Source organism: Methylobacterium sp. C1 (assembly GCF_001854385.1).
Classification (GTDB): domain Bacteria; phylum Pseudomonadota; class Alphaproteobacteria; order Rhizobiales; family Beijerinckiaceae; genus Methylobacterium; species Methylobacterium radiotolerans.
Genome location: NZ_CP017640.1, coordinates 1,730,195 through 1,785,459, shown reverse-complemented (window position 1 = coordinate 1,785,459; position 55,265 = coordinate 1,730,195). Strand labels below are relative to the sequence as shown.

Here is a 55,265-nt window from a genome sequence, read left to right as displayed (position 1 = left end):
CGCGAGCAGCGCGTAGGCGAGGTACTTGCCGAACAGCGCCACGAGGTAGGTCGGCAGGTGCAGGCCGGAGCCCTCCGGCACCGCGAGGTTCAGCACCGGCACGGCGAGGCAGAAGGCGGCCAGGACGGCGAGGAAGATCCAGCCCTTCCGGTCGATGAGGGGGGTGCGGGACGGCATGGGGCTCACGATTCCACCGCCCGGCCCTTGAGCGCGAACAGGCCGCGCGGGCGCTTCTGGATGAACAGGATGATGAAGATCAGGAGGCCGATCTTGGCCAGCACCGCGCCGATATACGGCTCGGCGAGCTTGTTCACGACGCCGAGCGTCAGCGCCGCCACCAGCGTCCCCCAGAGGTTGCCGACGCCGCCGAACACCACCACGAGGAACGAGTCGATGATGTAGCCCTGGCCGAGGTTCGGCGAGACGTTGTCGATCTGCGAGAGGGCGACGCCCGCCATCCCCGCGATGCCGGAGCCGAGCCCGAAGGTCAGGGCGTCGACGTAGGGCGTGCGGATGCCCATCGCGGCGGCCATGCGGCGGTTCTGGGTGACCGCCCGGGTCTTCAGGCCGAACGACGTCCTCCGCAGCACGAACAGGAGGCCCAGGAACACCGCCAGCGCGAACACGATGATCCACATCCGGCCCCAGGTGATCGACAGGCCGTAGAGGTCGAAGGCGCCGCTCATGAAGGCGGGGGCGCCGACCTCGCGGTTGGTCGGTCCGAAGATCGTGCGCACGCCCTGCTGCAGCGCGAGGCTGACCCCGAAGGTGGCGAGCAGCGTCTCCAGGGGACGCCCGTACAGGAAGCGGATGATGAACCGCTCGATCAGCACGCCGACGAGGCCGGCGACCAGGAACGCGCACGGGATGCTGATCGCCAGCGACCAGCCGAACAGGGACGGCGCCTTGGTGCGGATCAGCTCCTGCACGAGATAGGTCGTGTAGGCGCCAAGCATGACCATCTCGCCGTGGGCCATGTTGATCACGCCCATCACCCCGAAGGTGATGGCGAGCCCGATGGCGGCGAGCAGCAGGACCGAGCCGAGCGAGATGCCGTACCAGACGTTCTGGAGGGCCCCGAGGATCGCGAGCCGCGTCTCGATCGCCGCGATGCCGCGGCCGGCGGCGGCCCGCACGGCCTCGTTCGGATCCGCCGCGAGACCGCGCAGGATGCCCATCGCGTCGCCATCGCCCCGGGCCTGGATGGCGGGAATCGCGGCCAGCCGGTCGGCGTCCGCGGTGCCGGGCCTGGCGAGCAGCACGGCGGCGCGGGCCTCGGTGAGCGCCTGCCGGACGCCTGCGTTGGTCTCGCGGGTCAGCGCCGCGTCGAGGGCCGGCAGCGCCGCCGCGTCCCGGGCCTTGAACACCGCGTCGGCGGCGGCGCGGCGCTTAGCCGGATCGGGGCTGGCGAGGTCGAGCTGGCCGCGGGCCGCCTCGATCGCCCGGCGGACCCGATTGTTGGCCCGCACGGGCCTGAGGTCGGGGCTGTCGGCGGCCGGGGCGCCGGTCCTCGCGTCCACGACGGCGCCGCCCTGCCGGATCAGCAGCGTCTTGTCCGGGCGCACCAGCAGGCGGCCGTCCGACAGGGCCGCGAGGATCGCGTCGGCGCGCGGGTCGCCGCTCGCCGCGAGGCCGGAGACGCCGGCCTCGATCTCGGCGTAGCCGTCCCCGGCGAGCTGGCCGTAGGGATCGGCGGTCTGCGCCAGCGCCGGGACGGCGAGGAGCAGGAGGAGGAGGCAGAGGAGACGGAGCATCGAGACTTTCGGCACGACGGCTGACTCTCCTCCCCCTTGCAGGGAGGAGCCGGAGGTGGGGGTGGTGCAGGATCGAGCGGGGCGGTGCCTTCTGCACCACCCTCACCCCTCCCCCTCCCCGCAGGCTTGAGCGGATCCCGGGCAGGCCCGGGATCGCCCGGGGAAGGGATGGAGACGCCTCAGGCGCCGCCGCAGGACTTGGTCTTGGTGTTGTAGTTGCCGCACTTGAGCTTGACCCAGTCGGCCTCGAGGTCCTTCGAGCCCTCGAGCTGCTTCGACCACGCCTCGCCGGGGATCAGGCCCTCGGTCTTCCACACCACGTCGAACTGGCCGTTCGCCTCGATCTCGCCGATGAAGACCGGCTTGGTGATGTGGTGGTTCGGCAGCATCGTCGCGGTGCCGCCGGTGAGGTTCTTCTGCTCGATGCCCGGCAGCGCGTCGATCACCTTGTCGGGGTCCGTGGTGCCGGCCTTCTCGACCGCCTTCACCCACATGTTGAAGCCGATGTAGCTGGCCTCCATCGGGTCGTTGGTGACGGCCTTGGGGTTCTTCTTGAACGCCTGCCACTTCTTGATGAACGCCTCGTTCTCCGGCGTCTTGATCGACTCGAAGTAGTTCCAGGCGGCGAGGTGCCCGACCAGCGGCTTGGCGTCGATGCCGGCGAGCTCCTCCTCGCCCACCGAGAAGGCGACGACCGGGATGTCGGTGGCCTTGATGCCCTGGTTGCCGAGCTCCTTGTAGAACGGCACGTTGGCGTCGCCGTTGATGGTCGAGACCACGGCGGTCTTCTTCCCGGCCGAGCCGAACGCCTTGATCTTCGACACCTCGGTCTGCCAGTCCGAGAAGCCGAACGGCGTGTAGTTGATCAGGATGTCCTCGTCCTTGACGCCCTTGGACTTCAGGTAGGCTTCGAGGATCTTGTTGGTGGTGCGCGGGTAGACGTAGTCGGTCCCCTCCAGCACCCAGCGCTTGGCGCCGCCGCCATCCTCCGACATCAGGTAGTCGACCGCCGGGATCGCCTGCTGGTTCGGGGCGGCGCCGGTGTAGAACACGTTGCGCTCGCTCTCCTCGCCCTCGTACTGGACGGGGTAGAACAGGATGTTGTCGAGTTCCTTGAACACCGGCAGCACGGACTTGCGCGACACGCTGGTCCAGCAGCCGAACACGGCCGCGACCTTGTCCTTGCTGATCAGCTCGCGGGCCTTCTCGGCGAAGAGCGGCCAGTTCGAGGCCGGGTCGACCACCACCGGCTCCAGCTTCTTGCCGAGCACGCCGCCCTTGGCGTTCTGCTCGGCGATGAGCATGAGCATCACGTCCTTCAGGGTGGTCTCCGAGATCGCCATCGTGCCCGACAGCGAGTGCAGGATGCCGACCTTGATGGTCTCCTGCGCCCGCGCGGCGCCCGCTCCCAGCGTGCCCATCGCCAGCCCGGCGGCCAGCGCGGCGGCCGAGGCCCAAGTTCCAAATGCCTTCATGGCGGTCCCCTGCGTCGTCTTCCTCGCGACGGGCCGACCTTCGCAAATCGTGTGCCAATTATTTAGGCATGCCGCGTCGGGAGGCTGTTCCGGGTCCGGCGGCGCCCAGAAGGGCGGCGTTTCGCCCGCCAGACCGGCAGCGCCGTGCCGCGTCCTGCGGCGTCCGCGAGCGGGCGGACCAAGCGATAGGCATCCGCGCCGGGACTTTCGCGCGCACGTTGATCGGACGCGGATCGATGCCACTTACCTCAGCCCCCGGCGCGCGGCGCCCGCGCGCCGGGGCGGGAGCGGGTCCGGACCTGAGCTGAAGGATGTCATGGCAGAGCGCTACTATTTCCGCCTGAGGAGCGACGGCGAGACGATCGAGGACGAGACGGGCGTCCTCGCCGCGACGGTCGCGCACGCGGAATCGGAAGCGCTGGTGCTGATCGAGGAGTTCCGGAAGGCCGGCGAGCTGCCGGACGCCGCGGCGGGCTGGCGGATGGAGATCCATGACGGGAACGGCACCGTCCTGCGCACGCTTCGGCTCTCCTGACACGCCGATCCGGCCCGCATGGCCCGGCGCGCCCTCCGCGGCCGATCTCGGGAGGCGGCGCCGGTCCGGTCGCGCCGAGGGCCGCATTCGGGCGCCGGCGCACCCCGGCGTCGAAGGTTCCTCGCGGATCGGCGCCGTCGGGATCCGGATCAGAGGCGTGGCGATCATTTGATGACCTCGCGGAGTAAGGATAAGCCGTCGCGCGTTCACGCAGAGGCGCCTCCGCGCGCGGGGCAGGACGTCCGGGAGATCCCTTGAACCCCTTCCTTCGCAAGCTGGCGCTGCGCGCGAACCTGGACGACGGCGACGTGGCCGCGCTGGGCGCGGCGACCAGCGATGTCGCGCAGGTCGAGGCGGGCCGCGACCTGGTCTCGGAAGGCGTGCGGCCCGACGCCGCCTACGTGATCCTCGACGGGTTCGCCTGCCGCTACAAGCTGGTGCCCGACGGGGGGCGCTCGATCCTCGCCTACCTCGTTCCCGGCGACGGCTGCGATCTGCACGCGTCGCTGCTCAACCGGGCGATCCACTCCGTGGCGACGCTGACGCCCTGCACCGTCGCCTCGGTCCCCTACCGGACGATCAAGGAACTCGCCGCCCTCCGGCCCAACATCTACCGCGCCCTGTGGTGGTCGGTCCTAGTCGACGAGGCCGTCCTGCAGGAATGGCTCGTCGGGGTGGGGCGCCGGTCCGCCGACAAGCAGGTCGCCCACATCATCTGCGAGCTCTTCGCGCGCCTGAACGCCGTCGGCCTCGGCCTGGAGCCCGAGTACCGCCTTCCGCTGGCGCAGTCCGAACTGGCCGACACGGCGGGGCTCTCGAACGTCCACCTCTCGCGCGTCCTCTCCGACCTGCGCAGGGCCGGGCTGATCGAGAGCGGGCGCAAGAGCGTGCGCGTGCCGAATCTCGAACGTCTGCGGGAGTTTTCCGGGTTCACGCCCGACTACCTGCTCCTGCCCGGCCCGAACCCGGCCGTGGAGGCGCTCGGCGCGCTGCCGCAGATGACCGGGCAGGTGCGGGCGGCGTCGAGCTCGTGAGCCTCACCGGCCGTCGCTCTCGCAGCCCGTCTCGGGATCCTCGGCCACGCGGCGCCCGACCTGGGCCGTGAGCGGCACGCGGATCGTGCAGCGCAGCCCGTCCGGCTCGTAGCGCAGGTCGACCGCCGCGCCGAGATCGTAGGCCAGCATCTCCGTCAGCACGTCCGTGCCGAAGCCGCGCCGGCCGGAGGGCACGACCCCGCGGCCGCCGGTCTCGGCCCAGTCGAGGCTGAGGACGGGCGGTCCGGCCTCCGTGTCCGCCACCCGCCACGCGGCGCGGATCCGGCCCTGGGGGAGCGCCAGGGACCCGTGCTCCACCGCGTTGCTGGTCAGTTCGTGCAGGGCCAGCGCGACGACCTGGGCGGCCTTGGGGCGGAGGCGCACCCGCGGGCCGGCGAGGCTGGCCTGCTCGCCCTCGCGGGCGAGGTGGAACATCAGCTCGTCCGAGATCAGCGTGTGCAGGTCGGCGTCGCCGAACGCGTCCGTGGCGGCCTGCACCCGCATGATCGCCCCGAACCGGCCGTCGAGATGCGCCACGTAGCTCTCGACATCGGCGGCACTGTCGGCGGACCGGTGCATGACGGTGCGCAACATCGCCATCGTGTTGCGCATCCCGTGACGCAGGCTGTCCGGGAGCCCCGCCCCGTCGAGCAGCCGGCGCAGGCGCGCGTTGTCGGCCTCCAGGAGTGCGAGACGCTCCGCCGGATCGCGAGGGTCTGTCATGCCGGGCCACTCCGGATGTCGTTCAACCTGGCTCAATCGCCTCGGGACCGGCAGGGTTCAGCGCGCGGCAGCGTGGTCGGCCTCGATGAGATGGAGATACGCGGTGTCGAAATGCGCGAGCCGCGCGAGCGCGGCCGGATCGTGGATCGTCAGGCGCCGGCTGCGCAGGGTGATCAGCCCCATGCCGCGCAGTTCCTGGAGCGTGCGGTTGATGTGCACGCTGGTCTGCCCCATCGCGTCGCCGAGATCGTTCTGCGTCATCGGCATCGCGCAGGTATTCCCGTCCGTCAGGCCGACGGCCGCGAGGCGCGCGTGCAACTCGCAGAACAGGTGGGCGAGGCGCTCGATCCCGGTTCGGCTGCCGAGGCTGACCGTCCACTCGCGCTGGATCGCCGCATTGGCCAGGGCCTCGCGGTGGAAGGCCATGTCGAGCCGCGGGCTGCGGGCGGTCAGATCCCGCATCGCGGGGCCGGAGATCTGGCCGAGGAGCACGGGCGTGATCGCGCCGATCGCGTGATCCATCTCGTCGAGGAGGAAGACGTGTGGGTCGCACGGGTCGCCCGGGAGCAGGAGCGAGACGATCTGGCGGCGCCCGTTGGCGAACTGCCGGTACCGGCAGGCCCAGCCCTCGAGGATCACGTTGATCGCGCGCGGATCGTCGCCCACGTGGATGATGTCGGTGCGGGCGGCGACCATGCGGCTCGGGCTCATGGCGTCGGCCAAGCACATCCGGTCGTCTTCGGAGAGCCGGACATAGCAATTTAGCTTGTGCGCGAGCGGGTTTGGCATGGCGGCGACTCCACGACGGCGTGGGGGCGCGAACCTACATTTTGTTTCAAGCCATGAATACTTATGCAGATTAGTTTATGCTACCGTAAGGTGTCTTTCCGCCCGCCGCGCCGGGCCGATCCGCCCGGATCCGGGCCCGTCACCGTCCCGGGGCGGCAAGATCTGGGTGGGGTGCGCGGACCCTCGGCAGGACTAGGGAAGTGATCCCGCGCCGGCGCGTCCCGGAAGGAGAATGTTCGCGCGCCGTATCGAAATTGAAAAGACTGTGCCTTTGACTTCGCGTGCGCCGCACAGCAGGATTTGACCGGCGGGAACATCGGAATGTTCGCCGGGGACGTGTCGTCGTCCTGTCTCTCGCCTTCTCTCAACGGGTGCCGCCGGTTCGCGCCGCAGCGGACGACCTATCGTGGACGGATCCTTGCCCATGCAGCCTGCGCTGCGCCTCGTCCGCCCCGTTCTGGACGGGCGGACCCCCATCCCCCGCCCCGCCGCTCGCCCGGCGGCAGGGCCCGGCGGCAGCCCGCACCGGGATGGGGCGGACGCGATCCTGTCGGTCGAGGGACTGTCCCTCGCCTTCGGCGGCACGGTGGCCTTCGCGGAGATCGACCTCGCTGTCGGGGCCGGCGAGATCCACGCCGTGATCGGGCCGAACGGCGCCGGGAAATCCTCGCTCATCAACGCGATCACCGGCCTCTACGCGCCGCGGGCCGGGCGGGTGCGGCTCGGCGCGGAGACCTTCGCCCGAGTGCCGGCCGGACGGCTCGCCGCGCTGGGCGTCGCCCGGACCTTCCAGAACCTCGCCCTGTTCGCGGGCCTGAGCGTGCGCGACAACGTCCTCGCGGGGCTCTCGGCCGCGCGGCGCGCCGGGCTCGGGGCCCAGATCCTGGGTCTGCCCTCCGCCCGGCGGGAGGCGCGCGCGCACCGCGCCGCCGCCGAGGCGGTGATCGGGCGCCTGGGCCTCGGGGCAGTGGCCGACCGCCCGGCCGGCAGCCTCCCCTACGGACTCCAGAAGCGGGTCGAGCTCGGCCGAGCCCTGGTGGCCGAGCCGCGACTCCTGCTCCTCGACGAGCCGATGGCCGGCATGACGGCGACCGAGAAGGCCGAGATGACCGGCTCCATCCGTGCGGCGCGGGAGCGGTCCGGGGCCGCGATCGTGCTGATCGAGCACGATATCGGCGTCGTCATGCGCCTCTCCGACCGGGTGACCGTGCTCGACCACGGCCGCCGGATCGCCACCGGCACGCCGGCGGAGGTTCGGGCGGACCCGGCTGTCATCGCGGCCTATCTGGGGCTCGCGGACGGGGATGCGGATGGAGATGCGGACGCGGATATCGACGCGGACGCGGCCGCCGCATGAGCCCGGACCTCGCCTTCCTGATCGAGGTCGTGGTCGGCGGCCTCCTCTCGGGCGTCATGTACGCCCTCGTGGCGATCGGCTTCGTGCTGATCTACAAGACCTCGGGCGTGCTCAACTTCGCGCAGGGCGCGATGGTGCTGCTCGCCGCCCTCACCTTCGTGAGCCTGACCGAGCGCGGGCTGCCCTTCCCGGCGGCCCTGGCGGCGACGCTCGCCGCGATGGTGGTGGTCGGCCTCGCGGTGGAGCGGGCGGTGCTGCGGCCGCTGGTCAACCAGCCGCCGATCACCTTGTTCATGGCGACGCTGGGCGTCGCCTACGTGATCGAGGGCGCGGCCCAGCTCGCCTGGGGCACCCAGGTCCACGGGCTGGACCTCGGCATCGACGACACGCCGATCGACCTCGGCGGCGTGCTGGTCAGCCGGTTCGACCTGTTCGCCGCCGCGGTCGCGGGCCTGATGGTGGCGCTCCTCTCCGCCTTCTTCCGCTACACCCGTACCGGCCTCGCCTTCCGGGCGGTGGCGGACGATCCGCTCGCCGCCCTCAACACCGGCCTGCGCCTGCCCCGGATCTGGTCGGCGGTCTGGATCGCCGCCGGGATCGTCGCCCTGGTGGCGGGGCTGCTCTGGGGCGCGCGGCTCGGCGTGCAGTTCTCCCTGTCGCTGGTGGTGCTGAAGGCCCTGCCGGTCCTCGTGCTCGGCGGCTTCGACTCCATCGCCGGGGCGATCGTGGCCGGGCTGATCGTCGGCGCGGCGGAGAAGCTGTCCGAAGTCTATCTCGGGCCGGTCATCGGCGGCGGGATCGAGGGCTGGATCGCCTACGTGGCGGCCCTGGGCTTCCTGCTGGTCCGGCCGTCGGGCCTGTTCGGCCTGCGCGCCGTCGAGCGGGTCTGAGGACACCATGGACGCCCTCCCCCTCGCCGCACCGCGCGCCCGCCTGTCCGCCCGCACCCTCGGTCTCGGTGCCCTGCTGGTCCTGGCCTACGGGATCGTGCCGCTCACCGGCACGAGCTACGTGTTCGAGGCGCTGCTGACGCCGTTCCTGGCCCTGGCGCTGGCCGGCCTCGGGCTCAACCTGCTCACCGGCTATGCCGGGCTGCTCTCCCTGGGCTCGGCCGCCTTCATGGCGGTCGGAGCCTACGCGGCCTTCAACCTGTCGCTGCGCCTGCCCGGCCTGCCCCTGCCGGTGTCGCTCCTGCTCGCCGGCCTCGTGGCGGCGCTCGCCGGGCTGGTGGCGGGGCTGCCGGCCCTGCGGCTGCGCGGCTTCTACCTCGCGGTCTCGACGCTCGCCGCGCAGTTCTTCGTCGCCTGGGCGCTGAACCGGATCGGCTGGATCTCCGACGACAGCCCCTCGGGCGTCATCACCGCCCCCCGGCTGGTGGTGGCCGGCCTGTCCTTCGACGATCCGCGCGGGCGCTACCTGTTCTCGCTGAGCGTGGTCACGCTGCTGACCGTCCTGGCGTGGCGCCTCGTGGCCTCCCCCACGGGCCGCGACCTCGTGGCGATCCGCGACAACGAGACCGCCGCCCGCCTCGTCGGCGTGAAGGTCGCCCGGACCAAGCTCCTGGCCTTCGCGGTCTCGTCCTTCGTGATCGGGATCGCCGGGGCGCTGTGGGCCTTCGCGTATCTGCGCACCGTCGAGCCGGCGGGGTTCAACCTCGACCGCTCCTTCCAGATCCTCTTCATCGTCATCATCGGCGGCCTGGGCACCCTGCGCGGCGCCTTCCTGGGCGCGGGCTTCATCGTGGTGCTGCCCCTGCTCCTCGCGCGCCTCGGCGCGGCGCTCCTGGGCGACGGGTTCGATTCCGGCACCCTGGAGATGGTCCAGCGCATCGTGCTCGGCGCCCTGATCGTCGCCGTGCTGATCCGCGAGCCCGCCGGCCTCGCCGCCCTCCTCGACCGGGCGGGCCGCCGCCTCGGCCGCCGCGCCGCCTGATCCCCCTTCCCGTCTGACCAACCCCAGGACGACCATGCCCCTGACGACCCGCCTCCGCGCCGCGCTCCTCGCCGGCACCGTCGTGCTCGCCGGCGCGGCCCCCCGGGCCGGACGGGCCGACGAGCAGTATTTCCCGCTCCAGAGCTACCGGGTCGGCCCCTACGCGGCCGGCGGGACCGGCTTCTTCGGCGGCTTCATCGACTATCTCAACCTGATCAACGCCCGGGACGGCGGGGTGAACGGCGTCAAGCTCACTTGGAGCGAGGGCGAGACCCAGTACGAGGTCGAGCGCGGCGTCGAGGTCTACGAGCGGCTCAAGTCCCGGCCCGGCATCGCTGCCTGGAACCCGCTCTCGGTGGGCATCGCCTACGCGATGATCGACCGCATCACCGCCGACAAGGTGCCGCTGATCACGATCAACCACGGCCGCACCGATTCCACCGACGGGCGCGTCTTCCCCTACGTGTTCCCGCTGCTGCTCAACCCCTACAGCGAGACGAGCGGCATCATCCAGTATCTCGGCACCCGCGCGGGCGGCCTCGACAAGCTGAGGGGCAAGACCGTCGCGGTGCTCTATCACGGCTCGCCCTACGGCAAGGAGACGATCCCGATCTACGCGCAGCTCGCCGCGCGCTACGGCTTCACCGTCGCGCAGATCGAGGTGCCCCATCCCGGCAACGAGCAGCAGTCGCAGTGGCTCACGATCCGGCGCCTGCGGCCCGACTTCGTGGTGCTGCGCGGCTGGGGCGTGATGAATCCGGTGGCCCTCAAGACCGCCCAGAAGACCGGCTTCCCGGCCGACCGGATCGTCGGCAATGTCTGGTCGAACTCGGAGGAGGACGTCATCCCGGCGGGCGACGCCGCCAAGGGCTACGTCGCCATCACGACCCAGGCCTCGGGCACGGCCTACCCGGTGATCCAGGAGGTCGTCGGCAAGGTCTACGGGGCCGGCAACGGCAACCTCGCCGACCGGAGACGCATCGGCAGCGTCTACCACAATCTCGGGGTGCTGAACGGCATCCTCAACGTCGAGGCGGTGCGGATCGCGCAAGGCAAGTTCGGCCAGCGCACGCTCACCGGCGACGAGGTGCGCTGGGGCTTCGAGCACCTGCGCCTCGACGAGGCCCGGGTGGCGGCGCTCGGCGCCAAGGGCCTGTTCCACTCGATCAACGTCACCTGCGCCAACCACGAGGGCGAGGGCCGCGTCACCTTCCAGCAATGGGACGGGGCGAAGTGGACCGTGGTGTCCGACTGGATCGCCCCCGACTGGGCGAGCCTGCGCCCGATCATCGAGGCGTCCGCGACCGCCTACGCCAAGGAGCACGGCATCACCCCGCGCGACTGCGCGGCGGAGGAGGCCGCGGACGCGGGCGGCAAGCACGCCGCCGCGGCGGCCCGGTGAGCGCCCGGTGAGCGCCCGATGAGCGCCGCGCCGACCCTCCTGCAGGTCGAGGCCCTGGAGGTCGTCTACGGCGGGGCGGTGCACGCCCTGCACGGCGTCGACCTCGCGGTCCGGGCGGGGGAGATCGTCGCCCTGGTCGGCGCCAACGGCGCCGGCAAGACGACCCTGCTGCGGGCGGTGTCGAACCTGCTGCCGGCCCTGCGCGGCCGGGTCACGGCCGGGCGCCTCGCCTATGACGGGCGCGACGCGACGCGGACCCGGACCGACGCCCTCGTCCGCGCCGGACTCGTGGGCGTGCTGGAGGGGCGCCACTGCTTCCGGGGCCTGAGCGTCCAGGAGAACCTCGTCGCGGGCGGCCTCGGGCGCGGCTCGGGCCGCGGCGGCCTGCGCGCCGATCTGGAGCGGGTCTACGGCCTGTTCCCGCGGCTCGCCGCGAAGCGGGGCGTCGCCGCCGGCCTGCTCTCGGGCGGCGAGCAGCAGATGGCGGCGATCGGTCGGGCGCTGATGGGGCGGCCGCGGCTGCTCGTCCTCGACGAGCCGTCCATGGGACTCGCCCCCCGCGTGGTGGAGGAGATCTACCGGGTGCTCGCCGGCCTGAACCGCGCCGAGGGTCTGACCCTGCTGGTGGCCGAGCAGAATCTCCGCCTCGCCCTGCGCCACGCCCACCACGCCGTCGTGCTGGAGAACGGCCGCAGCGCGCTCGCCGGCACCGCCGCGTCCCTGCGGGGGCGGGACGACGTCCGGTCCCTGTATCTCGGCGGCGCCGATGAGCCCGACGCGGCGCTGCCGGAGACGCGCCGCCGCGCGCCCGCCTGACGGCGCCGGCCCGCGTCAGGACTTCCGGTCGGCGCGGCGCAGGGACCAGAGCAGGGTGCCGTGGGCGTCGACCAGCCACAGGGCGTTCACCGCGTCGTCCTCGATCGTCAGCGAGCGGCCGTTGGCGAGGCGGACCGCCTCCTTCGCGTCCGCGGCCGTGAGCACCTCGTCGACGCGGGGCGCGCCGATCTCGCCATCCTCGCCGCGGACCGCCCCGCGCAGGCGATAATCCGGCATCCGTCGAACCCCCGTCTCCCCGCGGCCGGCGCCCGTCCGGGGCGTGCCGCGGGTGCGAAGATAGGCGCCGGCGCGGCGTGTCGAGGGTCGGCGGCGTCGCTACGGTCCGGCGCGGCTCGCCAGGATCTGCTGCGGCTCCGCGAGGAACAGCGCCCGCAGCGCGGCAGCCGACGCGCGGGGCGGCAGGTCGAGGGCGTGCCGCGTCGCGGCGATCCGGGCGGCGCAATCGCCCGACGGGAAAGCCGCTTCGGCCGTCGACCGCGCGGCGCCCGGGCCCGTGGCGGGCGGGTCCGCCCAGACCGCTCCGTCCGGCCGCGCGGCCCGTGCCCGGGCGAGGAGCGGGGCGAGCCCGTGGGACGCGGGCTGCTCGGCCCGCAGGCGCGCGTCGAGCGCCACGAGGTCGCCGGCCGCGAGGAGGCCGCAGGCCGCCGCGTCCCCCCGCTCCAGCGTCGCCAGGATCCGCTGGCCCAGGGCGCGGACGACGCCGTCATCGGCCGCCCGGAAGCGCCGCTGCAGGTAGCCGGCGGCCATCCGCCTCAGGCCCGCGGCGGCCTCCGCCTCGGGCCGGCCGGCGGCGTAGCCGTCCCGGTACCACCGGGTGATCGGGGCGAGCCCCGCCGCCTCGGCCCGGCGCAGGATCGGCAGGCTCCGCAGGATCACGGCCCGCGCCCCGGCCGCGCTCGGATCCGCGTCCAGGGTCGAGTCGGGGAAGCGGTCCGTTCCGACGACCTCGGTGACGATGCCGGCCGCGCGCAGCTCGCCGTCCGTCGGGATCCAGATCCCGGCCGGGGGCACCGCCAGCGCCCGCGTCACGAAGGCCGCCGGCAGGCCAGCGGCCCGGTAGGCCGCCCGCTCCGGCGCGGAATCCACCGGGCGCATCCGCCCCCGCGCCCCGATCTCGTAGGGCGCGTGGAAGCCGAGCCGCGCGCCGGTCGCGAGGTAGCGCGTCCGGCCGCGGACGAAGATCAGCGTGCAGGCCGAGGCGCAGGCGTCGGGGACGTAGGTGGCGAGCCCCCGCGCCGCCACGAGCGCCCCGATCGCCGCCCCCTCCTCCACGAGGCCGCCGTCGCTCGTGAGATGGATGCGCGCGATCCGCGGGTGCGCGGCGAGGATGGCGGCGGCCCGCGCGGCGACGCCCGCCGTGAGATCGCCCGCGAGCCGCAGGTCCCGGCCGCCCGGCCCGACCGTGAGCCGGGCCGGGACGTCCGGTCCGCCGGCCGCGGTGGCGGCCGCGGCGCGGCCCTTCGGCGTGTGTCCGGCCGCGGCCGGGCCGGCGGCACCGAGCGCCAGGGTGAGCGCGCAGGCAGCCGTCCCCGTCCGGCGCCTCCACCCGCGGGGGAAGACCGACATGACAGGTTTCCATCGTTCGTGGTCGGAGAGGCCGGCGCGGCCGGCAGCGGCGCGCCTACTGGAGGTAGGCGACGAACATCTCGGACACGGCCCGGGACGCGTAGGCTTCCGGGCTCTCGCCCCAGCGGATCGGGAAAGCCTCCGCCACCCGGCGACCGGCGAGGATGCGGGCGACCTCGTCGGGCATCAGGCCGTCGTCGAGGGCGCTCGCGAGGGCGGCGCGTTCGTGGGAGGGATGGGAGCGGATGCTCCGGGACAGGGCTCGGCCGAGGGCGGCCGGTTCGGGGCTCAGGTCGGGACGGGTGTTCCGGGTCGTGTCATAGGTCAGCATCGATGGTCGCCTCTCGTGTCTGATGTCGTGCGCTCTCCTCCTCCTGGACGCGGCAACACGGCAGACACGGCGCAATCATCCGGGCGATCCGTTCCTTGCTGGCGATCACGGCAAACCTCCGTTCGGCTCCGCTTCGACTGCGTGTCGGCGGGGCCACGACTGGGCCACGACTGGGACACGACTGCGCGTCGACACCGTCAATGTAGGGGGCGGTCCCGAGAATGTGCTGCCAAATTGGCGAGGACTTGCAGCGCAGGTTGTTCGTCGAAGCCGCGTCGCGGAGCAGAAGCACGGGGCCGGCGGGCGCGCGCCGGCGTCGCGGCCGCGATCGACGGCCCGTGCCGGCCGGGGTCTGGCCGCGCCCGGAGCATGCCGGAGACCGGGCTTGCCAAAGACGGGGCGATGCTTAAATATCGTTCTGTGACAGATGCTTAGCGAAGACGATGCTCCGGTTTCGGGCCCGCGCGGCCGAAACCTTCTCCGGCAAGCCGGGGTGTCCGGAAAAGGCTTCTCGCCGGCGGCGCAGGCCCCGGCACAGGCGCCCCCGGCGGCAGAATCAGCCCGCCACAGACGGCCGATCCAAGGGGAACGACACCATGGCCTCAGGGACGATGATGCAGGGCGACGCGGTCGTGCTCGCGCGCCCCGACCTCGCCGAGATCCTGGGAATCTGGCGGCACGCCCGGGGCCGGGTGGTGGGCGTCCACCGCGCGGGCGACGCCCCGGCGATTGTGGACGTGACGTTCCAGGGGCACGGCACCCTGGAGCGCTACCTGCCCGACCTGTTCCGCCCCGTGCCGTGATCGGCGGCGACCGATGCATCACGCCGCCCTGCCCGCCGCGGGTGCCACGATGGCCGTGGTCCAGCCGCCCCTGCGCATCACGAGCCGCGGCACGGGGGAGGCCGAGGTCTGGGCGGCCCTGCGCGCCGAGGCCGAGGCGGCCCTGATCGAGGAGCCGCTCTATGCCGGGATCATCCAGGCGACGATCCTCGACCAGCGCTCGCTGGCCCAGGCCTTCGCCTACCGGCTCGCCCACCGCCTCGGGGACGGCGACCTCGCCCGTCTGTCGATGCGCGACCTGTGCCTCTCGGCCTTCGAGGCCGACCCGCAGGCCGGCGCCCACGCGGTGCGCGACCTCGTGGCGATCCGCGAGCGCGACCCGACCTGCCGCCGCTACCTCGACCCGTTCCTGTTCTACAAGGGGCTGGCGGCGCTCGAGGCCTACCGGGTCGGCCACTGGCTCTGGCACCGGGGCCGGGCGACCCTGGCGCTGCACGTCCAGAGCCGGATCTCCGAGGTGTTCGGCTGCGACATCCACCCGGCGGCCCGGATCGGCTCGGGGGTGTTCATCGACCACGCCACCGGCGTGGTGATCGGCGAGACCACGGCGATCGCCGACGACGTCTCGATCCTCCAGTCGGTGACGCTCGGGGGCAACGGCAAGGAGAGCGGCGACCGGCACCCCAAGATCGAGCGCGGGGTGCTGCTCAGCGTCGGCGCCAAGGTGCTGGGCAACATCCGCGTCGGGGCGGGCGCCAAGGTCGCGGCCGCCGCGGTGGTGCTGCAGGACGTGCCGCCCCACACGACCGTGGCGGGCGTGCCGGCCCGGGTCGTCTCGCGCCTGCCCGTCGGCGAGGAGCCGGCGCTCAGCATGGACCAGTCCTTCGGCTACGGGGATGGCATCTGAGACGCGCGAAAGATTATTCCTGACAACAAAGTCGTCCGGCCGCCGCCGCGGCGCGCGGCGTAGTAAAATGAAATTCTCTGACCGGACGGTCTGAGGATGATCATGTCCTATGTGCCGTGCATGCCAGGGTGCCCGCTTCCAAGAAGGCGCGGAAAATAGGGATATCCTTTCGTTGACCATCGGGCGAATCAGACCTTATCCAGACCTCGCCGGAGAAGCGATGACGTGAGACCGGTTGAGCGGCCTGACGATGGCTGTCTGGACGCGGAGAATGCGTGCTTTGATTGACGACTCGGTCGCTCAGGTCGCGGTCGTCGTCAGATCTTGATCGAAACGTCTTGCGCCCGCCTCGCACAACCTGCGGGGCGCACCGCCGCCGCGCGGAACGATGCGGCGCGCCTGCAATCTTGGATGGAGTGAGGACGAACGATGAGCGGACCGGGTCTGAGCGTGAGCGCCACGGCGGCACGCAATCTTGCGACGGCGACCGTCACCTCGGTCCAGAACGCGGCCAACACGCCGCGCTGGCTGCTCCGGCTCCTGCCCTTCGTGGACGTGGCGGGCGGGGTCTACCGCGTCAACCGCCGCGCCGTCGTGCTGGCCAAGCCCGGCCGGATCGATCTCGTCGCCGAGGACAAGGGGGATGGCAAGGGAGATGGCAAGGGCCGGGTGATCCGCCCGTCCTCCCTGCGCGCCGTGCCGCTGTTCAGCCGGCTGGGCGATGCCGAATTGGCCACGCTGGCGGCCAAGTTCACCGAGAGCCGGCACCAGGCCGGCGCGGTGATCCACGAGGAGGGGTCCGCGGGCCGCAGCCTCACGGTCGTGGCCGACGGCACGGTCGAGCTGACCCTCTCGGGTCCCTACAAGGGCCGCCTGCGCCAGGGGCTCGCCACGAAGGGCGACTATTTCGGCGATGCCGGTCTCGCCGGCGAGAGCGCGCCCGCCCCGGCCGTGAAGGCCCTGTCGGCCGTGACCCTCCTGACCCTCGATGCCGCCGCGGTGGAGAGCGAGGAGATCCGCGCCAAGATCGCGCAGTACCGCGAGGAGCGCGACCGCCTCAAAGGGCACACCAATTCCTACGGCGAGCAGGGCATCGAGCTGCTGGCGGTCCATACCGGCGAGCCGCGCCTGCCGACGACCTTCGTCGACTACGAGGTCGATCCGCGCGAGTACCACCTCTCGACCATCCAGACGATCCTCAACACCCACACGCGGGTCACCGATCTCTACTCCAACGAGATCGACCAGCTCCGCGAGCAGATCCGCCTCACGGTCGACGCCGTGAAGGAGCGCGAGGAGTGGGAGCTCCTGAACAACGCGCAGTTCGGCCTGCTCCACGAGGTCGGCCCGCGCCAGCGCATCCCCACCCGCGGCGGCCCGCCCACCCCGGACGACCTCGACGAGCTGCTGACCCTGGTCTGGAAGAAGCCCGCCTTCTTCGTGGCCCATCCCCGCGCCATCGCGGCCTTCGGCCGGGAGGCGACCCGCCGCGGCGTGCCGCCGGTCGTCGTCCACCTGTTCGGCGCGCCGTTCATCACGTGGCGCGGCGTGCCGCTGGTGCCGAGCGACAAGCTGCCGATCGACATCGACCCGGTGACCGGGGCCGAGACCACCGCGATCCTGCTGCTGCGTGTCGGCGAGGGCGAGCAGGGCGTGGTCGGCCTGCAGAAGTCGGGCGTGACCGGCGAGATCGAGCCCGGCCTGTCGGTGCGCTACATGGGCACCAACGACCACTCGATCGCCTCGCACCTCGTGACCCGCTACTTCTCGGCCGCCGTGCTGGTCGAGGACGCGATCGCCCGCCTCGATAACGTGCTGCTGGGCAACTACCATGACTACGCCTGAGGCCTTCGCCCTCGGGCTGCCCGGGGCGAGCCCGGGCGAGCTGGCCCACGCGGATCTCGTCGGGCGCCTCGCCCGGGAGATCTACCGGCAGGGGCAGGCCGCGAGCCAGCCGTTCGCGCCGGAGATCCCCGCCGGCCCCCAGGTCCCGCAGGCGCTCGAGGGCCTGCCCCAGGGCCCGGGCGGGGCGCCGCTGCCGGGCGCGCCCGTGGGCGTCCCCTCCGCTCCCGCGGGCGGCCGGCCCGCCGGGCTGCAGCCCGACGCGTCGGCGCTGGCGGCGCGCTGCTTCGGGGCGCCGCCGGTCGGCCTGCCGGGCCTCTCCGGCCCGACCCTGCCGAACCGCGCACCCGCGAGCCCGGCGTTCCCCGACGCGGCGGCGATCCCGCCTGTCCACCCCGCGAGCCCGCGCCCCGTCCTGCCGGACTTCTCCCTCGCCGGCGCCCCGGCGCTGGCGGCCGCCCTCCCCGGCGGTCCGGAGCTGCACCGCCAGATCGCCGCCGACCACCCCCGCGCCAACGCCTTCGCGCACGCCCTCGTCCCGGACCTCGTGCCCGCCGACCCGTCGAAGGCCGGCCGCGATGAGGCGCCGGAGAGCCTCGCCCGGACCGGTCGGCGGTCCCGGGCGCCCGAAGCGCCGGCTGGCGACTACTACTTCCTGCCTCTCGGCCCCGGGCCGGCCCGCGGGGCGGCGGCGAGCCCACGGGTCGAGCCGACCCGCTATCCCGGTCCGGCGCCGCGCCTCGCCGCCCAGGGATCGAGCCCGGTGGCGGCGCCCTTCGATGTGGAGCAGGTCCGCCGGGACTTCCCGGCCCTGCACCAGAGCGTCAACGGCCACCCGCTGGTCTGGCTCGACAACGCTGCGACCACCCACAAGCCCCAGGCCGTGATCGACGCGACCGCGGCGTTCTACGCCCGGCACAACTCGAACATCCACCGGGCCGCCCACACCCTGGCCGCGCGCGCCACGGACCTGTTCGAGGGCGGCCGCGAGGCGGTGCGCCGCTTCCTCAACGCCCCGTCGAAGGACGACATCGTCTTCCTGCGCGGCACCACGGAGGCGATCAACCTCGTCGCCAATTCCTACGGCCGGGCCCAGATCGGCCCGGGCGACGAGATCATCGTCTCGACCATCGAGCACCACGCCAACATCGTGCCCTGGCAGCTGCTGGCGCAGCAGACCGGGGCGACGCTCCGGGTGATCCCGGTGAACGACCGCGGCGAGATCATCTTCGAGCAGTACGCGGCGCTCCTGTCGGGCCGCACCAAGATCGTCTCGGTGACGCAGGTGGCCAACGCGCTCGGCACCGTGAACCCGGTGCGGGAGATCATCCAGCTCGCCCACGCCTACGGGGTGCCGGTGCTGGTCGACGCGGCGCAATCCTCGCCGCACATGCCGCTGGACGTGCAGTCCCTGGACGCGGACTTCCTGGTCTTCTCCGGCCACAAGGTGTTCGGGCCGACGGGCATCGGCGCGCTCTACGGCAAGACGCACCTGCTCGAGGCGATGCCGCCCTGGCAGGGCGGCGGCCACATGATCGAGGACGTCACCTTCGCGAAGACCGTCTACAAGGGCGCGCCCGAGAAGTTCGAGGCCGGCACGCCCGACATCGCCGGGGCGGTCGGTCTGGGGGCGGCGCTCGACTACCTCGCGGGCATCGGCATGCCGGCGATCGCCGCCTACGAGCACGACCTCCTGGACTACGCGCAGGGCGGCCTCGCCGACGTGAAGGGCCTGCGCCTGATCGGCACGGCCCGGGAGAAGGCGAGCGTGATGTCCTTCGTGATCGAGGGGCAGACGAACGAGGCGGTGGCGCACCACCTCGACGCGCACGGCATCGCGGTGCGCTCGGGCCATCACTGCGCCCTGCCGGCCCTGCGCCGGTTCGGCGTCGACCAGTCGGTGCGGGCCTCGCTCGCCTTCTACAACACCCGCGCGGATGTCGACGCCTTCCTGAGGGCGCTGCACACCCTGCCGCGGCCTTGAGCAGAGGGCGCCGGCCGCGCGCCGGCGCCCCGTTGCGGGCCGGGCTCTCTACCCCGCCTTCGGCCGCAGGTGCCGGGTCCTCACGGTGCCGTCGATGGCCCGCAGCGCGTGCAGGACCCCGTCCGCCTCGCCCGGCGGCACCGACGCGTCCACCACGACGTAGCCGAACTCGCCGTCCGTCTGCAGGTACTGCGCGTCGATGTTGAGCGACCGGCCCGAGAAGATCGCGTTGATCTGCCCGAGCACGCCGGGCACGTTCCGGTGCACGTGGAGGAAGCGCGCGCCGGACAGGCGCGGCGGCAGCTGGACCTGCGGGAAATTCACCGCGCCGAGCGTCGAGCCGGTCTGGATGTAGTCGACCAGCTTGCGGGCCACCTCCGCGCCGATGCGATCCTGGGCCTCCTCGGTCGAGCCGCCGACATGGGGGGTGAGGATGACGTTCGGCAGGCCCTGCAGGGGCGAGACGAAGCGCTCGGCGTTGGACGTCGGCTCCACGGGAAAGACGTCGATCGCGGCCCCGGCGAGATGCCCGTCGCGCAGCGCCGCCGCGAGGGCGTCCAGGTCCACGACCGTGCCGCGGCTGTTGTTGATCAGGTAGGCGCCCGGCTTCATCGCGCGGATCCGCTCCGCGCCCATCAGCCCGTGGGTCAGCGGTGTCTCCGGGACGTGCAGGCTGACCACGTCGCTGGCGGCGAGCAGGGCCTCGAAGCTCTCGGCCGGCTCGGTGTTCCCGTGGCGCAGCTTGTCGGTGAGATCGTAGAAGATGACGCGCATGCCCATCGCCTCGGCGAGGTTCGAGAGCTGCGCGCCGATATTGCCGTAGCCGACGATCCCGAGGGTCTTGCCGCGCACCTCGAAGGCGCCGGTGGCCGACTTGTCCCAGCCGCCGGCATGGGCGGATTCCGAGCGCGGCAGGATGCGCCGGAGCAGCATCACGATCTCGCCGATCGTGAGTTCGGCGACGCTGCGCGTGTTCGAGAACGGCGCGTTGAAGACCGGCAGGCCGCGGGCGCGCGCCGTCTCGAGGTCGACCTGGTTGGTCCCGACGCTGAAGCAGCCGATGGCGGCGAGATCGGGCAGGGCGTCGAGAAGCGCGGCGGTGACCTGCGTGCGCGAGCGGATGCCGAGGACGGTGACGTCGGCCAGATCGCGGGCATCCTCGGGGCTGACCGCGCGCGGCAGTTGCCGGATGGCGCCGATCCCGGCCTGGGTGAAGATCTTGGACGCCGTCGGCGCTATGCTTTCGGTCAGAACGACGCGCTCGGTCGACACGGTGTGTCCTCCTTCCACGGACGGGATGCGATCCGTGACCTTGGCGCCGGCGCGGCACAGCGGCAAGGGCGGGAAGGGGCTGCGGACGCCGGTGGCGGGCCCCTGTCGCGGGCCCCTGTCGCGGGTCCCTCCCCCGCGCTCGCGGCGGACCGCTCCGCTCCGTCGTCTCGACGCGGCGCGCCGGGCCTGCCAGTGTCCGCCCCCGGCGGCCGAGGCCGCGGAGCGACAGGTGCGTCATGACCGGATCGACAGCCCGTGCCGTCATCGTCCAGCCCGGCGGCGGCTTCGACAAGGTGACCTTCGGCGAGCGGCCCGTGCCGGAGCCCGGGCCCGGCGCGATCACCGTCCGCCTGCGGGCGAACTCCCTCAACTACCACGACTACGCGGTGGTCAGCGGGATGTGGGGGCCGAGCGAGCCGCGCATCCCGATGTCCGACGGCGCCGGCGAGGTCGAGGCCGTGGGGCCGGGCATGACCGAATTCGCCGTGGGCGACCGGGTGGTCAGCACGTTCTTCCCGACCTGGCTGGAGGGCACCCCGCTCGTCGAGGGCTTCGCCACCGTGCCGGGCGACGGGGTCGACGGCTACGCCCGCGCGCGCGTCACCGCGCCCGCCACCGCCTTCACCCGCGCCCCGAAGGGCTGGGACCACGCCGAGGCGGCGACGCTCACCACCGCCGCGCTGACCGCGTGGCGGGCACTACACGCCGATGCCGGCCTGAAGAGCGGCGACGTGGTGCTGGTGCAGGGGACCGGCGGCGTGTCGCTGTTCGGCCTGCAATTCGCCAAGGCGGCGGGCGCCACGGTGATCGCCACCTCCTCCAGCGACGCCAAGCTGGAGCGCCTGCGCGGGCTCGGCGCCGACCACGTCATCAACTACCGCGCCGACCCGGCCTGGGGCGAGACCGCCCGGCGCCTGACCGACGGGCGCGGCGTCGACCACGTCCTCGACGTCGGCGGGCCGGCGACGCTGGAGCAGTCCATGGCCGCCGTGCGGGTCGCCGGCCACATCTCGGTGATCGGTATCCTCTCGGGCGTCGCGGGCGAGCTGCCGCTGGTGCCGGCGCTCCTGAAGCAGATCCGGCTGCAGGGCGTGCTGGTCGGCAGCCGGCGCCACCAGATCGAGATGATCCGCGGCATCGACGCCTGTGGGCTGCGGCCGGTCATCGACCGCCGCTTCCCCCTCGACGACCTCGTCGCGGCGTTCCGCCACCAGGAGAGCAACCGTCACTTCGGCAAGATCTGCGTCGAGATCTGAGCGTTCGGGCCGGGCCCGGGGCGTCGCGGCGGGCGGTGCGGCGGGCGTTCAGCGGAAGGCGATCCCGAGCGCTCCGGGCATCGCGACGACCCGGGGCGCCTCGGCCTGGCTCGGCGGCGGCGGCACGTGCGAGCAGCCGTTCTCGCAGAAGGCGCGGAGCGTGCGCCGGTCGAGGCCGATGTCGCTCAGCATCTCGTCGTCGAGGGCCGACAGAATGCGAAGATTTCGCGCCGCGATGCGGCTCTTTCGGGCAGATTTCAGGAACGAGAGGATCATGATCCAGTCTCCGTTGCGCCGAGAGATCCGTGTTTCGTCCACGATCGGCCGGATCAGCGTCGCTTTGTCGTGGACTGTGCGCATCCTCCGTTCGGATTAATCGTGGCTCGCGGCGCGAATATTTTTGCCGGATCGCGCTAAGCGTCCGCGATCGGCTGCGGGCACAGCAGGAGCAGCCGCACGAGCTCGGCCTGGCGGCGCGTCCCCGTCTTCTCGAACAGGTGGCGCAGGTGCACGCGCGCCGTGTTCCGCGTGATCCGGCGGCGCGTCGCGCTCGCCGCGAGGTCGTTCCCGGCCAGGATGTCGACGGCCAGGGCCGCCTCCGCGGGCGTGAAGCCGAACTGGTCCTGGAGAACGCCGGGATCCGGCAGGCGCGGGGTCCCGGGGTCCGTGAGGCGCAGGAGAACCGCGCCCTCGGCGACCGTGCCGGGAAGCGCCGAGGCGGCGACCAGGAGCGTGCCGCCCGCGCCCTCCAGGCGCACCGAGCCGCCGCGATGGCCGGCGGCGCAGCGGGCGATGACCCGGCGCAGCGCCGCGCTGTCCTCGGGCGCCGCGCCGCGCAGGCCGCCCTGCTCGAGGCACAGCAGGCCGCGCGCGACGAAGGCCTGCGCGGCGCGGTTCAGGAAATGGGCCCGCCCGTACCGGTCGGTCACCGCCAGCCCCTGCTCGAGATGCTCAGCCAGGAGACGGAGCGCCGCCTCCACGAGGGACGGGTCCGGGAAGGCCGGGGCGGCGCCGGCCTGGGACCGCCGCTCCGGCGCGGGGCCGATCTCGGATCGTGCTTCGGCTCTGCGGGTGTTCAGGTGTGATTGACTGATCACGCTGGGATCCTCGCCGGATCGACATCACGATATCAGTAATAACCCGGCATTGACGGCCGTTATTCCCGCCTTACCCGGGCGGGGCCCCAGTCCGGGACTGGAACAGGTCGGCGAAGGCGCGCAGGTCGCGCCGGTTGAGATCCGAGACCGCCCAGTAGGTGAGGTCGCCGAGGCGCCAGCGCTCGATCGTCGAGCCGTCGCGCCGCTCCTCGCCGGCCCCGGGACCGTCGGCGGCCGGGATCACCGTGACGCTGATGACGTGCCGGTCGCGGCGATAGACCAGCGTCGGCACGGGCGCGCCGCCGACGATGTCGACCCGGCCGCCGACCAGTGGGAAGCCCTTGTCGGACAGGTCCGGCGCCTCGGGCGCGAGGGTGGTCCGGCCGTTGAACCAGGGCTTCACCACGTGCCGGTCCGAGGAGGCGATGTCGAAGGGCTGGGGGGCCGCGAGGCCGCGGAGATGGCCGGCGAGCACGGCCGCGCCGGTATCCGGGGCGCCGCCGGGGCGGTCGAGATAGACGGCCCCGCCGCCGAGCGCGGCCCCGCCGACGAGACCGACGAGCAGCGTCGCGGCCAGTGCCTGCCGGGATCCGCGCCAGGACTTGAGCCAGGATTCGATCCAGGTCTCGGGCCAGGACCCGAGCGCGCCTCCGAAGCGGCCGCGGGACGGGGGCGGGTCGGAGAAGCCGACCTGCTCGACCACGCGCGCCCGCAGGGATTCCGGGGCGGGCGGCCCCGCGAGGGTCTCGCGCAGGGTGCCGGACAGGGTGCGGAGGCGCTCCGCCAGGGCCCGCGCATCGGGGTCCGCCGCGAGACGGCGCTCCATGGCCAGGACCTCGCCGGGCGACAGCTCGCCGTCCGCGTAGGCGCTGAGGAGCAGGAGGGTCTCGTCGTCGGTCATCGCCCGTCCCTCGCGAGCCGTGCAAGCAGGTGCTGCCGCGCGCGGCCGAGGCGCGACATCACGGTCCCGATCGGGACCCCCGTCACCGTGGCGATCTCCCGGTAGCTGAGGCCGTGGTACTCGCGCAGGACCAGCGCCTCGCGGAAGGCCACCGGCAGGGCCTCGACGGCCCGGGCGAGCTGCCCCGCATCGTCGCGGGCGATGAGAGTCGCCTCGGGCGTCTCCGGAGCCTCGGTCAGGGCGCCCCCGATCTCCAGCTCGGCGCGGGCCTCGGGGGCGAGGTCGTCGGCGAAGACCACCGCCCGCGGCCGGTGCCGTTGCAGCCAGGAATAGCCGGTGTTGCGGACGATGGTCAGGAACCACGCCCGGGCATTGCCCTCGGCGAACCCCTCGATCGCCCGGTAGGCGCGCAGACACGCCTCCTGCATCACGTCCTCGGCGTCGGTGGCGTTGCCGGTGAGCCAGTGCGCGAGCCGGTAGCCCTCGTCCAGGCGCGGGAGAACGAGCTGGCTGAAGCGCGCCCGCGCCAGGGTCGTCATGCCGGCGGCCGGGCCGGGCCCGGCCCGTCGAGAGCCTGCGAAGCCATGGGGTCCCGCCCTGGTGCTCCTGCCTGCAGCCTTGTGCCACACAATCGGGAACCGGGCGGCGGCGGGCTTTATTCCCGCGGCCGGGCACGAGCACGTTCGCGCGCTTCTCGGAGAGCGTCTCGGCCCGTTGGGCGCCGCTAGCGGCCGCCGCGGGGCCGGACGGCGGCCCGGCGGTCAGGCCCCGCGGCCTTCATCCCGCTGGCCTGTCCGGTCGGCGATCGGGGGTCTGGCGCCGGCTCCGGGCAGCCGTCCGGGCCGAGGCGCTTGCGGGCGACGCGCTCGGCCGCCGCCCGCTCCGCCGCCGTGGGGTTCGCGCCGCCGCTCTGATCCTGGGCCATGGTCATGTCCAACCGGAGCGGGACCGTGCGCGGTCCCGGGCGTGGGGTCCCCGGCACCGCCGGAGGCCGGAACGGATGGGGGGCGGACGCGCCGTCCCGCCGCCCGATCCCGCCCGCCGCGCCGCCAACGGGAAGGGGCAGGCTGCCGCCTCCTCGGAGACGGGGCCTGCCCCTGGATCAACCCGCGGGCCGTGTCACGGTTCGGCGCCGGATCTGCGCCGGACCCTCGCGTCGGGACGCGTGCCTGCGCGTCCCTAGCGGCAGACGCGCCGCGGACCCCACGGGGTCGGACGGAAGAAGCAGCGCGGGCCGTAGAAGCGCGGCCGCCGGTACATCGGCCGGCAGCGTCCGTACGGGCCGGGCGCCCAGCCCGGGCCGCAGCCGAACGCGACCGTGCTGACCGCGGCGGGGCCGCTGATCGTATCGGCGCCGGCGGGCGCCAGGGGCGCCGCGCCGGCGGAGGCCAGGCCGAGGCCGCCGACGACAGCCGCGGCGGCCGCGATCATCTTCACGTGCATCATCATCAGACCTTCTGCTCGGTTTCGCGCCGGTTCGGCCCGGCGCAAGACCCGGCTAGGATGGTCTTCGGGCCTGAATGTGGGCTGACCTCCGCTATCATCGTCTAGAAACAAACAGTCCGGCCGGCGCCCGCGCGGGAGCGGGCGCCGCAGCGGCGTCCTAGCGGCGTCCTAGCGGCGGTCGGCACGGCCCAGGAGCGCGGCCGCGGCGGCCGTGGCCCCCGCCAGCAGGATCCCGGTCAGGGCCGGGTTGATCGAGGCCCGGGTGTAGGCGCTGCGCATGACGTGGTGGGGCGAGCCGCCCCGCACGGCGCCGTCGCGGCCGGCCGCGTGGAGGGCGCCGTCCCGCTGCCTGCCGGCCACGCCCGCGGTCTGGCTCCGCGACATCACCTGCGCGCCCATCCAGTCGGTCACCGCGGGCACCCGCTTGCGCATCGCGCTCATCAGCTTGCCGCCGCCGCCGACATAGAGGTCGCGGGGGCCGTGCTCCGCGGCGTACAGGATGGCCTCCGCGACGTCCGCGGGGGCGTAGACCGGTGGCGGCAGCTTGGGCGCCTGCGCCATGTAGTTCCGGGCATGCTCGGGGAACGGCGTGTCGATCGAGGCCGGCTTGATGAGCGTCACCGAGACCGGGGCACCCTCCTCCTGAAGCTCCATCCGGAGCGCGTCCGTGAAGCCTTTGATCGCGTGCTTGGAGGCGGAGTACATGCCCTGGATCGGCAAGGCGAGGTCGGACGCGACGGAGCCCAGGTTGATCAGCGCGCCGCCGGCCTTCTTCAGGTGCTGCAGCGCCACGGTCGACCCGTAGACGATCCCCCAGAAATTGACGTCGAACAGCCGGCGGTGATCCGCGTCCGAGACCTCCTCGAGGCGGCCGAAGATCGAGAGACCGGCGTTGTTGACCCAGGTGTCGAAGCCGCCGTAGGCGCGCACGGTCTCGGCGGCCAGCGCCTCGACATCCTCGCGGCGGGACACGTCGGTCACCACGGCCCGGGCCTCGCCGCCGCGCTCCTGGATGTCGCGGACGATGTCGTCGAGGGCGGCGCCGTTCCGGGCCGCCAGCACGACGCGGGCGCCGCGGCGGGCGGCCGCCCGGGCCGTGGCGAGGCCGATCCCGCTGGAGGCGCCGGTGATGACGATCACCTGCTCGCGCAGGGGCTTGTGCCGGATCCGCATGCTGCGTCTTCCTCTCTCGTGGGCTGTCTCGTTGTCGGCGCTCAGCGCCCGCCGCCCGGCCGGTCGCGCTCCGCGCCGAGGCTGGCCCCGCCCCGGCGCGCCTCCTCCTTCTCGGTGCCGGCCCGCTCCATCGGGCCGTCCTGCGGCCTGACCGTGCCGGTGGCGGTGTCGCGGGGGCTCTCGGCTAAGCCCGCGCGCTCCGGTTCGCCGCGCGGCATCCGCTCGGCCTGGGTGTCGTCCGGCGCGTCGGCCATGCTGCATCCCTCGCGATGGACCTAGTTTCCGGGCGCCGCCGCGTGCCGCGACGGAGCCCCCGGCGGATCGGACCACGCGGCCGATCCCCTGAGGGCCAACCCGTCAGGCGCCCGGCGTATCCGGCGGCCCCAGTCGCGGCGGCAGCGGGCCTCGCGTGCGGGGCGGCGCGGATTGGGCGAACGCGCCGCAGGAACACGACCGCGGGGCTCGTGTTGTCTGCCAAATCTTTTTCACGAGGCGCCGATGTCAGGAACCGCCAAGAAGACCGACCCCAAACTCTGGGACAAGGTGAAGACGCGGGTCACGAAGTCCGAGAAGGGCGGAAAGCCTGGTCAGTGGTCGGCGCGCAAGGCGCAGATCGCGACTGCCGAATACAAGAAGGAAGGTGGCGGCTACGCCGGCAAGAAGGCGGCCGACAACCATCTCCAGCAGTGGACCGACGAGGAATGGGGCACGAAGTCGGGCAAGGAGAGCGGCAAGACCGGCGAGCGCTACCTGCCCAAGAAGGCCCGCGAGAGCCTGACCGACGAGGAATACGCCGCCAGCACGGCCAAGAAGCGCGCCGATACCCGGAAGGGCAAACAGTTCTCGAAGCAGCCGAAGGCGGCCGCCGAGAAGGCCGCCGCGGCGCGCGAGGACGGCAAGTCCGCCAAGGCGTCCGGCAGGGGCGGCAGCAAGGGGAGCGGCAAGGGGGGCGGAAAGTCGGAGACGACGAAGGCCGAACTGATGCGCAAGGCCCGGGCGCAGAACGTGCCCGGCCGGTCGCGGATGTCGAAGGCGCAGCTGGAGCACGCGGTCCACGCCTGAGGCGTGGCGCGGCGGGCCGTCGCCCCGACGCAAGACGTCCCGGGAATGGCTCCCGGGACGCTCCTCGGCTCAAGCGGCCAGTTTGATCGGGCTGGGGATGCTCAGGTCGAGAGAGGGTGCGGCCTGTCCAGAGGCTCGCGCGCCATCCCGGTGAGCGGGACGCAGCCCCCCGCGGCGCGGGGGGCGCCGACGCGCGGGCTTCTCAGTACGAGCCGAACTTGTAGTTCAGGCCGGCGCGGATGACGGCGAACTCGTCGTCGCGGCGGCCGATGTTGTTGTACACCACCGGGAAGTTGTTGGCGGCGTTGATGACGAACGCACCCTGGTTGCGGGTGTTGCGGTCGAGGTTGACGTACAGGCCTTCGACCTTGAGCGTCACGGCGTTCGAACGGAAGAAGTTCAGGAACGAGTCGGTGGGCAGGGCGTACTCGATGCCGCCGCCGACGGCGTAGCCGGTGCGGAAGCTGTCGTTGCCGGCGAAGCCGCCGAAGGAGCGGTCGGCGCTGCCCGAGCCGTAGGCGAAGCCGCCGGTGCCGTAGAACAGCACGCGGTCGAAGGCGTAACCGATGCGGCCGCGCACGGTGCCGAAGAAGTCGAGGCTGGAGAGGCCGCGCGGGTCGGTCACGTAGTAGCCGGGAGCGAGCGGGCCGACGAGGAAGGCGTTGTTCCGGCTGCGGCCGAAGTCGAGGTACTGGGCGTCGGCCTCGACACCGACGACGATGCCGGAGCCGGGGGTGAACTGGAAGTTGTAGCCAACCTGGCCACCGCCGGTGAAGCCTTCCTGGTTGCGCTGGCTGAAGAAGGCGGTGGTGCCGTTGCCGTAGGGGGCGGGCACGCCGAAGCTGTTGGTGTTGTTGCTGCTGGCGTCGAAGGCGTAGCCGGCGTTGATACCGAAGTAGGCGCCGGTCCAGGTGAAGACCGGGACGGGGGTGAACACCGGCGGCGGGGCGGCGCGGCGCGGCAGGTCGGCGGCCGAGGCGGCGCCGGTCAGGAGGGCCGTGGCGGCGCTCGCGAGCAGAAGCTTCTTGATCATCTGGTCCTCTGTCTCCCGTTGGACGGGATGTGTGCGGGGCGGACAGAACGCCAGGATGCGCCGGGGCGATAGTGCATCGCTGCAACAGCCCGGAATCGGGTCCTCGGCGTCGAAACGGGCGGGTGCGCTGGAGCACATCGCGAAATCGACCGGTCAAAGCCAAGAAGAGGATCTGTATCCGAGTGTTTCCGGAAACAAAATGCCCCGTCGCGCGGGGGGGCGGACGGGGCTTCAGTTTGTCGGTGAACGTTCCCAGGACCAACCAGGAAGCTTCGAGGTTTAATAAATCCTACCGGCCGGCGCCCCGCAAGCCCGCTCGCGATCCCGCGAGCGGTTAACATTAATTTACGGCCGTTCCCGCCGATGCCCCGGCCCGCGGCCGCGGGCTGTGCCGCAGATCTCGTGCGATCCGGTCCCGTATCGCAGAGGGTCTGGACGCGTCCGCGCAATTGCGCCGCGCCTATTCGCGATGCCGGTCGCGGATCCGCGCAGATGAAGCCTGCGTCCGGTCCCGCCCGAGTCTTGATCCGGCGCCGGCCGGGTCTTGTCGCCCGGCCGGCGCCGGATCGATGTCCTGGGGAGCGGCAGATCTCGCGGGGGAACGGCGCCGGCGCGGCGCCGTTCCCCCGGCCTGTGGAGAAGACGCCGCCACGGCCGGGCGGCGCGGCCGTCGCGGCTTTTCCGGCGCGCCGGGGGCCCTATGTGCCGGCCTCGTCGTCGGTGGAGATCTCAGGAGACGCGCATGCACCCCGTCGCGCTGCCTTCGATGCCGGCCCTCCGGGTCCGGATGGACGGTGTCGGCCCCGCGCCGGCCGGGAGGCCTCGATGACCGACACGCCGGTCCCGTATCTCGCGGTGGCGTTCCTCTCGGCGCTGTTCCTGCTGGTGGCCGGGCTGCAGGCGGAAGGCCTCCTGTGGTGACGCCCCCGGTCCGCATCGGTCGCGCCGCCGCGCGGCCGTCCGGCCCGGTCGCCGGCGGGGGCGGCACTTGACGCGTCCGCGCGCGTAGCCCGCCGATGTTCGGCTTCTCCCTCAGCGCCACCGAACCGGACAGCATCGCCCACATCATCCAGGTGGCGCTCGCGCCCGCCTTCCTGCTCTCGGCGCTGGCGACGCTGCTCAACGTGTTCTCGACCCGCCTCGGCCGGATCTCCGACAAGGTCGACAGCCTCTCGGCGGAGGCCGCCCGCGCGACGGACGCCGAGGCCGCTCGCCTCGCCCGCCGCCTGACCTTCCTGCGACGGCGCTCCTTCGTGCTGGACGTGGCGGTGGTCCTGGCCTCGCTGGCGGGCGGCCTGATCGGTCTGGCCGTGCTCACGCTGTTCGTCGGCGCGCTGCGCGATGCGGCGACCGCGTCCGTCCTGTTCGCCTGCTTCGGGGCGGCGCTGGTCTGCACCGTCGCGGCGATCGCGGCGTTCATGACCGAGATCCTCATGGCCGGCCGCGGCGTCCGCGACGCGGTCGACCGCCAGAAGGACGCGGTGTCGACGCCGCGGTGAAGCCCTCGAAGCGCCCGGTCCTCCCGGTGATCGCGGGGGCGATCCTGCGGCGCCCGCTCGGGCGCGCCCGCGGTGCCGGTAGGGCGATCGGGGCCGAACCGGCGGCGATTTCGATTGCGGCGCCCGGGAACCGGGCCTTAGTCTGCCGGTGGCCTGATTCCGCCGCCGGCCGCGCCCGAGTGTTCCGCCATGAGCATCGCGATCCTGATTGCCTTCGTCGCCGGCGCACTCTGCCTCGGAATCCTGTCCGCGCTCATCCCGTTCGGGCGGCGCGAGGCCGAGGAACCGGACGAGGCGCTCCCGTACGAGGACGAGTTCCTCGACCTCGGTGGCCCGGTGATCGATCTGGAGCCGCGCCACCTCACCTGACCGGAACCTACCGGGAGGCGGATCCCGCGGTGCCGGGCGTCGCGGCGTCCTGCCGGGCCGACCAGACGACGCGCCCGGCGGCATCCCGCAGGGCCGCCGAGCCCGCGCGGCCGGCACGCAGCGCCGCGAAGCGGGCCTTCGCGGCGGCGACCGCCGCCTCCTCGAGGGGGCCGGCAATCTGCTCGTCGTGGATGATGATGCCGCCAGCGCTCTCGCGGTGGATCATGCATTGCAGCCGGTAGGGCGCGGCGGTCCCGGGCGGAGCCATCGCGATGTCCCGTCCGGTCACGGGGCCGGCCCTGTGCCGGTTCGGATGGCGGGCACGCCGCGAAACATCCGGCCCTCCTCGGTTCGACGCGTCGAGCGCGATCCATACCAGATTCGTCCGGCCCGGGGCGATCTCGCGCTGTGCCTCGCGCGGTGGTGCCTCGCGCGGTGGTGCCTCGCGCGGTGGTGCCTCACGCGTTTGCCCCGAGCGCCCCCGTGGGCCGCCCGCGCGGCGTGCGCGGGCGGCCGTCGTCCGGCGGTCGGAGCCGCCCGCGCTCCGCTCAGGCCGCCTCGCCCTCCGCGTCGTCGGCGTCCAGGATCGTCTCCAGGTCGCCCACGAGCGCGTCGAGCTGGTCGGCGGTCGCGACGAGCTTGAGCTTCGTGCCGTCCTGCGCCTCGACCGCGATCTCGATGTGGTCGGCCACCTTCGCGGCCAGGGCCTGCTTCACCGTGTAGGTCGTCACGTTTGACGTGTCGGCGGACTTGTCGGCCATGCTGATCTCCTGAGTGGCTGCGGGCAACGCGGGGAGACCGGGATCGGCGGTGCGGCAGAAGCTCGCGACCGTGGCCGACAGCCAAGCGGGGCGTGTTCGACTGCGGCTAGCCGCGCCTGCGCGTGGAGCGCTCGACCACGCGCTGCCGGTGCGTCGGAACCTCCGGCAGCCGGGCGAATCCCGCCGGGGCGCGGTCCCGGGCCGCCGCGGGACGCGGTGCGGGCAGAAGCTCCGGCGGGGACCGGGGTGTCTCGACGACGACCGCCTCCAGCACGATGGGCCGCCTCGCCGGCGCGGGCCGCACCGGGCGCTCCGACCGGGCCGCGAGGGTCCCGAGGGCCCAGAGCCCGAGGCAGAACAGGCCGATCAGGATCCCGTCCCCGGACGGCTCGGTCCGGCACATCAGGATCCCGGTGCCGGTGAGGGCGGCCGCGGCCGCGAACAGGCGCGGGGTCGGATCGGCGGAACGCATGCGGCACCTTCGGTGCGGCGCCCCTAGGGACCCGTGAACGGCGTCGCTCCAATTGTCCGCACCGCCCGGTTCTCCCCGCTTCTCGCCACTTCTCCCCGGTCCACACCGGTTCAGGCGGCCGGGATGGGCTGGGCGGCCCGGGGGGCGCGTCTCAGCCCGCCAGGCTGGACGGGGCCTGCCACGCGACGCCGGGATGCTCGCGGATGTCCCCGGCCCGGGATCCGGTATCGGCGTCGCTCGTCCAGTCGCCGGGCTCGGCGACGTGGGCGATCTCGGCCTCCGGATAGGCGGCCGACAGGAACAGGCGCGCCTCGCCCTCGGCCTCGGCCCGGACCGTCACGAGCGGCCGCTCGCCGCCCCCGTCGCGCACCTGCGCGATGAACAGCTTGGTCATGGTATCCCTCCGGATGGGTCCGCCGGCGCGGCGGGATCAGGCCCGCAGTTCCTCGACGTGGAGGCCGCCGGCCCGCAGGTGGTCCGGGATCCGGGTGCGGTCGCGGAAGCCGGCGGCGCGCGCCATCGCGTCGAGGGCCGCCAGGGGATCGAGCGCAGCGCCGCTCCAGAGAACCGCGCCCGTCGCCGCCTGCATGATCCGGAACACCTTCACGCCACGCCCCCGGTCTCGACCCTCGGACAAGCTCGGGGGAGTCGCGGGTGTTCCCGACGAACGGCCGTCGGCGGCTGCGGCCGATCCGCGCCGGCTCTGCCCCGGCGGGAACGGGGGCGCCGGGCGGCGGTTCTCCAGCCAACGCCGGCACGGGCCGGCACGGCGAGAACCCACGTCGAGAACCCGATCGGGATACAAGGAGAGCCATGACCAGCCGCACCGTCCAGTCCGCCCTGCTCGCCCTCGCCCTCGTCGCCGGGAGCGCCGGGATGGCCGCCGCGCAGAGCACCCCCAACGGCAACACCTCGTCCCCCGGCGCTCCCGCGGGCGACAACAGCACCGGCAACGGCGCCACCGGCAGCGGCGCGGCCCCGAGCGGCCGGTAACGGTCGGTTAACCGTCAGGATCGAAGCCCTCGATCCTCACAACCGTGCAACTCTCCGTCCCGCGGCCACCCGGCCTGCGGGACGTTCTGTTTCCGGGCCCTTGCCGATCCCTTGCCGGGCCCTTGCCGACCCCGCCGGGACGGGGCGCGGCCCAGAGTCCGGTGATTGGAACGGAGTGCCACTTTTCTGGGCAGGCAGAATCGCCATACTGTCGGCGTGACCGGGCCGCGCCCGGTCGGGACCGACACGGGCGATGCGACCGAAACCGATCCTGGAGCTCACGGGCGAGAGCCCGGGCCCTCGTCAGGCCGACGACTGGCGCGACGCCGTCGCGCCGTTCTGGGATTTCACGATCCGCCGGGAGGACCTGTCCGATTTCCGCGGGCAGTCCCGGGTCCGGCACCTCGGCACCGCGATCGTCTGCAGCGCCCGCGCCTCCGGGCTCGAGTTCGTGCGCGCGCGGGCCCTGACTGCCCGGATGGGCGTCGATCACATCGTCGCCCACATGCGCGTCTCCGGGCAGTCGAGGGTCACGATCGGCGGCCGGGAGCGGGACTGCGCCCCCGGCGACATCTGCCTGTTCGACCTGTCGCAGCCGCTCTCCGCGGCCTCCACGGATTACGAGGCGATCACGGTGGTGCTGCCGCGCCCGCTCTTCGGAGCCCGGCAGAGCGCCCTCGACGCCCTGCACGGGTCGGTGATCCGGGGCGCGACCCCGTTCGGCCGGATGCTCAACGACCACCTGCGCTCCCTGAGCGCGCACGCGACGGGGTTCTCGGAGCCGGAGGCCGCGGCGGCGGCCGAGGCCACGGCCGCGCTGCTCGGGGCGGCGACCCTGGGCCTGCCGCTGGACGAGGGCGGCGCGCAGCCGCCCGAGCGGGCGCCGCTGCTCGTCGCGATCCGGCGCTTCGTCGAGGCCGAGCTCGCCTCTGCGGACCTGTCCGCCGAGACGATCGGGCTGCGGTTCGGCGTCTCGCGCAGCGCCCTCTACCGGCTGTTCGTCCCCCTCGGCGGCGTATCCGGCTACATCCGGCAGCGCCGGCTCGCCCGCGCCTATCGCGACCTCGCCGCCGGCGACGGGCGCTTCGCCCGCATCTCCGAGGTGGCGTATCGCTGGCGCTTCGAGAGCCCCGCGCACTTCACCCAGGCCTTCCGCGCCGAGTTCGGCTGCGCCCCCCGGGATGTCCGCGCCCAGGCCGCGGCCGAGCCCGCCCGGTTCCCGGCCGCGGAGCCGCCGGCCCAGGCCGAGACCTGGACCGACTTCTACCAGTGGGTCCTCAAGCTGGCGGCCTGAGCGGGTCCGGGGCCGGAACCCGGACCTTGTGCCCCCGGCGTCGGATGGACCATAAGGGCCGCGATGACCTTCGGGGTTCGGCATAGGCGCCCGGCCGGGGCGCGGCGCTGGTGGGCGCTCGTCGCCCGCACGCTCGCGCTCGTCCTGGCGCTGACCGTCGCCGCCCCGGGCGTCGGCCTCGCGGCGGATCTCGCCTTCCACGCGGGCGGCCATCACGATCGGAGCCAGGGCCCGGCCCTCGACGCGCCGGCGGCCCCCGCGACCGTCGATCCCGGCCTCTCGGAGCACCTCCATTGCGGCTGCCATCAGGCGGCCCGCCTGGAGGCGACCGAGATCGCGCCCCCGGCCGCCCCGGGCCGGTTGCGGCCGGGCGCCCTCGCCCAGGGCCGCCCCTCCGTGAGTCCCGACCGGCTGCCGCGGCCCCCGCGCGCCTGAGCTGACGCCGCCCGCGGGCGGCGCCCCGCCCGGATTCCGAACAGGCTCCGGGTTCGCCCTCACGTGACACCTGAACGGGACCTCCCGGGACCGCCGCGCGCGGCACCCCGCCGTCCCGGCCGAGCAGCTTCCCCATGCGCATCGTCCCGTCCGTGGCCGCCGCCGCGGCACTTCTGGCCGCCGGCTTCGCCCTCGGCTCCGCCGTTCCCGCCGTCCCCACCCTGCCCGACCGTCTCCGGCAGACCCTCGCGGCCGCCGGGCTCGCCCGCCCTCCGGCCGACGATCCCGATCATCGCGCCGCGGCCGCCGCACCGGGCCGGCCGGAGGCCGCGCCCGATCCGCACGCGGGCGACGATCACGCCGACCACGACCACGCGCACGGCCACGCGCACGGCCACGCGCACGGCGCCGACGAGGCCCACGAGCGGGGCACGATCCGGATGCGGCCCGACCAAGTCGCCGGCCAGGACATCGTCACGCGGACGGTCGGGGGCGGCACGCTGGCGCGCCACCTCCTCGTCCCCGGCACGATCACGCCCGACACCGACCGGATCGCCCGGGTCCCGGCCCGGGTGGTCGGGACCGTGGCCGAGATGCGCAAGCGCCTCGGCGACGCCGTGCAGACGAACGAGGTCGTCGCCATCCTCGACAGCCGCGAGGTCGCCGACGCCAAGAGCGAGTACCTCACCGCCCAGGTCCAGGCCGAGCTGCAGACGATCAACTTCGAGCGCCAGCAGAAGCTGCTCGCCTCGCGCAGCGCCTCGGAGGCGGCCTTCGAGACCGCCCGCGCCGCCTATCTGGAGAACCGGCTCCGGGTCGACCTCGCCCGCCAGAAGCTGTCGGCGCTCGGCCTCGACGCCGCCGAGGTGGCGGCCGCGCAGAAGCGCGACGAGGCCACGCCGAACCAGTCGACCCTGCGCCGCTACCCCCTGCGGGCGCCGCTCGCCGGGCGCATCGTCGAGCGCAAGGTCGATGTCGGAACGGCGGTCGGCAAGGAGGGCGATCCGGCCGACCTCTACACGGTGGCCGACCTCTCCACGGTCTGGATCGAGCTGTCGGTGCCGACCCTCGACCTCGCCCAGGTGCGGGAGGGCGCCCGCGTGACGGTCACGCCCGGCCGGACGGGCGAGGCGGAGCGCCGGGCCGAGGGCCGGGTGATCTTCGTCAGCCCCTTCCTCAACCCCGACACGCGCTCGGCCCGCGTGGTGGTCGCCCTGCCGAATCCCGACCTCGCGTGGCGGCCCGGCACCTTCGTGACCGCCGAAGTCGAGATCGCGCAGGACGCGGTCCCGGTCCGGATCCCCAAGGCGGCCGTCCAGACCATCGCGGGCCGGAGCGCCGTCTTCGTGCGCACGGCCGAGGGGTTCGAGAAGCGGCCGGTCACCCTCGGCCGGTCCGACGACGAGGCCTACGAGGTCACCGCCGGGCTCGAGCCCGGCGCCGAGATCGCGGTCGGCAACGCGTTCCTGCTGAAGGCCGAGCTCGGCAAGGCCGACGCCGGCCACGACCACTGAGGAGACGGACGATGATCAGCCGCATCCTCGCCGTCTCGGTCCGCCAGCGCTGGCTGGTGCTGCTCCTCGTGCTGCTGGCCTCGGGGTTCGGCGCCGCCGCGCTCACGCGGCTGCCTATCGACGCGGTGCCCGACATCACCAACAACCAGGTCCAGATCAACACCCTGGCCCCGTCCCTGTCGCCGGCCGACGTCGAGCGGCAGGTCACCTACCCGGTCGAGACGGCCCTCGCCGGCATCAAGGGCCTCGAGTACACCCGCTCGCTCTCGCGCAACGGCTTCTCGCAGATCACCGCGGTCTTCGCCGAGTCCCTCGACATCTACTTCGCCCGCCAGCAGGTCGCCGAGCGCATCGCCCAGGTGCGGGAGGACCTGCCCTCCGGGGTCGAGCCGCGGATGGGCCCGATCTCCACGGGCCTCGGCGAGATCTACATGTGGTCCGTCCAGTACGCGCCGCTGCCTGAGCGCGCGACCGTGCCGGCGGGCCGGCCGGGCTGGCAGCCGGACGGGAGCTACCGGACCCCGGAGGGCCAGGCGCTCAGGACGGAGCTGGAGCAGGTCGCCTACCTGCGCACGGTGCAGGACTGGATCGTGCGGCCGCAGATCAAGTCCGTCCCGGGCGTCGCCGGCGTCGACGGGATCGGCGGCTTCGAGAAGCAGTACCACGTCCAGCCGGACCCCACGAAGCTGACCGCCCTCGACCTCTCCTTCGCGGACGTCGCCCGGGCGCTTCAGGCCAACAACGCCAACCAGGGCGCCCGCTACCTGGAGGATAACGGCGAGAGCTACGTGGTCCGCGCCGCCGGCCGCCTGGAGAGCCCGGAGGCGATCGCCGACGTGGTCGTGGCGAGCCGCGGCGGCGTGCCGGTGCGGATCCGCGACGTCGCCACGGTGCGGATCGGGCGCGACCTGCGCACCGGCTCGGCGAGCGAGAACGGGCAGGAGACCGTGATCGGCACCGCCCTGATGCGGATCGGCGAGAACAGCCGCACGGTGGCGGCCGCCGTCGACGCCCGCATGGACCAGATCCGGCGGGCCCTGCCCCCCGGCATCGTCGTCCAGACCGTCCTCGACCGGACGCGGCTCGTCGAGGCCACGATCCGCACGGTGGGCCGGAACCTCGCGGAGGGCGCGGCCCTCGTGATCGTCGTCCTGTTCCTGCTGCTCGGCAACATCCGGGCGGCGCTGATCGCCGCGCTGGTCATCCCGGTCGCCATGCTGATGACCGTGACCGGCATGGTCGAGGGCAGGATCTCGGCCAACCTGATGAGCCTCGGAGCGCTGGATTTCGGGCTCATCGTCGACGGGGCGGTGATCATCACGGAGAACGCGCTCCGCCACCTCGCCGAGCGGCAGCGCGCGGTCGGGCGGCCGCTCGTGCTGGAGGAGCGCCTGGAGACGGTGCGGGACTCGGCCGAGGAGATGATCAAGCCGTCCCTCTACGGGCAGGCGATCATCATGCTGGTCTACGTCCCGCTCCTGACCTTCACGGGGGTCGAGGGCAAGATGTTCCAGCCGATGGCGCTGACCGTCATCCTCGCCCTGGCGGCGGCCTTCGTGCTGTCGCTGACCTTCGTGCCGGCCCTGATCGCCGTCGCCCTCACCGGCCGGGTCACCGAGGCGGAGAACCCCCTCGTCCGGGGCCTGAAGGCGGTCTACCGGCCCGTCCTCGCCGCGGCGATCCGGACGCCCACCCCGTTCGTCGGGGCGGCGCTGCTCCTCCTCGCGGGCGCCGGCCTGCTCGCCACCCGGCTCGGGACCGAGTTCATCCCGCAGCTCGACGAGAAGAGCATCGCCCTCAACGCCACGCGGATCCCGTCCACCTCCCTCACCCAGTCGCAGGCGATGCAGCTCAAGGTGGAGCGGGTGATCGCCAAGTTCCCGCAGGTCGCCTACGTGTTCTCGAAGACCGGCACCGCCGAGGTCGCCACCGACCCGATGCCGCCGAATTCCTCCGACACCTTCGTGATGCTCAAGCCGCAGGCCGAGTGGCCTGACCCGGGCCTGTCGAAGGCCGAACTGCAGGAGCAGATCGAGGCGTCCTTGAGCGAGTTCGCCGGCAACGTCTACGAGTTCTCCCAGCCGATCCAGCTGCGCTTCAACGAGCTGCTCGCCGGGACCCGGGGCGACCTCGCCGTGAAGGTGTTCGGCGACGCCTTCGAGCCGATGCTGGAGACCGCCAACCGGATCGCCGCGATCCTGCGCGGGATCCCGGGGGCCGACGACGTGAAGGTCGAGCAGATCGCCGGCCTGCCGGTCTTCGAGATCCGGATCGACCGGACCGAGGCGGCCCGGCTCGGCCTCAGCACGGGGGCGATCCAGGACGTGATCGGCGCCGCCATGGGCGGCCGGGACGCCGGATTCGTGTTCGAGGGCGACCGGCGCGTGCCGATCGTCGTGCGCCTGACCGACCAGGTCCGCGAGGACCGGGAGGCTCTGGAGAACCTGCCCGTCCCCCTCCCCCCGGGCGCGAACGGCCGGGCCGCCTCCGTGCTCCTGCGGCAGGTGGCGCAGTTCTCGGTGAGCGAGGGCCCGAACCAGATCAGCCGCGAGAACGGCCGGCGCCGGGTCGTGGTCACCGCCAATGTCCGCGGGCGCGACATCGGCTCGCTGGTGGCGGAGGCGCAGGGGAAGGTCGCCGCGCAGGTGACCCTGCCGCCGGGCGCCTCCGTGACCTGGGGCGGCCAGTTCGAGAACCTCGCCTCGGCTCAGGCGCGGCTCACCGTGGTGGTGCCGGTGTGCTTCTTCCTGATCTTCCTGCTGCTCACCTCGGCGCTGGGCAGCGCGCGGGACGCGCTCCTGGTGTTCAGCGCGGTGCCGCTGGCGCTCACCGGCGGCCTCGCGGCCCTGTGGCTGCGGGGGATGCCGCTCTCGGTGCCGGCCGCGGTGGGCTTCATCGCCCTCTCGGGCGTCGCGGTCCTGAACGGCCTCGTGATGCTGACCTTCATCAAGCAGCTCGTCGCCGAGGGGCGGCCGCTGCGGGCGGCGATCCGCGAGGGCGCCCTCACCCGGCTGCGGCCGGTGGCGATGACCGCGCTGGTCGCCTCCCTGGGCTTCGTGCCGATGGCGCTCGCCACCGGCACCGGCGCCGAGGTGCAGCGGCCGCTCGCCACCGTGGTGATCGGCGGCCTGATCAGCGCGACGCTCCTGACCCTGGTGGTGCTGCCCGCGCTCTACGCGCGGTTCGGGCGCGCCGGACCCGCCGTCCGGAGCGCGGTCGGGGCCGAGCCGCTGACGGACCGTGCGGCCTGACGGCGCCCGCGCCGCCGCCGCGCCTTTCGTCAGGCGGGGAGGATGTGCAGCATCCCGCCGACCATCCCGAGGGCCCCGATGCCGATCAGCCCCACGGCGATGTAGAGCCGCATCCGGCTCTCGTCGGCCGGCGATGACGGGCGGGTGTCTTCGGGCAGGTCGAACCAATCCATCGGGTGAGCGCAGCCGGTCGGGTGGGCGGGAGGCGCCGCCCTAGGCCAGCCCGATGACGACGGCATGACGACGAGATGACGACGGGATGACGGCGGCCCCGCGCCCGGCGGCTGCGGCTTCACCAGCAGCGCGCACCGCCTCGGCGAGCGCGTGGACGGTGTCGCCCTCCTGGGGCGGTCCGGCTCTTCCAGTGAGTCGACCCTCATGACCGAGGCCACGCGGTGGGCGGTGCCGACCGGCTCCACCTCGACCCGGGCCATCACATCTCCGCGCTCGATCGCCGTCACCGTAGCGGGGATGTCGTTGCGCGCGCCGTGTCTCCGGGGGCTTTCCGCGTTGCGCAGCCCGTTCGGCCGCCGTCGAGGCCGGTCGATGCCGGGGCCCCGGCATCGATCGCGACGCCGGGGCCAGGACCCGATCAGCGACGGCCCGAAGCTCCGGCCGCGCCGGCGTCGCTGCCGCCCGGCTGGAAGCCGGCCGCGTTCGGCGGCCCCTTCATCCGGCCATCCTGCTTCGGCATCTCCGAGCCCGGAGATCCGGTGGTGGTGCCCGTCGTCTCGCCCTTGCCCGTCTCGCCCTTGCCCGTGTAGCCGGCCGCGTTGGGCGAGCCCTGCATCCGGGGACCGGTATTCTCCGCGGCCGTGGCGGCCGCGCCCGTTGCCAGGAGGCCGGCGACGGTCAGGCTGATCAACGTCTTCATGTGCGAACCCTCGAACGTTTCCCCAGGCCGCCTCTCCGGGCGTATCGGGGCAACGCGGCCGGACGGATCCCGTTCACGCCACCGGGACCGGTCCGGCGCGGGCGGCGCGTTGCGGGACAATACTTGCTGCGATGCGATAATTCCGCGTCGAAGCGGGCGGGGGCGCATTTCTATGGCGATGTATTGATTTATGTTCGCGCTCGCGCGGGTGCGCACAATTGCAATCCGTTGCAGAACCTGTTTAGATATTCATTCGCGTTGCATTTCATCGTGGTGACTGAATTCGCTTGCGGCCTATCGGGCTCCGCGAGGAGGTCGAACATGTACGCTTTGGCTAAGACTGGAGAGAGAACCGATTGGGAGCTGGTCGTCGTCTTCGGCGGATGGATCGTCTTCGAGGTCGCGATCCTGACGCTGTGCTTGGTGTCGATGTAGGCCGTCTTCGGGACTAGCCCGATCCTGATCGTCCGCCGGATCGCCCGGACCGGTGAATGCCCGCGGCCGGGCCGCCAATGCTTGGCGACGGGATCGCGGATAGGCGGAACCGCTTGAGAGACCCGCGCGTGCCGGGGCATGATCTGCCGATCGCAGGACACGTCGACCGAGTCGGCGCGACGGCAGGGGCGGGTGCATGGCGAAGGCGGTGCGGGCGGGCGGCGATCGCGAGGCGCGTCAGAGACCCCCGGCCGAGGCCGTCCACGCCGCGGAGCTCGCGCGCCTGCGCGCCGAGGATACGGCGCCGCGGCCGCCCGGCTGGCAGCTCTCGCTCCAGGCCGTCCGGCGCTTCATCTGCGGCGACGGCGCGACCCCCGCCAAGGTGGTCTGCGCCCCGGCCCTGGTGGAGCGGGCCATGGTCACCCTCGCCACCTCCCGCGCCCTCCTGCTGATCGGCGAGCCCGGGACCGCCAAGAGCCTGCTCTCGGAACTCCTCGCGGCCGCGATCAGCGGGTGCTCGACCCTGACGATCCAGGGCGGCGCGTCGCTGACCGAGGACCAGATCCGCTACGGCTGGAACTACGCGCTGCTCGTCGCCGAGGGGCCGAGCCCGCGCGCCCTGGTGCCGGGCGCCCTCCACACCGGCCTCAGCGAGGGGCGGATCGTCCGCTTCGAGGAGCTGACCCGCTGCCCGCTGGAGGTGCAGGACAGCCTGCTCTCGGTCCTGTCCGACCGGGTGCTCCCCGTGCCCGAACTCACCGGCGCGGACGGGATGGTCTACGCCCGGGAGGGCTTCAACCTGATCGCCACGGCCAACACCCGCGACCGGGGCGTCAACGAGATGTCGGCGGCCCTCAAGCGCCGGTTCGGCTTCGAGACCGTGTTCCCGATCGCCGATCTCGAGGCCGAGCTCGCCCTGGTGCAGCGCGAGGCCACCGCGCTGCTCGCCCGCTCCGGCGTGCCCCGCGGCCCGGATCCGGAGGTGCTCGAACTGCTCGTGACCTGCTTCCGGGAGCTGCGCGAGGCCGTGGACACGGAGGGCACCGGCATGGAGCGGCTCTCGTCCGTGATGAGCACCGCGGAGGCGGTCAGCGTCGCCCACGCCATCGGCGTGAAGGCCCATTTCCTGCGGGGCGACGCCGGCCAGCCGGAGGACATCGTCGCCTGCCTCGCCGGCACCGCCGCCAAGGACGACGCCGAGGATCTCGCCCGCCTGCGCCGCTACCTCGACCAGCGCGTCAGCCGCCGCTCCGGCGCGGCGTGGCGCGCGTTCTACGCGGCGCGGCACCTCCTCACCCCGCAATGAAGCCCGCAATGAGCGGTCCCGCGCCGGATCCCGGCCGCCTGACCGTCATCGGCGTGCGCCACCATTCGCCGGCCTGCGCCGGGCTCGTCCGGCGCACGATCGCGGCGCTGCGGCCGGCCTTCGTGCTGATCGAGGGGCCGGTCGACTTCAACCCGCACCTGCCCGACCTCGCCCTCGGCCACGACCTGCCGGTGGCGATCTTCTCGTTCCGGGCCGACGCGGCGGGCAGCGCCGCCTCCTACACGCCGTTCTGCGCCTTCTCGCCGGAATGGCAGGCCCTGGAGGCGGGCCGGGCGGTGGGCGCCGAGACGCTGTTCTGCGACCTGCCGGCCTGGGATCCGGCCTTCGGGCGCCGCGCCAACCGCTACGCCGACCCGCACGGGGCCCGCGCGGAGGCGGCCGAGCGGGCGCTCGCCGCCGCCCTCGGCGTCGCCGACCAGGACGCCCTCTGGGACGTCCTCGCGGAGGCGGCGCCCGAGGCGGAGCTGCCGGCCCGGCTCGACCGCTACTTCGCCCTGCTGCGCCCGCCGGGCACGGACGATCCCGCCGAGGAGGCCCGCGAGCGCTTCATGGGCGCCTACGCGGCCCACGCCCTGCGGGCGGCCGGCGACCGGCCGGTCGTCCTCGTCTGCGGCGGCTGGCACGCGGACGCCGTCCGGCGCCACGCCGCGCGGGCGGACGGGACCCGGCCCGAGCCGGCGCCGCCGGGGCCGGACCTGCGCACCGGCAGCTACGTGGTGCCCTACGCCTATCCCCGGCTCGACCGGTTCTCGGGCTACGCGGCCGGCATGCCGGCGCCGGGCTACTACGAGCGCGTCGCCTCCGCCGGCCTCGCCCCCGCGGCCGACTGGGCGATGACGGCGATCACCGCGGCCCTGCGCGAGGCCGGGCAGGTCGTCTCCACCGCCGACCGCGTCGCCTGGCGGGTCCACGCCGAGGCCCTCGCCCGGCTGCGCGCCCATCCCGCGATCCTGCGCGCCGACCTGATCGACGCGGCCCTCGCCGCCCTGGTGAAGGACGCCCTCGACCGCCCGCCCACCTGGGCGGCCGGCGGCGCCGCGCCCGGCCACCCCGCGCTCGCCGCGATGCTGCGGGCGCTCACCGGCCGGCGCGAGGGACGCCTCGCCCCCGGCACCCGGCAGCCGCCCCTCGTGGCGGACGTCGCCGAGCGCCTGCGCGCCGCCGACCTGGAGCCGGGGCCTGTGCGCCGCCACGTCGACCTCGACTGGGCCGAGCCGGCCGACCGGGCGCGGGCGCACCTGCTGCACCGGCTGGTGCTGCTCGGGCTGCCGGGGATCGCCCGCGAGGGGCCGGACCGGGCCGAGCCCGGCCTGCCGCGGGAGCGCTTCACGCTCGCGCGCCACCCGCACTGGCTCGGCGCCCTGATCGAGGCCTCGGTCTGGGGCGGGACCCTGGAGATGGCCGCCTCCGCCCGGATCACCGCCCGGGTCGAGGCGGCGCCCGACGCCCTCGACGTCCTCACCCGGGCCCTGTCCGACGCGCTGTTCGCCGGCCTCACCCTGGAGGGCGAGCTGCTGGCCCGCCTCAGTGCGGGCATCGCGGCGGCGCACGACGCCGCGGCCCTGGGCGCCGCCGGGGCCGGGATCGTGCGGCTGTACCGGTTCGGCGACGCCTTCGCGCCGGCGCGGCCGGCCCTCGCCCGCCTCTGCGCCGTCCTGGCGGCCCGGGCGCTCTTCGTTCTCGAGGGCATCCGCGAGCCGCGCGCGGGGCTCGGCGCCATCCCCCTGGTCCTCGCCTGCCGCGACCTGTTCCGCGAGGCCGGCGCGGAGGTGCCGGGCCTCGACGACCTGCGCGCGCCCTTCGCCGCCATGCTCGGCCGGCGCCTCGCCGACCCGGAGACGCCCCCGGCCCTCGCGGGGGCGGCGCTCGGCTTCCGGGTCGCCTGCGGCGCGGCCGGATCGGACCCGGAGGCCGCCCTCGCCCGGCTGCGCCGCTTCGGCCTGCCCGCGACGCTCGGCGACTTCCTCGCCGGCCTGTTCGCCCTCGCCCGCGAGGAGATCGCCGCCGACGCCACCCTGGCGTCCGTCGAGGGGCTGGTGGCGGCCTGGGGCGACGACGACTTCCTGCGGGCGCTGCCGTCCCTGCGGATGGCGTTCGCGTGGTTCCCGCCCCGGGAGCGCGAGCGCATCGCCGTCGCGATCCTGCGCCGGAGCGGCCTCGGCGCCGCCCGGGCCGAGGTCGAGGCCCTGGCCTGGATGCGCCAGCGCGCGCGCCCGGCCGATCAGGCCGAGGCCCTGGCCCGCGAGGCGCGGGTGGCCGCGCGGCTCGCCCGCTACGGGTTGACCTGAGACCCGACAAGGAAAATTTTACTGCCGCGCCACCGGGAGAGGACTGCATGCAGCGTTACGAGCTGACGGCGGGATCATCGGCGAAGTTCTGGGAGGCCGGAACCGAGGACAGCGTTCTCATCGTGAGATTCGGGCGGATCGGCACGCAGGGGCAGTCCAAGACCAAGCTCTTCCCGAGCGCGCAGGCGGCGCAGGCCGAGCGCGACCGGCTGGTGCGGGAGAAGACCGGCAAGGGCTATCGCCCGGCCGGCGACCCGGCGCCCGCCGGGCCGGACCCGGACTCCCGGGTCGGCAGCGCGGCGACGGCCCGGGCCGCCGGAACCCGGGTCGCCGATCCGGAGGCCCGCCGAGGTCCCGCCCCCCCCGCCGCCGGGCGGAGGCGCGCCGCGCCCGGACGCCGGCACGGCCCCGATCTTCTCCGGCACGCCCCTGCCACGCGCAGCCGTCCCGGCGCGCCCCTCGACGCCGCGGCCGACTGGGCGCCTTCGCGGCGCGGGTCGCCCGCTGCTGGCGGCCGCCCCGGACGAGGCCCGCGCGCAGGCCGAGGCCTCGCCGCGCGGCTCGACGCGCGCGCCGCCGGCCCCCGACCGGGCCGAGGCCCGGCGCTGGCTGGAGCAGCTCGAGGCGGCCTGCCCGGCGCTGAATCAGCGCCTCTGGGGTGACAAGCCCGGACCGCACGGGCCGGCGGCCCGGGCGGCGTTCACGCATTTCGCCCGCTGGCTCGTGGCCCGCTCCGGCACCGGGACGCTCGTGGCCCTGTTCGACCGGCTGCGGCCCCGCCCCTCCGGCCGCTACGGCTCCCTGCCGGTCTCGCCCTGGGACCTGCCCACCGCCTGCGGGGTCCGGGCCGCCCTGACCGCCGCCCCCGAGGCGGAGTACGCGGAGGCCCTGGAGGCCGCCCTCCGGCTCGCCGCGGCGGAGCGGGAGCCGACCCTCGCCCGCTGGCTCGCGGCGGTCTTCGCGGACGACCGGCCCGGCGCCGACCACGCCCTCTGGGCCCGCGCGGTGCTGGCGCGCTGCGACCCGCCGGATCCCAAGGCCTACGGCACGTCCCACGCGGCCCTGCCGCTGATCGTCGACCTGCCGCCCGCGCTGGCGGCGCCCTGGTACGCCGCGCCGTATCACCGGGCGACGCTGGCGACCTGCGACGTGGCGGCCGACGAGGCCGCCGCGACCGCGATCGCCGCCGCCGAGGCGGCCGGCGAGGCGGCCACCCCGGCCCTCGTCTGGCTCCTGGAAGGGGCGGTCGGCCCCGAGCGCACGCTCATCGCCCGGGCGCTGCTGGAGACCCGTGCCGCCGACGCCCTCGACGCGCTCCTGCCCTTCGTCGGCACCAAGCTGGTCCGCGACGCCCTCGACGCCGCCGACGCGGCCTTCCCCGACTGGATGCTGCGGGCCTATCTGGGCGCACTCCACGGCAAGGGGGAGCCCGCCTACGGCCCCAGGGCCGTGACGCTCGCCGAGCGCCACGGGCACGAGACCGCCCGCGCCTGGGCGGCGGCCGAGGGCGGCCGGGGCGCGGGGCGCCTGGATCGGCTGCTCGCCGCCGGGAGCGCGCCGCAGGCGGCGCCGGAGGCCCTGCCGCCCGTGCTCCGGGACCCGCCCTGGCGGCGGCGCGGGGCCGCGCGCGCCCGGTCGGAACGGGCGGTGGCGCCGATCCCGACGCCCGTCGCGCACGGTTTCGACCCCGACGAGGCCCTCGACCGCAGCACCTTCTACTTCGAGGCCGGGACGCTGGTGGAGTCCATGACGGACCTCGCGGCGCGGATCCGCGCCACCGAGGCGGAGGCCCTCTACGACATGCCGATCCCGCCGCCGGCCGAGCCCGTCCCCGCCGCCGACGCGGAGCCCGGGGCGGCCCTGGCCTGGCTCGACCGCCGGCTCGACCTCACCCGCGAGCAGTTCACCGGCTTCTTCTACTTCAACTACGGGCCCTGGTTCCGGATGGTCGGGTGGCAGCCCGAGCCCCTGGCGCTGATGCTGTGGGAGAAGACCGGGCCGCAGCGCGCCCATTACGTGGCGTGGCGGCGCACCATCGCGGTGATGCTGTGCCGCTTCGGCGCGCGGGCCGTGCCCGGCCTCGTCCGCCTCGTTGCGGCGGATCCGGCGCAGCTCCTGCCGGAGGTCGAGCCCGTGGACGCCGCCGACCTCGCCCCGGTCGCCGCCCGGGCCTTCCACCGCACCCGCAAGCTCCGGCCGGCCGCGGCCGCGTGGCTGCGCGCCCATCCCCGCACCGCCGCGCTGCGGCTCCTGCCCGAGACCCTCGGGCCCGCCGGCCCGGACCGCGACGCCGCCGACGCGGCCCTGCGCTTCCTCGCCGCCGAGCCCGCGGGTCGCGCCGCCCTCGACGCCGCCGTCGCGGCCTACGCGGAGCGGGATCCCGGCGTGCCCGGGGCGGTGGCTGCCGGCGTCGACAGCGACCCGCTGGAGCAGGTGCCGTCCAAGCCGCCGAAGCTCCCCGACTGGGTGGTTCCGGCCGCCCTGCCCCGCCCGATCCTGCGCAGCGGCGGCGCCCTGCCCGACGCCGCCGTCACCGCCCTGTGCGAGATGCTCGCCTTCTCGGACCCGCTCGCGCCCTACGCCGGCGTCGCGCAGGTCCGCGCCGCCTGCACGCCGGAGAGCCTCGACGCCTTCGCGGTCGCGCTGTTCCAGTCGTGGATCGCGGCCGGCGCCAAGGCGACGGGGGAGTGGGCCCTGCAGGCGCTCGCCCTGATCGGCGGCGACCACGCCGCCCGCGACCTCACCCGGCAGATCCGCGCCTGGGGGCAGGCGGGCCTGAAGCCCCGCGGCAAGGCCGGCATCGCCGTGCTCGCGGGGATCGGCACCGACGTGGCGCTGATGAACCTCAGCGCCATCGCCGAGAAGAGCCCGCTGCTGCAGCTGCGGGAGGCCGCCCGCGCCGCCATCGTCGAGGCCGCCGAGGCGCGCGGCCTCGACGAGGTCGACCTCGCCGACCGGCTCTCCCCCGATCTCGGCCTCGACGCCCGGGGCGGGCTCGACCTGTCCTTCGGGGCGCGCCGGTTCCGGGTCGGCTTCGACGAGACCCTGAAGCCCGTCCTGCGCGACGCCGAGGGCCGGCGACTCGCTGCCCTGCCCCGCCCGACCAAGGCGGACGATCCCGAGGCGGCGAAGGCAGCGTCCCGGCACTGGGCGGCCCTGCGCAAGGACGCGGAGGCCGCGGCCGGCCTGCAGGTCACCCGGCTCGAGGCCATGCTGGCATCCCAGCGCCGCGTCGCCCCCGGGGTGTTCTGGCCGTTCTTCGCCGCCCACCCGCTGATCCGCCACCTCGCCGGGCGCCTCGTCTGGGGGCTCTACCCGGACGGCGCGCCCGCGACGCCGCCGGGGCACGTCTTCCGCCTCGCGGAGGATCTCTCGCCGACCGACGCCGCGGACGACGCCCTCGGCCTCGACGTCGCGGCGGCCGAGGGCGTGGTCGGCCTCGTCCATCCCCTGCACCTCGACCCGGACGCCCTGGCGGCCTGGAGCGGCCTGTTCGCCGATTACGAGATCGCCCAGCCCTTCCCGCAACTCGCCCGCGAGACCTTCGCGTTCACCGAGGCCGAGCGGGGCGGCGCCGAGACCCTGCGCTTCGACGGAATCCGGGTGGGCGGCCGCCGCCTGCGCGGCCTGCGGCCCCAGGGCTGGTCGACCGACACCGGTGGCGAGCACGTCCAGGCGGTGCAGCGCCCGGTCGCGCTGCCCGACGGCACCCGCCTCGTCGCGGTCCTGCGCTTCGAGGACGGGTTCTGGCACCGGCCCGGACCGGAGGGCGACGGGATCCAGACGCTGCGGACCCTGACCCTGTCCGACACCGGCTGGCGCGCCGCGGCGACCCACCGGTTCGGCGACCTCGACCCGGTGACCGCCAGCGAGGTCCTGCGGACGCCGAGCCTGCTCGCCGCCGCCGGCGACGCGTGAGAGGGACAGCCCATGGAACGCTACGAGCTGGTCGAGGGCAGCGCGGCCAAGTTCTGGGAGGTCGGCGTCTCCGGCCCGACGCTCACCGTCCGCTTCGGGCGCCTCGGCACCCAGGGCCAGAGCAAGGACAAGACCTGCGCCGACGCGGCCGCGGCCGTGAAGGAGAAGGACAAGCTCGTCCGCGAGAAGACCGCCAAGGGTTACGTCCGCGCCGACGGGGCGGCCCCCGCCCCGGCCCCCGCCCCGGCCCCCGCCCCGGCCGCGGCCCGGAAGCCCGGCGCGGCGGCGGCTGTCCGGACCGGCTGCCGAGACGGTCCGGGACGGTGTCGAGACACCCGGAGGAGCCGTCGTGCCGCCGTCGCCCCGCCGCCGAGTCCCCGCCGGCCCCGCCGCCCCGCGAGGCCCGTCCAGCCCCCCGCCCGGCCCGGGTCTTCGAGCGGGTGCCGCTGCCGACCCGCCTGCGCCCCGGTCCGCGCCGGACGCGGGCGGAGGCGTGGCGGGCGGTCGCGGCGCCGCTGGCCCGGCGGCCGCGCTCGGCGACGCCGAGGCCGCGCGCCTCGCCGGAGCGCCGCCCGACCGGGACGGCCTCGCCGCTTGGCTCGACGCGGTCGTCGACGCCGCGGAGGCGCGCCGCCAGGGGAATCCGTCCCGGGCCGCCACCGGCGACGCCGTCCTGCGGCGGGCGCTGGAGGCGGTCCTGCGCTACGCCGTGTCCGAGGGCGGGACGGAGGCCGTCGCCCGGCTGGCCGACCGGCGGCGCCCGACCGCGAAGACGCCGCGCGCCTACCAGCGCCTGGCCTGGGCGGAGCCGCTCCACCTCGCCCTGCGGGCGGCCCTCGTGCACGCGCCGGAGTCCGATTACGACGCCGCGGTGGCGTTCCTGAACGCGCGGATCGCCGAGGACCACGACTGGCCGGCGGCCTGCGCCTTCGCGTTCATCCTGGCCGACGACCGGGCCGCCCCGCACCCGCTCCAGCCCGTCGCGGTGATCGAGGCCGCCGCGTCGGCGGGGATCGACGTGACGGCCGACACGGTCTACCTGCCGCTCCTGGCCGACGCCCCGCCGGAAGCGGTCGCGGCCTGGCGCGCCAAGCGCAGCTACCACCTCTACTTCGTCTACTGCGCCCTCGACGCGGCCGAGGCGGCCGCGACCCTCCTGGCGGTGGCCCGCGCCGCCGGGCAGCCGGCCCTGCCGGCCCTCGACTGGCTGCTGCACTACGCCCTCGACGAGGAGCGCCGCACGGTCGCCCTGGCGATCCTGTCGACGGGCGAGGCCGGGGCGCTCCCGGCCCTCTTGCCCCATCTCCACGAGAAGCCCGTCGCGGCGGCCCTCGACGCGGCGCTGGCGGCCGACCCCGCCGCGATCCTGCCCCGCTGCCTCGCGGCCCTCGCGGGCGGCCGGTCCGAGCCCGCCCTGCGCGCCCGTGTGAACCGGGCGCTCGAGGCCCACGGGATCGACCGGGTCCGCGGCTGGCTGGCGGCGTCGGGCGGGCGCGGAGCCGGCATCCTCGATGCCCTGGCCGAGGCCCGCGCGGTGCCCCTCGCGGAGCCCGCCGCCTGGCCGCGGGTGCTGCGCGCGCCGCCCTGGCGGGCCAAGGCCCGGACCCGGGACGACCTCGTCCTCGCCCTCGCGCCGCTGTCGACGCCGTTCGCGCACGCGGTGCCGGAGGTCGCGCCGAGCTACTGGCGCGCGCGGAACGCCGTCACCCTCGACGGCCCGGAGGCTCTGCGGGCCTTCGTGGCGGCCGCGGAACTCGCCCACCCGACGCAGGGCTGGAGCCGGATCCCGCCCCCGCTCTCCGAACCGCCGCGCGACGACCCGCCGGCCCTGATCGCCTGGGTCGCCGCCCGCGTCGCCCAGATCGACGGGACCTGCCATTACTGGTCGAACTCGCCCTATCACCAGCTCGTCGGCAGCCTGGAGCGTCAGCCCGAGCCCCTGGCGCTCGCCCTGTGGGCGCAGCCCCGCGTCGTGACCGGATGCTTCCACGTCTCGCAATGGCCGGAGATCGTGGGGGCGATGCTGGCGCGGTTCGGCGCGGGGGCGGTGCCGGGCCTCGTCGGGCTGGTCGAGGCCGATCCGGTCGGGCTGCTGCCGGCGGTCGCGGCGGTGGACGATGCCCGCCTCGCCGCGCCCGCCGCCCGCGCCCTCACCAAGCTCAAGAAGGCCCGCGAGCCGGCCCTGGCGTGGCTCCGCCGCCACCGCGAGACCGCCCTCACCCGCCTGCTGCCCGACGCCGTCGGCCGGTCCGGGGCGCTGCGCGACGCCGCCGAGCACGCGCTGCGGGTCCTGTCGCAGGATCGGCCGGACGGCCGCGCCGCCGTCGCGGCCGTGGCGGCGCGCTACGCCGACCAGGCGCCGGAGGTGACCGAGGCGGTCGCGCAGGTGCTCGACCGCGATCCCCTCGCCCGCGTCCCCGCCAAGGTCGGCAGGCCGCCCGCCTGGATCGTGCCGTCCATGCTGACCCGGCCGCGGCTGCGGGACGGGACCGCCCTGCCGGACGCCGCGATCCTGACCCTCTGCGAGATGCTGTCCTTCACCAACCCGGACGCCGTCTACGCCGGCGTGCCGATGGTGCGCGAGGCCTGCACCGAGGCGAGTCTCGCGGCCTTCGCGTGGGACCTGTTCTCCGCCTGGATCGCCGCCGGGACGCCGTCCAAGGACGGCTGGGCCCTGCGCGCGCTGGGCTGGTTCGGCACCGACGCCACGGCCCGCGACCTGACCCGGCTGATCCGCCGCTGGCCCGGCGAGGCCGCCCATGCCCGCGCGGTCACCGGCCTCGACGTGCTGGTCGACATCGGCACCGACGTGGCGCTGATGAACCTCAACGGCATCGCCGAGAAGCTGAAGTTCAAGGGGCTCCAGGAGAAGGCCCGGCAGAAGATCGCCCAGCTCGCGGAGGCCCGCGGCCTCACTCCCGAGGAGCTGGCCGACCGGCTCGCCCCCGACCTCGACCTCGACGCCCGCGGCGGCCTCGACCTCGATTTCGGCCCCCGCGGGTTCCGGGTCGGGTTCGACGAGACCCTGAAGCCCTGGGTGCGCGACGCCGCCGGCCAGAGGCTCAAGGACCTGCCCAAGCCCGCCAAGGCCGACGAGCCCGCCAAGGCCGCGGCGGCGGTGGCCCGCTGGAGCGCCCTGAAGAAGGACGCGCGGGCCGTGGCGAGCCTGCAGGTGGCCCGCCTGGAGGCGATGCTCGCCGGCGCCCGCCGGGTCCAGCCGACGGTGTTCGGCCCCTGCTTCGCCGCCCACCCGCTCGTGCGCCACCTCGCCCAGCGCCTCGTCTGGGCCACCTTCGCGGATGCCGACCCGCGGACCGGCCCGGGCCTGACCTTCCGGGTGGCCGAGGACCTGACCTTCACGGATGCCGACGACGCGCCGCTCGACCTCGACCTGACCAGAGCGGCCCCCGGCCTGATCGGCCTCGCCCATCCCCTGCAGCTCGAAGCCGGGGCGCTGGCCGCCTGGGGGGCGCTGTTCGGCGATTACGAGATCGTCCAGCCCTTCCCGCAGCTCGCCCGCGAGACCTACGCCTTCACGGAGGCCGAGGCGGCCGCCGCCACGACCGACCGCTTCGCCGGGACCGTGGTGGAGGCCAACCGCCTGCGCGGGATGGCCGCAAGGGGCTGGCCCCTCGGGGCGCCCCAGGATGCCGGGGTGGTGTGGTGGATCGAGCGCGCCGTCACCTTCCCCGGGGGCGCCGCCGGCCAGGCGTCGCTGACCTTCTCGGAGGGCCTGTTCACCGGCGCGGTGGAGTTCGAGGACCGGGAGCAGACCCTCGGCGAACTGACCCTCGGCTCGCCCTGGAGCAGCCGGACGGATCCGGGCCAGCGGACCTTCGGGGAGCTCGCGCCCGTGACGGCGAGCGAGCTCCTGCGCGGGCCGAGCCTCCTCGCCGGGACGCGGCTGCGGTGAGCCTCGACCCGGTCACGCGCTGGCGGCTCATTCTCGGCGAGGCGGCGGACTCGGCCTGCGCGGGGGCCGGCTGCGCCCTCTCGGGGGAGGCGGCCGCCATGGATCAGGCGCTCGACTGGCTCTACGGCCGCGACGCCGAGGGCGCGGCGCGGGGAGAGCGGCGCCAGGGCGGCCGCGAGGGCTCGAGGCTGACGGTGCCGGGCTGGATCAACGCGGTCCACACGCTCTTCCCCCGCGAGACGATCGAGCGGCTGGAGCGCGACGCGATCGAGCTCTACGCCATCGACGACGTGGTCACGAATCCCGAAGTGCTGGCCCGGGTCGAGCCGAACGAGACGCTGCTGAAGGCGGTCCTGCGCACCAAGCACCTGATGGCGCCCGACGTGCTGGTGATGGCCCGCAAGCTCGTCCAGGCGGTGGTGCGGCAGCTGATGGAGCGGCTGGCCCGGGACCTCGCGGTGGCGTTCTCGGGAGTGCTCGACCGGCGGCGGCACACGCGCCTGCCCGGCGCCCGCGACCTCGACCTGAACCGGACGATCCGCGACAACCTGCGCCACTACGATCCCGAGAGCCGGCGGATCACCGTCGAGCGGCTGCACTTCTTCGCCCGGAACCGGCGGCAGATGCGGCCGTGGCAGGTGATCCTGCTCGTCGACCAGAGCGGGTCGATGCTCGATTCGGTGATCCACGCCTCGGTGATGGCCGCCTGCCTGTGGAAGCTTCCCGGCATCCGCACACACCTCGTCGCCTTCGACACCGCGGTGGTGGACCTGACCCGCGACTGCGACGACGCCTGCGAGCTGCTCATGAAGGTGCAGCTCGGCGGCGGCACCGACATCGGCGGCGCCCTGCGCTACGCGGCCGGCCTGATCGCGGCGCCGGAGCGGGCGATCGTGGTGCTGGTCTCCGACTTCTACGAGGGCGCGAGCGAGGCCGCGCTGGTCGAGCAGGTGCGGGCGCTCTCCGGCCAGCGGACCCGCGTGCTCGGGCTCGCGGCCCTCGATTCGGAGGCGCGGCCGGCCTACGACCGGGCGATGGCGCAGCGGCTCGTGGCGGCCGGCGCCGAGATCGGCGCGATGACGCCCGGCGAGCTCGCCGGCTGGCTCGCCGCCGCGATCCGGGCCTGAGCGGCGCCGATGGCCCGCCCCGACCTCCGCGCCCTCACGGATGACGGCCTGATCCAGCTCGCCAATGCCGGGCTGGTGAAGCGCGCGCTGCGCGAGGTCGCCGCCGGCGCGGGGCCGGCCCTCGCGGAAGCCGGGGACGGCACCGTCGAGGCGCGCTTCGCCGACGGCACGGTCACGCGGCTCGGCCCCGGCCGGCCCCCCGACGCGGCCACCTGCACCTGCCCGGCGAGCGGGATGTGCCGGCACCGGGTCGCCCTCGTCGTCGCCTACCGGGCGGCCGTCGCGGACGGGCCGGTCGAGGGGGCCGCCGAGGGACCCACAGAGGAGACTGCCGAGCGGACTGCCGTCCCGGCCGCGGCGGCGGTCGCCTGGGATCCCGGCACCCTCGACGGCGCCACCGTCGAGGCGGGGCTCGGCGGCGCGGCGGCGGCGGAGCTGCGGCGCCTCCTGGCGGGTGGGATCACGGTCGGGCTGGAGCGGGGCGCCGTGCCCGCCGCGCGGCTCCCGACCGCGACCGTGCGCTTCCTCGTGCCCGACGCCGTCGGCTATGCCCGCTGCGACTGCGCGGCCGGGGGTGGTTGCGCCCACGTCGCCCTGGCGATCCGCGCCTTCCGGGAGGCCGCGGGCGCCCCCGAGATCCGCCTGGGCGGCGCGGTGCCGGCCAGGACCGCTACGGCCGCGACGCCCGCGGAGGACGGACTCGCGGAGGCCGCCGACCGGGTGGTCGCCGGCCTGCTGGAGGCCGGGGTGGTCTCCGGGCCGGAGGCCCACGACGCCGCCCTCGTCCGGCTGCGGCGGGCGGCCGAGAGGCGGGGCGCCACGCAGGTTCTGCTGGCGGAGGCGGAACTCACCGATCAGCTCGCGGCCTATGCCGGGCGCCACGCCGCCTACGACGCGGCCGTCGTCCTGGCGCTCGCCGCGGAACTCCTCGGCCGCGTCCGGGGCGGGGCGGTCGCCCTCGGCCTCGGCCAGCCCTACGAGACCGCCATGGGCAAGACCCGCCTCGTCTCGCTGGGCGCGAGGTTCCTCGCCCGCGGGCGCGGCGCCGCCGCCCGGGTGGCCCTGGCCGACACCGACACCGGCGCGCTCCTGGCGCTGGAGCGCGCGTTCGCGCCGGGCGAGGCCGAGGCGGACGTCGTGGCCGGCCTGCCCGGGCGCCTCCTGAGCCCCGGCCTGTCCGTCGCGGGCACCGGCCAGGGCCAGATCCTGACCAGCGTCGCCCGGCGCCGGGCCGACGGGCTCCTCGCCCTCGGCCAGGGCGCGCGGGGCCGGACGGCGCTGCTGCCGCGGGACGCCCGCGTGCGGCTCCCGGCCCCCCTGGCGGCGCGGGACGTTTCGTCGGTCCTGCGCCGCCTCGCCGACCGGCCGCCCGCCTTCCTGCGCCCGCGCGACCGGCTGGAGGCCTTCCACGTCTTCGCCGTCGAGGCGGTCCTCGGACAGGCCTGGGCGCCGGGCGCCCAGACGTGGCAGGCCGCCGTCGAACTGCCGGAGGCGGGCGGCACGCTCCATCTCGCCCGCGCCTACGACCCCGCCGCGCCGCACGCGCTGGACGCCCTCGCGGGCGCCTGCTCGGGGCGCTGGGGACCGGTGCGGCAGGTCGCCGGCCCGGTGCGGATCGAGGACGGCGCCCTGGTCTGCGATCCCTGGTCGGTGTCGGCCGACCGGCTCGTCGTGCCCGACCTCGCCGCCCTGGACGGCGCCGGCCACCCGATTCCGCCGGCGCCGGACCTGGGGCCGGCCACGCTCCTCGACGAGGCGGCCGCGCTCCTGGCGAACGCCCTCCATGCCGGGCGGCGGGCCTTCGCGGCCAGCGCCCGCGCCGGCGGCGCCGACTTGGTCGCACGCCTCGCCGCGGCGGGCCATCCGGCCACCGCCGCGCGGCTCTCGGCCTTCCTCGCCGCCCCGGCCGCGGAGCCCGGCCCCTTCGCCCGGGCCGCCCTCTGGGTCGCCGCCATGCGCGACGATCCCGGGCCGGCGGAGGGCTGATCACGGAACCGTGTGGATGCGGTTGCCCCTGCGGCCCCGCTGGGGCAGGTTGCCGCGCCATCGGGCGCCGCGATTCGCCGGCCGGCCCGTCCCGGTCGTTTCGCGAGGAGCCCGGATGCGTGGACCCGTCGACCGTCGCGCGCGCGCGACGCAGCCCTGCCCGACCGCGCGGGCCGGCACGGTGGCATGAGGGTCGTCCGCGCGGCGCGCCTCCATCTGCGGGACGCCACCTCCGACAAGGTCTACGACGTCGATCTGATCGAGAACGAGGCCCTCGGGACGCCCGAGCGCTACTTCGTCAACACGCGCTACGGCCGGC

General features: G+C 74.4%; 53 protein-coding genes and 1 pseudogene (2 of these 54 running past the window's edge). 29 read left to right on the top strand and 25 right to left on the bottom strand.

What is annotated here, in order from left to right; translation table 11 throughout:
• The 3 genes from urtC to urtA all read right to left on the bottom strand — a co-directional run.
• Positions 1–177, bottom strand: partial view of an urea ABC transporter permease subunit UrtC gene (gene urtC / locus BKE41_RS08365; RefSeq protein WP_012318429.1) — the 5' portion only. The gene continues 978 nt to the left of window position 1, outside the view; the window shows 177 of its 1,155 coding nt (coding positions 1–177); it begins with the start codon at positions 175–177; the stop codon falls past the left edge of the window.
• Positions 178–182: 5 nt separating this feature from the next.
• Positions 183–1,754 (bottom strand): urea ABC transporter permease subunit UrtB, encoded by a 1,572-nt coding sequence (gene urtB / locus BKE41_RS08360; protein WP_070999060.1) that lies wholly within the window; start codon positions 1,752–1,754, stop codon positions 183–185.
• 179 nt (positions 1,755–1,933) lie between these two features.
• A complete protein-coding gene (gene urtA, locus BKE41_RS08355; protein WP_012318427.1) occupies positions 1,934–3,229 on the bottom strand; it encodes an urea ABC transporter substrate-binding protein in 1,296 nt (431 codons plus the stop codon).
• 316 nt (positions 3,230–3,545) lie between these two features.
• Here urtA and BKE41_RS08350 point away from each other — a divergent pair, with 316 nt between their 5' ends.
• Together BKE41_RS08350 and BKE41_RS08345 are read left to right on the top strand one after the other, a co-directional pair.
• Entirely contained in the window at positions 3,546–3,764 is a 219-nt protein-coding gene (locus BKE41_RS08350; protein WP_012318426.1) for a hypothetical protein, read from the top strand.
• A gap of 254 nt (positions 3,765–4,018) precedes the next feature.
• Positions 4,019–4,798 (top strand): Crp/Fnr family transcriptional regulator, encoded by a 780-nt coding sequence (locus tag BKE41_RS08345; RefSeq protein WP_043073482.1) that lies wholly within the window; start codon positions 4,019–4,021, stop codon positions 4,796–4,798.
• Between the two features lie 3 nt (positions 4,799–4,801).
• On the opposite strand, the gene BKE41_RS08340 is transcribed toward BKE41_RS08345, so the two are convergent.
• Positions 4,802–5,521: an HWE histidine kinase domain-containing protein gene (locus BKE41_RS08340; protein ID WP_012318424.1), complete on the bottom strand. Its 720-nt coding sequence runs from the start codon at positions 5,519–5,521 to the stop codon at positions 4,802–4,804.
• 57 nt (positions 5,522–5,578) lie between these two features.
• On the bottom strand, positions 5,579–6,310 hold the full coding sequence (locus tag BKE41_RS08335) for a Crp/Fnr family transcriptional regulator (RefSeq protein ID WP_012318423.1): 732 nt from the start codon (positions 6,308–6,310) through the stop codon (positions 5,579–5,581).
• A gap of 424 nt (positions 6,311–6,734) precedes the next feature.
• Here BKE41_RS08335 and BKE41_RS08330 point away from each other — a divergent pair, with 424 nt between their 5' ends.
• Genes BKE41_RS08330 through BKE41_RS08310 form a run of 5 tightly spaced genes read left to right on the top strand, consistent with a single transcriptional unit; the run spans position 6,735 to position 11,817 of the window.
• Entirely contained in the window at positions 6,735–7,667 is a 933-nt protein-coding gene (locus tag BKE41_RS08330; RefSeq protein ID WP_012318422.1) for an ABC transporter ATP-binding protein, read from the top strand.
• On the top strand, positions 7,664–8,557 hold the full coding sequence (locus BKE41_RS08325; protein WP_012318421.1) for a branched-chain amino acid ABC transporter permease: 894 nt from the start codon (positions 7,664–7,666) through the stop codon (positions 8,555–8,557). The genes BKE41_RS08330 and BKE41_RS08325 overlap by 4 nt, the downstream gene beginning before the upstream one ends.
• 7 nt (positions 8,558–8,564) lie before the next feature.
• Positions 8,565–9,599, top strand: a complete 1,035-nt coding sequence (locus BKE41_RS08320; RefSeq protein ID WP_024830541.1) for a branched-chain amino acid ABC transporter permease — start codon at positions 8,565–8,567, stop codon at positions 9,597–9,599.
• A 34-nt stretch (positions 9,600–9,633) separates the two neighbouring features.
• The gene (locus BKE41_RS08315) at positions 9,634–11,001 is read left to right on the top strand and encodes an ABC transporter substrate-binding protein (protein WP_012318419.1); all 1,368 of its coding nucleotides are present in this window, start codon (positions 9,634–9,636) and stop codon (positions 10,999–11,001) included.
• An 18-nt stretch (positions 11,002–11,019) separates the two neighbouring features.
• Positions 11,020–11,817, top strand: a complete 798-nt coding sequence (locus BKE41_RS08310; protein ID WP_024830542.1) for an ABC transporter ATP-binding protein — start codon at positions 11,020–11,022, stop codon at positions 11,815–11,817.
• Positions 11,818–11,832: 15 nt separating this feature from the next.
• On the opposite strand, the gene BKE41_RS08305 is transcribed toward BKE41_RS08310, so the two are convergent.
• The 3 genes from BKE41_RS08305 to BKE41_RS08295 all read right to left on the bottom strand — a co-directional run bounded on the left by BKE41_RS08305 (position 11,833) and on the right by BKE41_RS08295 (position 13,735).
• Positions 11,833–12,054, bottom strand: a complete 222-nt coding sequence (locus BKE41_RS08305; protein WP_070999058.1) for a hypothetical protein — start codon at positions 12,052–12,054, stop codon at positions 11,833–11,835.
• A 99-nt stretch (positions 12,055–12,153) separates the two neighbouring features.
• On the bottom strand, positions 12,154–13,404 hold the full coding sequence (locus BKE41_RS08300) for a hypothetical protein (protein WP_070999057.1): 1,251 nt from the start codon (positions 13,402–13,404) through the stop codon (positions 12,154–12,156).
• Between the two features lie 55 nt (positions 13,405–13,459).
• The gene (locus BKE41_RS08295) at positions 13,460–13,735 is read right to left on the bottom strand and encodes a hypothetical protein (RefSeq protein WP_012318415.1); all 276 of its coding nucleotides are present in this window, start codon (positions 13,733–13,735) and stop codon (positions 13,460–13,462) included.
• Positions 13,736–14,331: 596 nt separating this feature from the next.
• Here BKE41_RS08295 and BKE41_RS08290 point away from each other — a divergent pair.
• From BKE41_RS08290 to BKE41_RS08275, 4 genes are all read left to right on the top strand, one after another.
• The gene (locus BKE41_RS08290) at positions 14,332–14,538 is read left to right on the top strand and encodes a hypothetical protein (RefSeq protein WP_024830546.1); all 207 of its coding nucleotides are present in this window, start codon (positions 14,332–14,334) and stop codon (positions 14,536–14,538) included.
• A gap of 13 nt (positions 14,539–14,551) precedes the next feature.
• The gene (gene cysE / locus BKE41_RS08285) at positions 14,552–15,424 is read left to right on the top strand and encodes a serine O-acetyltransferase (protein ID WP_012318413.1); all 873 of its coding nucleotides are present in this window, start codon (positions 14,552–14,554) and stop codon (positions 15,422–15,424) included.
• A 429-nt stretch (positions 15,425–15,853) separates the two neighbouring features.
• Positions 15,854–17,269 carry a family 2B encapsulin nanocompartment shell protein gene (locus BKE41_RS32410; protein ID WP_012318412.1) on the top strand — a complete coding sequence of 472 codons (1,416 nt, stop codon included), beginning with the start codon at positions 15,854–15,856 and terminating at the stop codon, positions 17,267–17,269.
• On the top strand, positions 17,256–19,250 hold the full coding sequence (locus BKE41_RS08275) for a family 2A encapsulin nanocompartment cargo protein cysteine desulfurase (protein WP_070999055.1): 1,995 nt from the start codon (positions 17,256–17,258) through the stop codon (positions 19,248–19,250). Before BKE41_RS32410 ends, BKE41_RS08275 begins: the two co-directional genes overlap by 14 nt.
• Before the next feature lie 48 nt (positions 19,251–19,298).
• Here the strand turns inward: BKE41_RS08275 and serA are convergent, their stop codons facing one another.
• Entirely contained in the window at positions 19,299–20,522 is a 1,224-nt protein-coding gene (gene serA / locus BKE41_RS08270; RefSeq protein WP_012318410.1) for a phosphoglycerate dehydrogenase, read from the bottom strand.
• Positions 20,523–20,758: 236 nt separating this feature from the next.
• On the opposite strand from serA, the gene BKE41_RS08265 reads away from it, so the two are divergent.
• Positions 20,759–21,778 (top strand): NAD(P)-dependent alcohol dehydrogenase, encoded by a 1,020-nt coding sequence (locus BKE41_RS08265; RefSeq protein ID WP_012318409.1) that lies wholly within the window; start codon positions 20,759–20,761, stop codon positions 21,776–21,778.
• Positions 21,779–21,826: 48 nt separating this feature from the next.
• Here the strand turns inward: BKE41_RS08265 and BKE41_RS08260 are convergent, their stop codons facing one another.
• The 8 genes from BKE41_RS08260 to BKE41_RS08225 form a co-directional block, all read right to left on the bottom strand.
• Positions 21,827–22,054 carry a DUF1127 domain-containing protein gene (locus BKE41_RS08260; RefSeq protein WP_041372544.1) on the bottom strand — a complete coding sequence of 76 codons (228 nt, stop codon included), beginning with the start codon at positions 22,052–22,054 and terminating at the stop codon, positions 21,827–21,829.
• Positions 22,055–22,191: 137 nt separating this feature from the next.
• Positions 22,192–22,875 (bottom strand): helix-turn-helix transcriptional regulator, encoded by a 684-nt coding sequence (locus BKE41_RS08255; protein WP_024830549.1) that lies wholly within the window; start codon positions 22,873–22,875, stop codon positions 22,192–22,194.
• Positions 22,876–22,945: 70 nt separating this feature from the next.
• Entirely contained in the window at positions 22,946–23,776 is an 831-nt protein-coding gene (locus BKE41_RS08250; RefSeq protein WP_070999053.1) for an anti-sigma factor, read from the bottom strand.
• Positions 23,773–24,315: a sigma-70 family RNA polymerase sigma factor gene (locus BKE41_RS08245; protein ID WP_012318405.1), complete on the bottom strand. Its 543-nt coding sequence runs from the start codon at positions 24,313–24,315 to the stop codon at positions 23,773–23,775. The genes BKE41_RS08250 and BKE41_RS08245 overlap by 4 nt, the downstream gene beginning before the upstream one ends.
• Positions 24,316–24,500: 185 nt before the next feature.
• Positions 24,501–24,701 carry a hypothetical protein gene (locus BKE41_RS08240; RefSeq protein WP_245295927.1) on the bottom strand — a complete coding sequence of 67 codons (201 nt, stop codon included), beginning with the start codon at positions 24,699–24,701 and terminating at the stop codon, positions 24,501–24,503.
• Between the two features lie 254 nt (positions 24,702–24,955).
• On the bottom strand, positions 24,956–25,222 hold the full coding sequence (locus BKE41_RS08235; RefSeq protein WP_024830551.1) for a hypothetical protein: 267 nt from the start codon (positions 25,220–25,222) through the stop codon (positions 24,956–24,958).
• A 168-nt stretch (positions 25,223–25,390) separates the two neighbouring features.
• Complete coding sequence (locus BKE41_RS08230) at positions 25,391–26,395, bottom strand: SDR family oxidoreductase (protein ID WP_029360835.1); 1,005 nt, start codon at positions 26,393–26,395, stop codon at positions 25,391–25,393.
• A 41-nt stretch (positions 26,396–26,436) separates the two neighbouring features.
• Positions 26,437–26,649: a hypothetical protein gene (locus BKE41_RS08225; protein ID WP_024830553.1), complete on the bottom strand. Its 213-nt coding sequence runs from the start codon at positions 26,647–26,649 to the stop codon at positions 26,437–26,439.
• A gap of 244 nt (positions 26,650–26,893) precedes the next feature.
• Here BKE41_RS08225 and BKE41_RS08220 point away from each other — a divergent pair, with 244 nt between their 5' ends.
• A complete protein-coding gene (locus tag BKE41_RS08220; RefSeq protein WP_024830554.1) occupies positions 26,894–27,457 on the top strand; it encodes a hypothetical protein in 564 nt (187 codons plus the stop codon).
• A 202-nt stretch (positions 27,458–27,659) separates the two neighbouring features.
• Here the strand turns inward: BKE41_RS08220 and BKE41_RS08215 are convergent, their stop codons facing one another.
• On the bottom strand, positions 27,660–28,490 hold the full coding sequence (locus tag BKE41_RS08215) for a porin family protein (RefSeq protein WP_012318399.1): 831 nt from the start codon (positions 28,488–28,490) through the stop codon (positions 27,660–27,662).
• A gap of 1,016 nt (positions 28,491–29,506) precedes the next feature.
• Here BKE41_RS08215 and BKE41_RS08210 point away from each other — a divergent pair.
• Both BKE41_RS08210 and BKE41_RS08205 read left to right on the top strand, forming a co-directional pair.
• Positions 29,507–29,989 carry a DUF2721 domain-containing protein gene (locus tag BKE41_RS08210; RefSeq protein WP_024830556.1) on the top strand — a complete coding sequence of 161 codons (483 nt, stop codon included), beginning with the start codon at positions 29,507–29,509 and terminating at the stop codon, positions 29,987–29,989.
• A 189-nt stretch (positions 29,990–30,178) separates the two neighbouring features.
• The gene (locus BKE41_RS08205) at positions 30,179–30,358 is read left to right on the top strand and encodes a hypothetical protein (protein WP_024830557.1); all 180 of its coding nucleotides are present in this window, start codon (positions 30,179–30,181) and stop codon (positions 30,356–30,358) included.
• A 7-nt stretch (positions 30,359–30,365) separates the two neighbouring features.
• On the opposite strand, the gene BKE41_RS08200 is transcribed toward BKE41_RS08205, so the two are convergent.
• From BKE41_RS08200 to BKE41_RS31580, 5 genes are all read right to left on the bottom strand, one after another.
• The gene (locus BKE41_RS08200) at positions 30,366–30,626 is read right to left on the bottom strand and encodes a hypothetical protein (RefSeq protein ID WP_012318395.1); all 261 of its coding nucleotides are present in this window, start codon (positions 30,624–30,626) and stop codon (positions 30,366–30,368) included.
• A gap of 280 nt (positions 30,627–30,906) precedes the next feature.
• Positions 30,907–31,119: a hypothetical protein gene (locus tag BKE41_RS08195; RefSeq protein ID WP_012318394.1), complete on the bottom strand. Its 213-nt coding sequence runs from the start codon at positions 31,117–31,119 to the stop codon at positions 30,907–30,909.
• Between the two features lie 106 nt (positions 31,120–31,225).
• Entirely contained in the window at positions 31,226–31,591 is a 366-nt protein-coding gene (locus BKE41_RS08190) for an energy transducer TonB (RefSeq protein WP_070999049.1), read from the bottom strand.
• 151 nt (positions 31,592–31,742) lie between these two features.
• On the bottom strand, positions 31,743–31,985 hold the full coding sequence (locus BKE41_RS08185; RefSeq protein WP_012318392.1) for a hypothetical protein: 243 nt from the start codon (positions 31,983–31,985) through the stop codon (positions 31,743–31,745).
• Between the two features lie 36 nt (positions 31,986–32,021).
• Positions 32,022–32,198 (bottom strand): hypothetical protein, encoded by a 177-nt coding sequence (locus tag BKE41_RS31580; RefSeq protein WP_165850988.1) that lies wholly within the window; start codon positions 32,196–32,198, stop codon positions 32,022–32,024.
• Positions 32,199–32,404: 206 nt separating this feature from the next.
• On the opposite strand from BKE41_RS31580, the gene BKE41_RS08180 reads away from it, so the two are divergent.
• The 5 genes from BKE41_RS08180 to BKE41_RS08160 all read left to right on the top strand — a co-directional run bounded on the left by BKE41_RS08180 (position 32,405) and on the right by BKE41_RS08160 (position 39,078).
• The gene (locus BKE41_RS08180) at positions 32,405–32,584 is read left to right on the top strand and encodes a hypothetical protein (protein ID WP_020095106.1); all 180 of its coding nucleotides are present in this window, start codon (positions 32,405–32,407) and stop codon (positions 32,582–32,584) included.
• A gap of 253 nt (positions 32,585–32,837) precedes the next feature.
• Positions 32,838–33,878, top strand: coding sequence for an AraC family transcriptional regulator (locus BKE41_RS08175; RefSeq protein ID WP_070999048.1), 1,041 nt, complete (start codon positions 32,838–32,840; stop codon positions 33,876–33,878).
• Positions 33,879–33,941: 63 nt separating this feature from the next.
• Positions 33,942–34,313, top strand: a complete 372-nt coding sequence (locus BKE41_RS08170; RefSeq protein WP_012318388.1) for a hypothetical protein — start codon at positions 33,942–33,944, stop codon at positions 34,311–34,313.
• Between the two features lie 134 nt (positions 34,314–34,447).
• Complete coding sequence (locus BKE41_RS08165) at positions 34,448–35,827, top strand: efflux RND transporter periplasmic adaptor subunit (RefSeq protein WP_070999046.1); 1,380 nt, start codon at positions 34,448–34,450, stop codon at positions 35,825–35,827.
• Positions 35,828–35,838: 11 nt separating this feature from the next.
• Positions 35,839–39,078, top strand: coding sequence for a CusA/CzcA family heavy metal efflux RND transporter (locus BKE41_RS08160; RefSeq protein WP_024830561.1), 3,240 nt, complete (start codon positions 35,839–35,841; stop codon positions 39,076–39,078).
• 29 nt (positions 39,079–39,107) lie between these two features.
• Here the strand turns inward: BKE41_RS08160 and BKE41_RS32025 are convergent, their stop codons facing one another.
• Positions 39,108–39,539, bottom strand: coding sequence for a hypothetical protein (locus tag BKE41_RS32025; protein WP_245295926.1), 432 nt, complete (start codon positions 39,537–39,539; stop codon positions 39,108–39,110).
• A gap of 131 nt (positions 39,540–39,670) precedes the next feature.
• Positions 39,671–39,952 carry a hypothetical protein gene (locus BKE41_RS08155; RefSeq protein ID WP_012318383.1) on the bottom strand — a complete coding sequence of 94 codons (282 nt, stop codon included), beginning with the start codon at positions 39,950–39,952 and terminating at the stop codon, positions 39,671–39,673.
• A gap of 631 nt (positions 39,953–40,583) precedes the next feature.
• Here BKE41_RS08155 and BKE41_RS08150 point away from each other — a divergent pair.
• From BKE41_RS08150 to BKE41_RS08120, 9 genes and pseudogenes are all read left to right on the top strand, one after another.
• Entirely contained in the window at positions 40,584–41,693 is a 1,110-nt protein-coding gene (locus tag BKE41_RS08150; RefSeq protein ID WP_070999045.1) for an AAA family ATPase, read from the top strand.
• Positions 41,694–41,701: 8 nt separating this feature from the next.
• Positions 41,702–44,002, top strand: a complete 2,301-nt coding sequence (locus BKE41_RS08145; RefSeq protein WP_245295925.1) for a DUF5682 family protein — start codon at positions 41,702–41,704, stop codon at positions 44,000–44,002.
• 47 nt (positions 44,003–44,049) lie between these two features.
• The gene (locus BKE41_RS32020) at positions 44,050–44,664 is read left to right on the top strand and encodes a WGR domain-containing protein (RefSeq protein WP_245295924.1); all 615 of its coding nucleotides are present in this window, start codon (positions 44,050–44,052) and stop codon (positions 44,662–44,664) included.
• Between the two features lie 61 nt (positions 44,665–44,725).
• On the top strand, positions 44,726–47,920 hold the full coding sequence (locus tag BKE41_RS08140; RefSeq protein ID WP_245295923.1) for a DUF4132 domain-containing protein: 3,195 nt from the start codon (positions 44,726–44,728) through the stop codon (positions 47,918–47,920).
• A 12-nt stretch (positions 47,921–47,932) separates the two neighbouring features.
• Positions 47,933–48,073: pseudogene (locus tag BKE41_RS30140) on the top strand (WGR domain-containing protein); the annotation flags it as partial.
• A 340-nt stretch (positions 48,074–48,413) separates the two neighbouring features.
• The gene (locus BKE41_RS08135) at positions 48,414–51,833 is read left to right on the top strand and encodes a DUF4132 domain-containing protein (protein WP_083374320.1); all 3,420 of its coding nucleotides are present in this window, start codon (positions 48,414–48,416) and stop codon (positions 51,831–51,833) included.
• A complete protein-coding gene (locus BKE41_RS08130) occupies positions 51,830–52,960 on the top strand; it encodes a VWA domain-containing protein (protein ID WP_012318377.1) in 1,131 nt (376 codons plus the stop codon). The genes BKE41_RS08135 and BKE41_RS08130 overlap by 4 nt, the downstream gene beginning before the upstream one ends.
• A gap of 9 nt (positions 52,961–52,969) precedes the next feature.
• On the top strand, positions 52,970–54,946 hold the full coding sequence (locus BKE41_RS08125; protein ID WP_070999043.1) for a hypothetical protein: 1,977 nt from the start codon (positions 52,970–52,972) through the stop codon (positions 54,944–54,946).
• 186 nt (positions 54,947–55,132) lie between these two features.
• A protein-coding gene (locus BKE41_RS08120) for a hypothetical protein (protein ID WP_070999042.1) crosses the window boundary here: on the top strand, positions 55,133–55,265 show its 5' portion. The gene runs 2,987 nt beyond the window's last position; 133 of the gene's 3,120 nt are visible here — the first part of the coding sequence; it begins with the start codon at positions 55,133–55,135; the stop codon falls past the right edge of the window.

Excerpts from the sequence above, each read along its gene's own strand:
- BKE41_RS08165 (WP_070999046.1), top strand. The coding sequence starts at position 34,448 with ATGCGCATCGTCCCGTCCGTGGCCGCCGCCGCGGCACTTCTGGCCGCC.
- BKE41_RS08145 (WP_245295925.1), top strand. The coding sequence starts at position 41,702 with ATGAGCGGTCCCGCGCCGGATCCCGGCCGCCTGACCGTCATCGGCGTG.
- cysE (WP_012318413.1), top strand. The coding sequence starts at position 14,552 with ATGCATCACGCCGCCCTGCCCGCCGCGGGTGCCACGATGGCCGTGGTC.
- BKE41_RS08220 (WP_024830554.1), top strand. The coding sequence starts at position 26,894 with ATGTCAGGAACCGCCAAGAAGACCGACCCCAAACTCTGGGACAAGGTG.
- BKE41_RS08215 (WP_012318399.1), bottom strand. The coding sequence starts at position 28,490 with ATGATCAAGAAGCTTCTGCTCGCGAGCGCCGCCACGGCCCTCCTGACC.
- BKE41_RS08330 (WP_012318422.1), top strand. The coding sequence starts at position 6,735 with ATGCAGCCTGCGCTGCGCCTCGTCCGCCCCGTTCTGGACGGGCGGACC.
- BKE41_RS08190 (WP_070999049.1), bottom strand. The coding sequence starts at position 31,591 with ATGCGTTCCGCCGATCCGACCCCGCGCCTGTTCGCGGCCGCGGCCGCC.
- BKE41_RS08295 (WP_012318415.1), bottom strand. The coding sequence starts at position 13,735 with ATGCTGACCTATGACACGACCCGGAACACCCGTCCCGACCTGAGCCCC.
- BKE41_RS08300 (WP_070999057.1), bottom strand. The coding sequence starts at position 13,404 with ATGTCGGTCTTCCCCCGCGGGTGGAGGCGCCGGACGGGGACGGCTGCC.
- BKE41_RS08155 (WP_012318383.1), bottom strand. The coding sequence starts at position 39,952 with ATGAAGACGTTGATCAGCCTGACCGTCGCCGGCCTCCTGGCAACGGGC.
- BKE41_RS08250 (WP_070999053.1), bottom strand. The coding sequence starts at position 23,776 with ATGACCGACGACGAGACCCTCCTGCTCCTCAGCGCCTACGCGGACGGC.
- BKE41_RS08180 (WP_020095106.1), top strand. The coding sequence starts at position 32,405 with ATGACCAGCCGCACCGTCCAGTCCGCCCTGCTCGCCCTCGCCCTCGTC.
- BKE41_RS08205 (WP_024830557.1), top strand. The coding sequence starts at position 30,179 with ATGAGCATCGCGATCCTGATTGCCTTCGTCGCCGGCGCACTCTGCCTC.
- BKE41_RS08275 (WP_070999055.1), top strand. The coding sequence starts at position 17,256 with ATGACTACGCCTGAGGCCTTCGCCCTCGGGCTGCCCGGGGCGAGCCCG.
- BKE41_RS08265 (WP_012318409.1), top strand. The coding sequence starts at position 20,759 with ATGACCGGATCGACAGCCCGTGCCGTCATCGTCCAGCCCGGCGGCGGC.
- BKE41_RS08245 (WP_012318405.1), bottom strand. The coding sequence starts at position 24,315 with ATGACGACCCTGGCGCGGGCGCGCTTCAGCCAGCTCGTTCTCCCGCGC.
- BKE41_RS08290 (WP_024830546.1), top strand. The coding sequence starts at position 14,332 with ATGGCCTCAGGGACGATGATGCAGGGCGACGCGGTCGTGCTCGCGCGC.
- BKE41_RS08225 (WP_024830553.1), bottom strand. The coding sequence starts at position 26,649 with ATGGCCGACGCGCCGGACGACACCCAGGCCGAGCGGATGCCGCGCGGC.
- BKE41_RS08310 (WP_024830542.1), top strand. The coding sequence starts at position 11,020 with ATGAGCGCCGCGCCGACCCTCCTGCAGGTCGAGGCCCTGGAGGTCGTC.
- BKE41_RS08185 (WP_012318392.1), bottom strand. The coding sequence starts at position 31,985 with ATGACCAAGCTGTTCATCGCGCAGGTGCGCGACGGGGGCGGCGAGCGG.
- BKE41_RS08200 (WP_012318395.1), bottom strand. The coding sequence starts at position 30,626 with ATGGCTCCGCCCGGGACCGCCGCGCCCTACCGGCTGCAATGCATGATC.
- BKE41_RS08195 (WP_012318394.1), bottom strand. The coding sequence starts at position 31,119 with ATGGCCGACAAGTCCGCCGACACGTCAAACGTGACGACCTACACGGTG.
- BKE41_RS08160 (WP_024830561.1), top strand. The coding sequence starts at position 35,839 with ATGATCAGCCGCATCCTCGCCGTCTCGGTCCGCCAGCGCTGGCTGGTG.
- BKE41_RS32410 (WP_012318412.1), top strand. The coding sequence starts at position 15,854 with ATGAGCGGACCGGGTCTGAGCGTGAGCGCCACGGCGGCACGCAATCTT.
- BKE41_RS08340 (WP_012318424.1), bottom strand. The coding sequence starts at position 5,521 with ATGACAGACCCTCGCGATCCGGCGGAGCGTCTCGCACTCCTGGAGGCC.
- BKE41_RS08230 (WP_029360835.1), bottom strand. The coding sequence starts at position 26,395 with ATGCGGATCCGGCACAAGCCCCTGCGCGAGCAGGTGATCGTCATCACC.
- BKE41_RS08335 (WP_012318423.1), bottom strand. The coding sequence starts at position 6,310 with ATGCCAAACCCGCTCGCGCACAAGCTAAATTGCTATGTCCGGCTCTCC.
- BKE41_RS32020 (WP_245295924.1), top strand. The coding sequence starts at position 44,050 with ATGCAGCGTTACGAGCTGACGGCGGGATCATCGGCGAAGTTCTGGGAG.
- BKE41_RS08305 (WP_070999058.1), bottom strand. The coding sequence starts at position 12,054 with ATGCCGGATTATCGCCTGCGCGGGGCGGTCCGCGGCGAGGATGGCGAG.
- BKE41_RS08235 (WP_024830551.1), bottom strand. The coding sequence starts at position 25,222 with ATGATGCACGTGAAGATGATCGCGGCCGCCGCGGCTGTCGTCGGCGGC.
- BKE41_RS08325 (WP_012318421.1), top strand. The coding sequence starts at position 7,664 with ATGAGCCCGGACCTCGCCTTCCTGATCGAGGTCGTGGTCGGCGGCCTC.
- BKE41_RS08315 (WP_012318419.1), top strand. The coding sequence starts at position 9,634 with ATGCCCCTGACGACCCGCCTCCGCGCCGCGCTCCTCGCCGGCACCGTC.
- BKE41_RS08170 (WP_012318388.1), top strand. The coding sequence starts at position 33,942 with ATGACCTTCGGGGTTCGGCATAGGCGCCCGGCCGGGGCGCGGCGCTGG.
- BKE41_RS08350 (WP_012318426.1), top strand. The coding sequence starts at position 3,546 with ATGGCAGAGCGCTACTATTTCCGCCTGAGGAGCGACGGCGAGACGATC.
- BKE41_RS08210 (WP_024830556.1), top strand. The coding sequence starts at position 29,507 with ATGTTCGGCTTCTCCCTCAGCGCCACCGAACCGGACAGCATCGCCCAC.
- urtA (WP_012318427.1), bottom strand. The coding sequence starts at position 3,229 with ATGAAGGCATTTGGAACTTGGGCCTCGGCCGCCGCGCTGGCCGCCGGG.
- BKE41_RS08175 (WP_070999048.1), top strand. The coding sequence starts at position 32,838 with ATGCGACCGAAACCGATCCTGGAGCTCACGGGCGAGAGCCCGGGCCCT.
- urtB (WP_070999060.1), bottom strand. The coding sequence starts at position 1,754 with ATGCTCCGTCTCCTCTGCCTCCTCCTCCTGCTCCTCGCCGTCCCGGCG.
- BKE41_RS08260 (WP_041372544.1), bottom strand. The coding sequence starts at position 22,054 with ATGATCCTCTCGTTCCTGAAATCTGCCCGAAAGAGCCGCATCGCGGCG.
- BKE41_RS08125 (WP_070999043.1), top strand. The coding sequence starts at position 52,970 with ATGGCCCGCCCCGACCTCCGCGCCCTCACGGATGACGGCCTGATCCAG.
- BKE41_RS08240 (WP_245295927.1), bottom strand. The coding sequence starts at position 24,701 with ATGGCCCAGGATCAGAGCGGCGGCGCGAACCCCACGGCGGCGGAGCGG.
- BKE41_RS08150 (WP_070999045.1), top strand. The coding sequence starts at position 40,584 with ATGGCGAAGGCGGTGCGGGCGGGCGGCGATCGCGAGGCGCGTCAGAGA.
- BKE41_RS08320 (WP_024830541.1), top strand. The coding sequence starts at position 8,565 with ATGGACGCCCTCCCCCTCGCCGCACCGCGCGCCCGCCTGTCCGCCCGC.